The sequence below is a fragment of the Sulfuricurvum sp. PD_MW2 genome (assembly GCF_002633015.1).
In the GTDB taxonomy this organism is placed as follows: domain Bacteria; phylum Campylobacterota; class Campylobacteria; order Campylobacterales; family Sulfurimonadaceae; genus Sulfuricurvum.
The window spans coordinates 1-57,671 of record NZ_NSIU01000010.1 but is presented as its reverse complement, the minus strand read 5'-3'; the positions used below and the strand labels follow the sequence as shown (position 1 = coordinate 57,671).

Sequence of the window (57,671 nt, the reverse complement as noted above, 5' to 3'; positions counted from 1 at the left end):
ACCCTACATAGGCTCTATGCATCTCGCCGTTGGTCATTTCAACATCAATATAAGCAAGAAGTGTTCTCTTTTTTGATGATGGCATTGAGAGATCGTATGGCATACGTATTTGATGAGTACAGAAATTTGTTGCGGCTTCAACAATAATAGGTAACATTCATGCTCACTCTCTATTTTTATCTATTGTGTGTTGATTATAGCGTAAATTTATTTGAACTTAACAAGGTATTCCTGAAGCGCGAACGGAGTATAATCGCGCGGATGAAAAGAATTATGAAAGAAAAGAGATGACAATAGAACTAGCCCTTTTAGGGATCGGCGTCGGTACACTTTCGGGATTCTTTGGGATCGGCGGCGGGACAGTGAGTGTTCCGATACTCCTTTATTTAGGATTCGGCATCAAAGAGGCCATCGGAATTTCGGTAACACAAATGGTTGCGGGATCGTTAATGGCGGCATGGCTTCACTACAAAAATCGAACTTATAATATCAGTGATGTCAAATATTTTGGATTTGGCGGAATCCTTGGAGCGATGATTGGAGGAGTATTGGTCAAAATGCTTCATTCGAGTATTTTGGAATGGCTATTTTTATCAATAGTCGCTTTCACCCTTGCTCGACTGGCGTTTTCTAATCCTGTTCCGACACGTTCTGAAGTGGTGCATCGTCCGCTCTATACTCTGGTAGGGAGCGGAGTCGGCATATTTTCAGGGATGTTAGGGGTAGGCGGATCGATATTGATGACGCCGATTTTGGTCAGTTTTATGGGATTTCCCCTCAAAAAAGCCTCTGCAGTAGGTCATTTTTTTGTTATTTTTTCTTCTATTTCGGCGTTTGTTACCCTTTTGTGGTTAGGATTCGTTAATCTAGAGGCGGGATTGACAATGGCTTTGGCTTCGCTGCTGGGAACAGTGGGAGGAATCTGGTTATTGCATAAGATTAAAGTAGCCCGCTATAAACAGATTTTGGTTATTTTTTATAGTGTTATTTTTGCTATTACGGCATACAAACTAATTATGGGGTAGATGATGGACAAAATTAAAATTATTGGTGCAAAAGAGCATAATTTAAAAAATATATCTTTGGAGATTCCAAAAAATAAATTGGTGGTATGTACCGGTATCAGCGGTAGTGGAAAGTCCACATTGGCTTTTGATACCCTCTACGCCGAGGGGCAGCGCCGCTATATCGAATCGCTGTCGTCGTATGCGCGTCAATTTTTGGATCGTGTCGGAAAACCCGATGTCGACAAAATCGAAGGTCTTACCCCCGCTATTGCGATAGATCAAAAAACCACTTCCAAAAATCCCCGCTCTACCGTTGGAACCATTACGGAAATTTACGATTATCTGCGATTGCTCTATGCTCGTATTGGAGTCCAACATTGTCATCTGTGCGGTAAAAAAATCTCCAAAATGTCGGCTCAAGATATCATCGATCAGGTGTTAAAGTTGCCGGATGGTGCGAAGATTGTTATCTTGGCACCTTTGGTACGTGAGAAAAAAGGTTCATTCACCGATATACTCGAGTCATTGCGCCACAAAGGGTACGTTCGTGCCATGATTGATGGAGTCATGGTCCGTTTGGATGAAGAGATTGAGCTTGCAAAAACCAAAAAACATACGATCAAAGTGGTTATCGATCGGCTCATTATCAAAGATGACAACCATGACCGTGTAGCTCAGGACGTTGAAAAAGCGCTCAAAGAGTCATATGGCGAAGTGGAGATTGAGATTCAAAACAACGAAGAGGTGGGGCTCAATGAAAAATTGATCCATTACAGCGAACACAGTGCCTGTTTTGATTGTAAAGTGAGTTTTGATCCCTTGGAACCGCTTTCGTTTTCGTTCAACTCCCCCAAAGGTGCTTGTTCTGAGTGTGACGGTTTGGGGATACGCTATGCGCTTGACTATGACAAAATAATCGATTCCGAGCTCCCGATAGAGAAAGGGGCAATCAAGATCGTCTATGGATTTAACAAGGGGTACTATTTTACGTTCTTAAAAGCATTTTGTGCAACAGAAGGGATCGATATCACCGTACCGTTCTACGCGCTCGAAGAGTATCAGAAAAAAGCGATTCTCCACGGCAGTGTTAATGAAGTGGAATTCAAATGGCAAGACCATCCGATTCGACGTGTATGGCCGGGGATTGTCCGTATCGCCTATGATATTTTCAAAGATGAAAAAGATTTAGCGGATTATATGTCGGAAAAATCGTGTAATGTTTGTAATTCACATCGATTGAAGAGAGAATCGCTCGCGGTAAGGGTTGCAGAAAAAGGGATTGGAGACGTCATAACAATGCCGCTCAAAGATTCATATGCATGGTTTGCCGATCCGAAAACATTCGAGTATTTGAGCGACCAAAATACCATGATTGCCACCCCGATTTTGAACGAAATTCGAGAACGCCTTTTCTTCTTGTTTGATGTGGGATTGGGATATTTATCTCTGAGCCGTGATGCACGTACGATCAGCGGCGGTGAAGCACAGCGTATCCGTATTGCATCACAGATCGGTAGCGGGTTGACCGGCGTCATGTATGTTTTGGATGAACCGAGTATCGGTCTGCATGAACGGGATACTCTAAAACTGATCCGTACCCTTCGCTCATTGCAGGAAAAAGGGAATACCGTTATTGTCGTTGAACACGATAAAGAGACGATTGAGCATGCCGACTACATCGTTGATATAGGACCTGGAGCCGGAAAATTCGGAGGAAATGTGGTTTTCTCAGGAACGTTGGAAGAGATGAAACGCTCGAATACGTTGACGGCGGATTATCTCTCCGGACGCAAAAAAATCGAGTATTTTTATCGTCGTCCTCAAAAAGAGTGGATTAGCGTCAATAGTGTTACATTAAATAATATTAATGATTTGTCGGTAAAAATACCATTGCATAATTTTGTGTGTGTAACGGGGGTTAGCGGTAGCGGAAAGAGTTCTTTGATTCTTCAGACCTTATTGCCAGTGACACGCGAAATACTTAATCATGCCCGTAAAATCAATCGTGTAGCAGGGGTAGAAGTTCATGGGTTGGAGAGTCTGGATAAAGTTATTTATCTCGATCAAAGCCCGATCGGAAGAACACCACGATCCAATCCTGCGACCTATACGGGGGTAATGGATGAGATTCGTAACCTCTTTACCAAAACCAAAGAAGCACAAATCCGAGGCTATACGGCATCACGGTTTAGTTTCAACGTCAAAGGTGGACGATGCGAAAAGTGCCAAGGGGAAGGGGAGATCAAAATCGAGATGCACTTTTTGCCCGATATTATGGTCAAATGTGATGCATGTCACGGAAGCCGCTACAATTTGCAAACCTTGCAGGTCGAATACAAAGGGAAAAATATCTCTGATGTTTTGAATATGTCGGTCGGAGAAGCGCTTGAGTTTTTTGCACCGATTCCGAAAATCAAAACGATTCTGCAAACATTGAGCGATGTTGGGCTTGATTATATCACTCTGGGACAAAACGCCGTAACGCTCTCGGGCGGTGAGGCGCAGCGTATCAAGCTTGCTAAGGAATTAAGCCGCCGCGATACGGGTAATACCCTTTATATTCTCGATGAACCGACAACAGGATTGCATTTTGATGATGTCAACCGTTTGACCAAAGTGCTGCACAATTTTGTTGAATTGGGTAACTCCGTATTGGTCATCGAACACAATCTTGATATGATCAAAAATGCGGATTATATCATCGATATGGGCCCTGAAGGTGGAAGCGGTGGCGGATTGCTCGTTGCTGAAGGAGATCCTGAAAGTGTGGCTAGAGATTGGGAGAAAACGGGAAGCTTTACCGGAAAATATTTATCTCTTGAATTAAATAGGCTATAATAACTGCCATTGTTTAATTTAGAGGATCACCATTTCATGAAGAATTCAATTGTAAACAGTATTAAATCTCTACCACCGCTGCCGAAAACCGTTATTGATATGCAGCGGGTGTGCAATGATCCTAACTCTTCAATTCAAGATTTGGTGAAAACAGTAGAAACCGATCCTATGATCGTGGCAAATTTGCTGAAAGCGGCAAATTCCCCTCTGTACAGCTTTCGACGTGAAATTTTAAACGTAGCGCAGGCTGTATCACTTTTTGGTATGAGTATGACCCGCTCTATCGGATTGGGGAATTCGGTTCGTAAACTCCTCAATGTAGACATGGAACCTTATGGAATCAGTTCGGATCGTTTTGCTGAGATATCATCCATGCAAGCAGCACTCGTACACGAATGGTACAGTAAAATTGATCGTGTCAAAGCGGACAAATTGTTTTTGGCCACATTTTTGCAAGAAACCGGCAAAATTATTATCGCCAGTGATGTTATCCAAGAGGATTTAGCGACCAATTTTAAAGCGGACATCATTTCCGCAATCGATATTGCAAGTGTTGAACGTTCCTATATCCAAGAGACGACTGCGGCAGTAACTGCTGCGATTTTTACCCATTGGAATTTTGACAAAGAGTTTATCGATATGATTCAATACTCCGATTCTCCTAGCAGTGCCCCTGAAGAGATCCGAGAATACGCTACCGCGTTAAATATTATCAAAACCATCATTCCGATCAATAACCCGTTTGGAGAGCACGGACTTGCTTTCGGACTTAAAAAAGCGGAAGAAGCAGGATATGATACTGCGAAATTGCAAGGTGCGATCAACTCAATCCTTGAAAAAATAAACGCCTAGAAGGGGGTTTATGTCTCAGCCTACTATAACCATTATCGATACATTCGGATTTTTTTTCCGTTCCTTTTATGCGCTTCCCCCTTTGAAAAACAAACAGGGGTTCCCTACCGGACTGTTGACAGGTTTTATAAACTTCATCGCTTCGTTGCACAAAGATCACAGCAGTGACTATCTGATTTTTGCTTTGGATGCCAAAGGTCCAAGCTTTCGTGCAGAGATTGATCCCAACTATAAAGCAAACCGTTCTCCCGCACCCGAAGAGCTTATTATGCAACTCCCTATCGCCATCGAATGGATTGACAAAATGGGATACAAATCGCTCTCCATGAGCGGATATGAAGCGGATGATATGATCGCTTCGGTTGTTCGCGCCGCACGTGAACATGGGTTTTTGGTACGTGTCGTTTCGCATGATAAAGATCTGTATCAATTGATCGATGATGATCGTGTTGTGTTAGTCGATGCTATCAGCAAAAAAGTGATGAATGAACGTCATTGTGAAGAGAAATACGGTGTTCACCCGCGCCAATTTATCGATTATCAGTCCCTCATAGGCGATACTGCTGATAATGTTCCCGGTGTCAAGGGGATCGGAAAAGTGACGGCGCAAAAACTGTTAAGCCAATTCGGCACGCTTGATGCGCTGTATGAGCGAATCGACGAGGTGACGCCTGTTCGGATTAAAGGTTTGCTTGAAACGTATCGAGACGATGCATTTCGTTCACGTGAATTGGTACGTCTCAAAAATGATCTTTTTGAAAATCTCGATTTTTCTGAATTTGCAATGCACTTTGAAAACCCATTTTTGCCGATTTATGACGATCTGGTCCATTATGAAATGAACGCCGTGTTGCGTACTATCAAAGCAAAAGCATTGTTTGAAGAGTCGCAATCCTCTAGTGTTCCGTTAAAAACTGAAAAAGTAGAAATACCGGTGTGTGAAAGTAGTGAGGGGTGTAGTACACTTCTTGATACTGATGAAGCGCTTATGAATGTTATTCAAGCACTTCCTCATGATGTGATGGTTGCATTCGATACCGAAACAACAGGGCTTGATCCGACAAAAGATCACTTGGTCGGTTTTAGTTTTAGCAGTGATGGAAAAACAGGATATTATGTGCCGATGATGCATAGTTATCTCGGAGTAGGGGATCAAGTATCGATTGACACCGCAAAACAAGCGATCAAGGCGATTTTTGAGCGTCGAGTCATCGGACATAATATCAAATTCGATCTCCATTTCGTCACCCGCTTTTTGGGCGTTGAATGTTTGAACATTCATGCCGATACGATGGTGCTTGCGTGGCTCACCGATTCTGCCCGCTCACTTTCGATGGATAACCTTTCCCAAAATCTGTTGCACCACGAGATGATCCATTTTAAAGATACGGTTAAAAAAGGGGAAAATTTTGCTTCCGTAGCGATCGAAGATGCGTGTAAGTATGCGGGAGAGGATGCCTATATCACCTATCGCCTCTACGAAGTGCTTCGCGAACAACTTCTCCTCAAAGGTGGACAGGAAGCGCTTGATGAGGCGTTTAACGTCGAGTTTCCTTTTACGTTGACGTTGCTGGGGATGGAGAAAGAGGGGATTGCCGTCGACACGTCGGTTTTGGAGACGTTTAAAAAAGAGGTTGCGCATGAAATCGCTACGTTGAGCGAACAGATTCATAATGCGTGCGGCACGGTATTCAATCTCAATTCACCCAAACAGCTCGGAGTTGTGTTGTTTGAAACGCTAGGACTCCCTCACGGTAAAAAGACCAAAACAGGTTACAGCACGGATGAGCAGGTGTTGGAAGGGCTTAAAAATGAGCATCCAATGATTCCGATGCTGTTGCAGTACCGTGAATACCACAAGCTCTACTCCACCTACATCGAACCGTTGATCGCACTGGCGCAAAATGATTCTGATAGCCGTATCTACACCTCGTTTGTTCAAACAGGTACGGCAACGGGACGACTCAGCTCTAAAAATCCTAACCTCCAAAATATTCCCGTCAAAACGGCATTGGGGATGCGTATTCGAGAAGCGTTCGTGGCTCCTGCAGGTAAAAAACTAATCGGGATCGACTATTCGCAAATCGAGCTTCGTCTCCTTGCCCATTTCAGTAATGACAGTGTGCTGGTCAATGCCTTCAACGAGGGGCATGATATCCACATGCAAACAGCAATGGCGCTCTTTGGTCAAGAAGAGGCAGCAAGCAAGCGTAATATTGCAAAAACGGTCAATTTTGGTCTCTTGTACGGTATGGGACAGAAAAAACTCTCTGACACGCTGGGCATTACAACCAAAGAGGCCAAAGAGATTATCGAACGCTATTTTGAGACCTTCCCGAGTGTGAAAGGATATTTCAGCGGTATTGTCGAGCAAGCTAAAGAGATGGGATACGTCGAGACACTTTTGCATCGTCGTCGCTATTTCGATTTCGCCTCTGCCACTCCGATGCTCAAAGCCGCATACGAGCGTGAATCGGTCAACACCGTATTTCAAGGCTCTGCCAGTGATCTCATCAAGCTCTCGATGAACGCCATCGATACGATGATCCGCACCGAAAATCTCCGTGCCAAAATGCTGCTACAAATCCACGATGAACTGATTTTTGAGGTGGATGCGGATGTAGCGGAAGAATACGCACGCCGTTTCGTCGGGGTGATGGAAAATGTTATGAAACTCCGTATTCCGCTCAAAACCTCGATGCATATAGGCAATCACTGGGGTGAATTAAAATAACACGAAAGAGGCAATGATGATTATCTACACTCACGGATTTGGAAGTCATGGTAACGGTTCAAAAGCGATAGCACTTCGCAATTACTGTAAGACGAACAATATTCCATTCATTGCCCCCTCTCTATCGACGATTCCTGATTTGGCGATTCAAACGCTCGAAGAGCTTATTGAAGCGTTTCAAGCTTTTGGAAAGGTCTCGTTGATCGGTTCTTCGTTGGGAGGGTATTATACGATGTACCTTTCACACAAATACACTTTGCCGTGTGTATTAATCAACCCTGCCATCTATTCATACAAAACACTCCAACGAGCCCTTGGCAATTCACCTAATTTTTATGATCAGAGTACCTATGAATGGACAATCAAGCATTTGGATATGCTAAAACGCTATGATGTTGAGACGTATCAGGGAGAAAACGCTCTATTGATGGTACAGAGTGGTGATGAAGTATTGGACTATGCCGAAGCGGTAGCAAAATTGTCCAAATCCAAAATGATAATAGAAGAGGGCGGTGACCACGGGTTCAAAGAGATTGAACGTCACTTTGATACCATCGTAGATTTTTTATCTGATCATCAAAAACATTAATAGAGGAGATGAGTATGGTCGAAAAAATTTTAGCCAACCTCGAAAAATCGAACTGCGCAACGGATAATACATTTTTACAAGCGGTGAGTGAAGTCCTCAGCTCATTGGAACCGATAATCAAAAGCGATCCGCGCTATGAACAGTTTGCGATATTAGAGCGTCTTGTTACTCCTGATCGGATCATTCAGTTCAAAGTACAGTGGCTGGATGATCAAAACCGTGTCCGAATCAATAACGGATACCGTATACAGTTTAATAATGCCTTGGGACCTTACAAAGGGGGGCTTCGTTTTCATCCGAGCGTAACGACTGGGGTGCTGAAGTTTTTAGCATTTGAGCAGATTTTCAAAAATTCTCTCACCGGTTTACCGCTTGGCGGAGCAAAAGGGGGAAGTGATTTTGATCCGAAAGGAAAAAGCGATTTTGAGATTATGAAGTTTTGTCACGCATTTATGCGAGAGCTTCATCCCTATATCGGTGCACGGGTTGATGTTCCTGCTGGAGACATCGGTGTAGGAAGCCGTGAGATCGGGTATTTGTTCGGAGAATATAAACATATTACCAGAAACTATGACGGAGTCCTCAGCGGAAAACCCTATGCATTCGGTGGATCGTTAATGCGTCCTCAAGCAACAGGATACGGTGCGGTCTATTTTGCCAGAGAGATGTTGTTTCAAGAGCTGCAAGAATCGTTAGAGGGAAAAGTGTGTACCGTAAGCGGTGCCGGAAATGTTGCTATACATACGATAGAAAAATTGCAACAGCTCGGTGCAATTGTGGTGACATGCAGTGACAGTGACGGTACGGTATATGATCCAAAAGGGATCAATCTTTCGATAGTCCGTGAGCTCAAAGAGAGTGGACGACGACGATCGCTCAGTGAATATACGCAATGGGTCTTAGAGGCTGTTTATACGCCAAAAACTGAGTATCCGGAGAATGCTCACGCTGTATGGCAGATCCCATGTTTCGCGGCATTTCCGTGCGCGACACAAAATGAGCTAACATTTTCAGATGCGCAAAAATTGATTCAAAACGGATGTGTTGCCGTTGTAGAAGGGGCGAATATGCCAACGTTGCCTGATGCGATCGAATTGCTGCAGCAAGAAGGTATCCTTTTTGCACCGGGTAAAGCTTCCAATGCCGGAGGTGTCGCGGTCAGTGAATTTGAAATGTCCCAAAACGCTTCTATGGAGAAATGGGATTTTGACAAAGTGGATCGTAAACTGGATGAATTGATGCGTCAAATTTATAAGCGCGTTGCACTGACGGCAAAAGAGTACGGTGTAGAGCGCAATTTTGTAGACGGAGCCAACATCGCAGCGTTTAAACGAGTCGCCGAAGCAATGCTCCTTGAGGGTGTATAAGTATTAATTTTTAATTAACAAATATTTACCCAAGACCCACTACAATACGCAATATTTTTCATATTAGGTTGACCATGAACAAAGTTCTATCTCTAGTAAGCTCCATGAAAACCATGGCTGTGCTTATGCTTGTGTTTGCCGTAGCTATAGGCTACGCGACATTTATCGAAAATGATTACGGTTCTATGACTGCTAAAGCCGATGTCTACAATGCACGTTGGTTTGAAATTTTGTTGGCTTTGTTGGCAATCAATTTGACACTTAACATCATCAATTTCAAAATGGCACGAAAAGCAAAATGGCTTGTTTTTATATTTCATGCCGCTTTTCTAATTATTCTTGCGGGAGCTGCCGTTACCCGATATGCCGGATATGAGGGTACTATGCATATCCGAGAAGGCGAAAGCAGTGATGTTTTGGTCAGTTCAGAACCCTACATAGCGTTCGATGTCGTCAAAAACGACAAAAAATATAGCTTCAAAGAGCCATTGTACCTTTCAAAACGCTCAGGCAATATCTTTGAACGGGAATTAGCTGTGGATGGAGAGAAGATCAAAGTCAATCTTGATTCTTATATGGGTGATGCCCGTTACGAAGCTGTTGCAGATCCTAAAGGTCAACCGATTTTTAATCTTATGGTTACGGGTGCGATGGGTGCACAACAAATTACGCTGAAACACGGTGAATTTATTGAAGCCAATGACATCGTTATCGATTTTGACTCGAACAAAACGTTTGATAAACCTGTTATCGCACTCAGCGTAGAGGGAGAGACTCCATTTATCAATACTCCGGTTGCATTGACCACTCTTAGTATGGATACGCAACAACCTTCTGCTTTGGGTAGTGGAAAACACAAGATGGAAAATAGAATTCTTTTCCAAACTCAGCAAAGCGGATTTGTAATGCGCGGCTTTACCCCGAAGGCAACTATGCAACTGGTTTCTGGTGCAGAAAATGGGAAAAAAGGTCCTATGATGCAGCAAAACGGACATGATGCTTTGACACTCAGTTTCGAGAACAAAGACAAAAAAGCAACCGAAGTACTCTTGGGTTCACCGGGTGAAGTAGGTGAACCTAAAACCATTCATTTGGGAGACACTACGATCCAAGCAAGTTATGGATCGATAGAACGTAAATTACCGTTTTCTATTGCCTTGCGGGACTTCCAGCTTGAACGCTATCCTGGATCCATGTCTCCTGCATCGTATGCAAGTGAAGTGAGCGTAGAAGATCCTGCCAATCAGGAAAAATTCGATTTTAGGATTTATATGAATCATATCTTGGACTATGAGGGGTACCGATTCTTTCAATCTTCGTTTGATCAAGATGAAATGGGGACAGTGCTTTCGGTGAATCGTGATCCTGGAACGATAATTACTTATATCGGTTATTTGTTGCTTGCTATCGGAATGTTTGGTGTGTTGATGGTAAAAAATGGACGTTTCAATGCATTGAGCCAAAAATTACAATCCATGAAATCTGAAAGTACGGCAGCTCTTTTCATCATCGCACTCGCAATGAGCACCTTGACGACAAACGCGATTGCTTCGGATGAACAAAATCCGGTGATACAAGCCGCGAAATCGTTTGATAAAGCGCATGCCGAAAAATTCGGTCACTTGATCGTTCAAGATACCAGTGGGCGCATGAAACCTCTCGATACCCTTTCCCGCGAGATTTTAGCCAAACTGAATCGTAGCGATACCTTTTTGGGGCTTACATCGAACCAAGTTGTATTGGGAATGATGCTTCGACCGGATGCTTGGCGCGAAATCGCAATCATCCGTACGGGAGACAAAGAGATCAACAAATTGATCGGTTTGCCTGAAGATTCAAAAACGGCGGCATTTTCACAATTTTTCCAAGCTCCAGATGAACTTGCAGGGTATAAACTCGCACAACTTGTGGATGAAGCCAATCGTAAAGCTCCGGGGAAACGGGATAAATTGGATAAAGCTTTGCTCCAAGTCGATGAGCGTGTAAACGTAGCCTATATGGTTTATACCGGATCGTTAATACGAATCTGGCCAAAACCAAATGATAAGAATCACAAATGGGATGCTACTATTGAAGCGCTCCAAACTTTGACACCGAAAGAATCCGAGATTGTACGTCTGTTGGCCGTTGGCTATTTTGGATCGATCGATGAATCTATGAAAAGCGGTGACTGGAAAAAAGCGGATGAAGCGTTGGCCCGTATTGATAAATATCAACGTTTTGTCGGGGCGAGTGTCTATCCGAACGATATGAAGAGCAAAATTGAGATTTTCTATAACAAAGCGAACATCTTTGAACAGCTATGGCCGCTTTATTTTGTCGTCGGGTTTACATTACTCATTTTATCATTTATCAAAATCATCAAACCGGCGGTTCGTGCAGAGTGGATCAGTAAGGTCTCCTTCTCACTTTTAGTATTGTTCTTTGCGGCACATACGATCGGACTCATCATGCGCTGGTATATTGCCGGACATGCACCGTGGTCAAACGGTTATGAGTCGATGATTTATATCGGTTGGGCAAGTGTGCTTGCCGGGTTTATCTTCTCTAGCCGCTCTGTTATGACGATGGCGGCAACCGCGATTATGACCGGATTGATTCTTTTTGTAGCGCATCTGAATTGGATGGATCCGCAGGTGACAAACCTCGTTCCGGTGCTCCAATCGTATTGGCTGACAATCCACGTTGCCATGATTACGGCCAGTTACGGGTTCTTAGGGCTTGGAGCGTTACTTGGAATGATTACGCTTGTTATCTTTTTCCTCAAAAAGCCCGACAATTCGGCACGGTTGAATAACGCTATCAAAGAACTCAACGCTATTAATGAAATGAGTTTATTGATCGGATTGGTTCTTTTGACGATCGGAAATTTCCTCGGTGGTGTATGGGCGAATGAGAGCTGGGGACGCTATTGGGGATGGGACCCGAAAGAGACATGGGCGCTTGTAACTATTTTGGTGTATGCTGTTGTGCTGCATTTGCGCTTTATCAAAGGGGCCTATACGGAATACATTTACAGCGTTGTATCGTTGTTGGCGTTTACTTCCGTATTGATGACCTACTTTGGGGTCAACTATTATCTAGCAGGGATGCACTCGTATGCGAAAGGCGACCCGGTTCCGGTTCCGGATTTTGTACCGTGGACGTATGCCGTTATCGCTATTGTGATCGCAATGGCTTATCCGAAACGTTCTATGAAATAATCCTTGATTCTCGCCGAAGTATTCGGCGAGTTTTACCTCTTTTATAACTCTTTCCCTTTAAACAACGCGAGATATAATTACTCCAATGAAAAAGAATCGGTTCCATTTCGTATTTTTATTATGGTTTATGGCCTCCATGAGTATTGCCAATACTCACGTACACCATGATTTGAATGAACATAGCCATTGTGTCAAATGTTATGCGCATGACTCCATGAGCGGAGCGGATATCCCTGTTGCAGTATCTCGCTTGGTTGAGCCGGTGCAATACGATTCGATTATCCTCCCTGAGTTTACCAATCCCGAAGATATTGTCTATTCGTGTATTAATGCACGGGCTCCGCCTCTCTCCTAATCGCTTTTCTATCTATTACTTCTTATCAATTTTAAATTTCTATTGGAGATATTATGGTAAAAAAAACCGTACTCTCCCTCGTATGTACCACTGCATTATTCTCAAGTGAGTACGAGGTTGAACAGCTAAAAAAGCAAATGGCACAATTGCAGCAGCAGTTATACGAAATGCAGCAGCAGATTAAAGTGCTGGAAAAACAAAGCTTCAAAGAAGAAGCGAGTAAAGTTGAATCGGCTCAACCTGTTACATCAGCTGAGAGTTCATTAACTCATGTCCCTGAAATCGAATTAGTTTTAAATGGTGGGTATACCTCACGAAATATCAGTAATTACAACTATTCAAACGGATCTATTCCCGGCTTCATAGATGCGGGAAACATGGAGATTCCTTTTAACGCAAAAAACGGCTTTAATTTTAACTATGCCGATGTTGGTCTGAGTGCAGATATTGATCCTGCATTGGAAGCAAGCGCTATTTTCCATATTCACGGGGATGGTACATTGGAAATTGAAGAGGCCTACATAATCACAAGAGCACTTGAACATGGCTTTGGGTTTAAAGCCGGGAAATTGAAAAGCGCCTTTGGAAAATCCAATGAACAGCACCATCACACATGGAATTTTGAGGATAAAGAACTCATAAACTTCGCTTTGTTTGGGATTGACGGCTTAGGAGGCGAGGGGGCACAACTACAGTGGACGGCGCCGACACCGTTTTATCTGATGAGCGGTATTGAACTCTTCAACGGCAATCCAAATCAAGGATTTAGCGCCAAAGAATCTGCATCAACCGCAGTCGGCTATCTCAAAATCGGTAGTGAAATAGGAGAGGGGAAACTCTCGTCAGGGATTAGTTACGCGCAAGGCAAATCAGAAATTCAAAACATAGACGGCTCTGGCAATCTGATCCCTGATAGTTTTAGTGATTATGGGCAAACACGTCTCTATGGTGCCGATGTGACATTTGAGTATCCTTTAGATGGATACGGTGCATTGACATGGCAGAACGAGTGGATACAGCGTAACAAGGATACCGCCGCAGGAGTCGAAAAACAAGCTGGATACTACAGTGAGCTACTCTATCAGTTTAACGATCACTGGGCAATGGGAGTCCGATACGATGAGATATATAAAAATGAGACAACCGATCCATTGACCTCTATAGAACATTTGAACCGCACAAGTGCGAAACTGGAATACAAACCATTTGAATCTTCTCGATTCCGATTGCAATACAATCAAGATCATTCAAAATATATTGCAAACAATCAAAAAACACTTCACGAAGTGATAGTAAACTATACGATAGAGATCGGAGGACATGAGGCACACGGGGGCGAAAGAAAATAGGGGTAGAATTTAATGTTAAAGGGAGTGGTTATTTAAACCATCCCTTAACACGTTCGAATGCCGATTCGAACAAACTTTCGTGAGGTTTTGATTCAATACCGAAACTCTCTTGGAGTTTTTGCAATAGCTCTTCTTGTTCTGAGTTGAGACGATTTGGGTAGGTAAGACGAATTTGAGCAACCAAATCACCTTTGCCGCGTCCGTGAACATCGGCAATACCTTCGCCTCTAAAACGGTATTGCTGCGTATCTTTGGTTCCTGTTTCGAGTTCCAAAGTCAATTCTCCGTTCAAAGAGGGGATTGTGATATTTTCACCTAATACCGCTTGGGTAAAAAACACCGGCACTTCGAGATAAATATCATTGCCGTTTCGGATAAAATGGCTATCTTCTTCTACCTCAAATGTGACGTACATATCTCCTCGAACACCGCTTTTTCCCGTATTTCCTCGTCCGGATACGCGTAGTCTGTTTCCGGTGTCGATTCCGGCTGGAACTTTGATGGTGACACTCTCTTTGCTCTCTGTATAGCTTTTGCCTTTACAATCAGAACATTTATCACTTGCCATCGTCCCCTCACCGTGACATGCCGGACAGGTTTGGGAAAACGTCATAAATCCTTGACGAACATAAACTTGTCCTTTTCCGCCACATTGGCTACAGGTGGTAACTTTTCCGTCTTTTGCGCCCGTACCTTTACATGTTTTACATGAATTTTTTGTGGAAAAGGTGACCTCTTTTTCGCATCCGAATACCGCTTCTTTGAAGCTGATACGCATCTCCACACTCATATCAAGAGGGAATTTATCGCTTTGTCCACGTGATTGTCTTCGTCCTCCGCCTGCAAAACCGCTAAACATCTCTTCAAAAATACTTCCAAGATCATCAAACCCCCCGCTTGAGCGACGTCCACCGCCGCCTTGGAGGCCTTCTTTTCCGTAACGATCATAGATAGCACGTTGTTGATCATCGCTGAGAACTTGGTACGCTTCATTGCAGAGTTTGAATTTATGTTCTGCGCTCGGATCGTCAGGATTGCGATCAGGATGATAGAGTTTTGCCATTTTTCGGTACGCTTTTTTAATTTCGTCACCGTTGGCGGTTTTGGTTACCTCTAAAATCTCATAATAGCTCAATTCTTCCACGTCTTAACTCCAAAAACATAATTTTTTTGCCATTATACCATGTGAAAAAGAGTGTTAGCTTAATTGAGCCGTTAAGACTAAAGTATTTATGGTACGACCTTTGCTACAATATCGGTTATGAAACGATCCCTAGAAAAATTTAATCGCCTTGTTGATGCTCTTCAACAGCTCCCTGCAATAGGACAAAAATCTGCCACTCGTTTGGCATATCACATGGTGATGCATGACAGTTTCGGTGCACTAAAGCTTGCTCATGCGATAGAAAGTGCGATCACCAGTCTCAAAAAATGCCGCTCGTGCGGAGGATTGAGCGAAGATGAACTTTGCTCGATATGCAGCGATGAACATCGCAATCACCAAATTTTGTGTATTGTAGAAAATGCCAAAGATATTCTCACATTTGAAGAGAATGCTCTTTTTGACGGACGCTATTTTGTCCTCGATTCGATCGAGGAACTGGATATCACACATCTGCGAGGAATCATACAAAGCGGTATCAAAGAAGTGATTTTTGCATTGACACCCTCGATAGCCAATCAAGGGGTAATGCTCTATATTGAGGATAAATTGATCGATTGCGATGTCCGTTTTAGCCGTATTGCCCAGGGGGTTCCGACCGGGGTGAGTCTCGAGAACGTCGATATACTCTCACTCACCAAAGCGCTTGAAGATCGTGTCAGTATTTAGCTAAGAAAAGGGAGTTTGACTCTTCGCGCTTCTACCCCGTGTATGACATAGTAGAGTTCATAGTAATGGTTGACGATCGTCTCGAAGCGATGGAGACTCGGGCGTGTGGATGCAAACAAGATATGATCGTTCGGAGAAAGCAATGTTGTCTCATCCGGAAGCAATATAAATTCTCCGTTTTCTCTCTCTAGCCCAAGGACAAAGATCTCCAAATCGATTCCATCACGATACGGATTGTTCAAAATCTGACCAAGCGTTACGGAATCTTCACTCAAATATCGGCTGAGGGCATACATATGATGTTCGTCGATCGTCATTTGAATGAGAGCAGGGCGCTTGTTCACTTTTTTAGTGATCATTAACAAGGTATCGATGTACATCTCTTTGTTGAACTTGGAAATCTCATCGATGAATTTAAAGGTCATCGGCCGATCGATATAGTTGTATCCGTCTAATGCAGCAATCTGATCAAGAATAAAGATTTTATCAACCCGCAAGTGGCTGAATAAACTTCGCTCTTCGAGTTCATTTTCACGAACAATGACAAAAATATTGGGATTGAGACTGCGTGCCGTCGCGACAATCGAAAGGTTGATCGCATCGTCATTTGTACCGGCAATGATACACGCCGCGTCCATGATCCCTGCTTGGATAAAGAACTCTTGATCTGAAGAGACTTTTTCATGGGTATCTTTGTTGATATCGAGATAGGTATATTCGATTTTATTGTTATCGAGGGTGTTTTGCAGCGTTTTACCAAAGCGTCCTTTACTGCAAACGATGTATTTTCCCATTGGGAGAATATCGCTTTTACTGACGTGCAGATTTCCACCTTGTACCCAACTAAGGAGATTGAACAGATAGGGAGACCGGAGAGCGAAATCGATCCGTTTGGCGATAATCGAAAACGCATCGATGACATGGTCAACACCAATGTTTGTGAGATTCTCTCCACCTTGTTTGATTCCCGAACGCGCAATGATACGAAGTTTTTGGTTGAGAATACGTGCACGTACAGAGATTTTCAGATTGAGCTGATCGTCATCAAAAAGGGTAACGAGATATTTACAATGCGGTGACTCTATTCCTGAAGATTTTAGAACCTCCGTCATCGAAGCATCGGCGACCAATGCAGGAATGGAGGGGAGATAGAGTTCGCTTTGAAGTGCTTCGATTTTTTCAATGCTTTTATCAATAACGATAATACGATAGAGGTTGTCTTTGTTCAGTCTGTCGATCAAAAGCTTTCCTGCATCAGTATATCCGCAGACAATAATAAAATCTTGTCCCAAATGGTGTACTTTACGGCGAAAGGCGTTCATTTTGAGAGCATAGATGAATGTTTTTTCCTGTACCAGTGCGATAATCGATCCCAGAGCATAAAGCCAAGCGGGAACTGTTGCGTAGATCGTCATCAAAACGACGATACGCTGTGGATAGCTGAACGTGTAGGGAATCTCACCAAAACCGATAGTCGTAGCGGTATATCCGACAATGTACATCGCGTCGAAAAAACTCAGATAGAGAGGTTGCCCGTTTATTCCTGTTCCAGGAACAAGGGTGAGGAGTATTACAGGTAAGGCATGCGCAATGTTGAGGACGATTAACGGCGTCCTCATTTTCCTCAAAAAAAGCCAAATAGACGATTCGTTTTTCATAAGATAGGCGATTAACGTTTAAGAAGCAATGTTTCACCGACAAATAAGGTGACGGAAATGATATTTGCAACCAGTGCACCTGCTGCCAATGAGACGATAATTGTAAAAAGCTCGGTGGTCATAACGCTCGTCATGTTGACGATTCCCCAAAATGATGCTGCCGCAATCAGTTGTAAATCGGCAACAAAACTCGTAGCAAGAAGCACCGATCCGGTTTGTGTTTTGTCCCCGAGCTTCATGATAGTCGCAATAATATTGACCGTTATAGCAGCAACGAGTTCATAGACACTATGATAGGCTATGACATCGAAATCCCCGTAAACAAATCCGAAGTTGAGCGTTAGTGCCAGGATGATAAAAAATCCGGAAATTACTTTTTCTGAATTCATTATGTACCTCTTTTTTTCTGGAATTGTACTCCATTGTTACTTTATTTTGTATCAGATAGCGTTTTGCAAAATTAGAAATAAAAACTTTGTTTTATTTGCTTTAGTGATACATTTCATTAGTATAGTTTTGCTAGTATTATTAAAATTAAGAATAGAGCCTCAAATGCATAAAATAAAAACGATTCGCTTTGATTCATTGTATGATGGACTATATACTGGTGTGGGAGCGTTTGTTGGATTGTCACTGATTGGACTTATAGCTCAATCAGTACATCAAATGCTTCTGATCGCACCGTTCGGAGCAACGGCAGTGCTTTTATTTAGTGCTCCTGAAAGCCAATTTTCAAAACCGTGGAATGTTTTGGTCAGTTATGTGATATCTACGTTGATCGGTTTTTTGATTTTACATTTTAGCAGCGGAGATTGGCTCTCAATCGGAATAGGATTTGGGATAGTGATAATGTTGATGCACACTTTTAAAGCGATTCATCCTCCTGCGGGAGCCAACTTTTTGATTGTTACCCAAGGGCATTTGACCCTTTTATTGTTGTGGCCGCTCTTTGCAGGTTTAATCACTCTTATCATTATCGGAATGGGGTTACATAAATTACGGAAAAAAATATCGCTGACGTAATATGTCAGCGTTGCTTTCCGTAGATTAGAGTTTTTCCGTAACGTCCTCCCCATACGATAAACAGCATGATCCATCCAAACGCTGCCGCATCAAAAAGCCATTCATGAGCTCCGATCAATCCTGAATCTATCGATAATGTTAAACGCAAGAATACGATAATCTGAGTCCACCAAAAAAGAGCTATTGCTATTCGATCAGCATGCGGAGCTTGACCTGAGTGTCCCAAGGTGACACGTGTACCGAATCCGATCAATACGGTGGTCAAAAATCCCAAAACGAGCAAATGAATTTCGGCAAATAAGAAGTTAGTCGTGTAAACGTATTCTGCAATCTCCATCAATGAACCAACAAATAAACCAAGCGGCAACCAAAACAGTGCGAGATGAAGGACCCATACAATGGCAGGCGAGTCAAACGGGTGGAGTTTCCAGCGTAAAAACTCACGTAATAAATAGAACGATAGGGCGATTCCGACAACAGATTCTGCCAGTGTCCAATCCAATAAAGCCATGATTGTTTTTATAATAAAAGCTGCGAAAACAATTTCAATAAAAAATGGAGATCTCGAAACCTGTGAATGGCTGAAAAACGGAATCATCCGCTGTGCAACGGCAAACGTCAAAAAGACAAAGAAGAAATTGACAATGATCGGTGCTATGAGTGGAAAATAGCTTTGAAAATCCCAAAATAAGCTAATCGTATAGGCGATGATCCACAAAGCATGTGTTGCGATTGTAATAGAGTGGGCTACCAATATCCAATAGGGGTCTTGTTTGAGAGAAGACTGCCCGATTTTATAGATCCATACGAGGGTAAAAATAGCCATGGCATGTGCAAAAAGTACACTAAATAAGGCGATCAATATCATCCATTTTGAGAGTAACGTCCCCACAAAAAATAAAACTGCACCGATTTGATAGAGCCACACGATACGAATATAAACTTCCTTTGGAATAGTCATTGCGGTACAAAAACGGGGAAAAGTAGTAAACAAAAATCCGTGAAAAAATTGGGCAAAGACTAAAAATGCGAGCGAATAAAGATGAAATTCATTTTCATTCATGCTAAGTACAATGATCCCTTTGTGCGAAAGGGTAAAGAGGCTCATTGAAACAACTGCCCAGATTAGACCGAATACAAAAAACGGCTGATGCGGCTGGGAGAGAAAATAATTCTGCTTGGGACCCGTAGGCGAAGTCGAAAATGTAACCATACTGATTTCCTTTTAAAATGTGTGGGAGTATATCGAGATAGTGCAGGGGAGGAATTGACATATATCAAGAATCCCCTCAAAAAGAGGGGGCAGGGTTAGATTTTTTTTTGAATCTCACAAAAATGGAGGCGATCTTTGTGCTCTTGTTTTTTACCGATATTAAAACTTTCAACCGGACGGTGATAGCCCATGACTCTCGTATAAACAACACATCGTGTACGTGTAGATATTGCATTTTTTTGGAGCATTTCATTTAACATAAGAGATCCTTCATATTAACTAATTTAAACTCATATGAGGAGTTTGTTCAAGCAGTATAGTGCTTACGTTGCGGTCCTTAAGGAGGGATTTTTCCTATACTGCTCGAGCCAACTCCCCATAAGGGGAATAATTATTTGCTGATGTGAGCTGCTAAGGCAGTGATTTGTGCATCACTCAATGTCATAACTTGCCCTTTCATGAGCGCCTTTGAGGCTCCGCCGTAACTACCGTCTTTATAGCCTTTGAGAGCGGTAATGATTTGTGCACTGCTCATATCTTTGATAATTTTACTTTTACCTAATGCCGCTTTTTCACCTTGAACACCGTGACAGGTAGCGCATTTTTTAAATAAGTCGCCACCTTCGTCTGCCATAGATGTACTCCAAAGACCAAAGATAACACAGAGTGCGATCAACACTTTTTTCATTGAAAACTCCTTACAAAAGATAGTGTCATTTTAAAGTGTTTTCAGGACAAAGTCTTTGACATAGATCAATTACGAAAGGTTATATGTTTCATTAGCCGTTTTGTATCTATTGTTCGTTCTGAGAGGTGGATATTTCCCAAAGTAGGAATATCACATTTAACCATTTGAACATAAAATGGAGAGGAATAACCATTTTGATTCAATGCTTCTGCCATAGAGATAAGATCAGATTCATCGATAAGATCGGGATGAAATGTCGTGCGTACTTCAAAGGAGATATTCGAGTGTTGCAACAGATCAAAGCTCTCCCAAAATCGGTGCTCACTACCGCCGCCGCAAATGCGCGTCATATGCGAGGCGGGCGCTTTAAAATCAAGTGCAACATAGTCGAGAAGATTCTCATGTAGCAATTTTTCGATGACATCGGGACGCATTGCGTTGGTATCGAGTTTTATTTTGAATCCGAGAGCTTTGATGGAGCGGCAAAATTCGATTAACCGAGGATACAATGTTGCTTCTCCTCCGCTGAGTACGACTCCCTCGAGCAATCCAAGCCGTTTGGACAAAAAAGCAAGTGCGGTAGATTCGTCGATGTGTGCGTCCCCATGGACGATGTCCGGATTGTAGCAATACAAACATCGAAGATTGCAACCGGCAAACCAAAAAATGGCTGCCGGTAGATCAGGAAAGTCAAGGAGAGTGAATGGGGTTAGATCGTAGAGTGCCATTTCATCACGCCGACTCGCGATAGGACAGTGCTTCATCACATTTTGGGCAGTATTCATGTTCTCCATTGAGATAACCATGTACAGGACATACCGAGAATGTGGGTGTTACGGTTATATAAGGGAGCCTGAAATTCGTAATAACATTTTTGACCATACGCCGGCATGCCTCCTCTGAACTGAGACGTTCACCCATGTACAGATGCAAAACTGTCCCTCCCGTATAGCGGCATTGGAGTTCATCTTGCAAACTCAGTGCTTCGAACGGATCGGAAGTCAAATCAACAGGCAGTTGAGAACTGTTGGTATAGTAAATATTATCTCCGTGTCCTGCTTGGAGGATGTCTGGATAGCGTTTGATATCCTCTTTGGCAAAACGGTAGGTTGTCCCTTCCGCCGGTGTCGCTTCGAGATTATAGAGATTTCCACTGCGTTCTTGAAAGGTGCGCATTTTATCTCGCATGTGATCGAGTATCTCTATCGCATAGCGCATGCCCCATTCGGTAGCGATTGTCTCGGTGTCGTTCGTCATATTACGAATCATTTCGTTCATCCCGTTGACGCCGATCGTAGAAAAATGGTTGTGAAACCCTTTCAAATAACGTGCAGTATAGGGATAGAGACCTCTCTGAAACATATCCTGAACAAATTGGCGTTTTTTCTCCAACGTCGAATATGCTATCTCGATCAACTCATCCAATGCTACAAGCAAACGTGCATGATCCTCTTTGTACAAATACCCTAATCGAGCCATGTTGATGGTAACTACACCGATGCTGCCCGTCATTTCGGCACTGCCGAATAAACCGCCTCCCCGCTTGAGGAGTTCTCGAAGATCGAGTTGTAAACGACAGCACATACTGCGGACATGTCCAGGTTTGTACGCGTGGGGATTTTCAATCAATTCACCTGTGGCATCTCGCAGATATTGGCTACCGATGAAGTTTTGGAAATAGCTTGAACCGATTTTGGCGGTGTTTTCAAATAAAACATCAGTATTCGGACCATACCAGTCAAAATCTTCGGTGATATTGACCGTTGGAATCGGAAACGTAAACGGTGCGCCTGTTGCATCGCCTTCGCTCATCACTTCATAAAAAGCACGATTGATTTGATCCATCTCATCTTGGAAATCGGCATACGTAAGCTCTTGTAAGCTCTTTTTATTGTATTCGGTCAGCTTTTTCTGATGATGTGCAGTAAATGCAAAATCGTGGAACAAATGGATGTTGTTGCACGTTGGAAATTGCAATGCCAAATCATCAGGAACCGTCCAATCCAATGTGATATTGGTAAAGGGAGATTGACCCCACCGAGCCGGAACATTCAAATTGTAGACAAAGCCGCGTATTGCTTTTTTGATCTCATTTAAACTCAGTTCATCCGCAAATACATAAGGGGCTAAATAGGTGTCAAACGAACTGAATGCCTGTGCACCTGCCCATTCGGATTGCAAAATCCCCAGAAAATTCGCCATTTGTCCCAGTGCTTCGCGAAAATGGCGGGGAGGGGTACTCTCTACACGACCGCGTACACCGTTGAAACCTTCATTGAGCAATGCGCGCAAACTCCATCCGGCACAATATCCGGTCAAACAATCCAAATCATGGATATGAATGTCACCGTTTCGGTGGGCGGCTCCCTCATGCGGAGCATACACTTTGTCAAGCCAAAAGTTAGCGATCACTTTGCCTGCGAGGTTATTCACCAATCCGGCATTGGAGTATCCGGTATTTGCATTTGCATTTACCCTCCAGTCGGATTTGTGAATATACTCTTCAACACTTTGGGTAGAGTTTACATACGTTGTATCATTGCCCAAGCCTAAAATATGTTCGCGCTGCATTTTGTGTAAAAATCGATAGGTAATAAATGATTTCATCACCTCAAAATAGCCCGCATCATGCAAGGCACGTTCAATAAGATCTTGAATCCCTTCTACATCGCATACATGATTGTGTATGATTCTTGTAAATACGTTTTGTGCGATTGTTTCATCAAAAACTGCAGAAACGCTTTCAAAAGCTTTGCGAATTGCGTCTTCGATTTTAAACGGATAAAACGGCTCGGTAGAGCCATCCCGCTTTAATACATGCATTATCGGCTCCATAGAACTTCCTATCATTTAAAATTTACAATTTTTTCTAAGTTATTACATCTACTAGAATCGATCTTTGAGATCTCCGTTGTATTTAATATCCCGTTTTGTGGCATTTTCGTCATTAAGCCATTCGGGAATATCGCTTCCGGCTACTTCCAATTTATCACGCTCGGCATTGAGTTCATCTTCACTAAAAGCAAATGACATATCTGCTGAAATGACATGTTCCATGGATTGGATATGAACCAGTTTCGGTATCTCTTCTTCAACACCTTCACCTTCGATGGTGACAATAATACGTCCTTTTTCATCGTGAAAATGGTAATCACAAAAATCGGCTTGTTTAAGCAATTCAACAACTTCCTCAGTATGTTTTGGGTTGGTTTGCACCACAATGCTTGATATATTCATGGTATTCTCCAATAGTAAATTTTGTTTTCTTCTCCGGCTCCGATAAGTCGATGCTCGTCAAGAAAGATCAATGAATCGAAAACGGCATCACCGCCGCGGAGCCGTGATGTCTTTGCTTTTGTCGCGATGTTAAACACCTGCAGCTCATTTTCGGTTCCGTCAGTGTAGACACCTAGAGATGCAGAGGGGCTTAGCCCAACCGCATAAACAAAAAAGTCCGTTTCGAGAAAATAGCTGTTTTTAGCAGAATAGATCCCTACACGTCTATCTTGTCCGGCTGAAATGATAGTATTTTGCTTGTAGTCAAGACGATTGATATTATCGACATTGATACCCTTGAGTGTTTTAATCTTACGTCCACTTTTAATCTCTATCATAGGGATTTCGCCACCTTCATCCGCTACGGCTACATACGATTTTGTTGGGTTCAGTGCAAAATCTCTAAAGACTCCGCCTCCGGCTTGTACTTGATAGACCAAGGTGTTTTTTTCGATGTCCATCAAGACGATTGTATCTCCTGTTAGACCGAATAACAGATGATTATCATCGACAAAACGGACTTTTTTGATCAAAAGTCCACGTCCGTTATCCACAATTTTGGAAACTTTGTCATTGCGCATCAAATAAACATTTCGAAAATTACTGCCGCTTTCTGATACGAGTACGGTCATATTGTTATAATGATCAACCGAATATATTTTCGGGGAATATGATTTGCCGCTCATATTTTTAATATTGGGGACACGAAAGGTGTTCAGCTTTTTGAACGATTTCATATCAAAAACTTCAACGCCTTCCCCATCGGTAGCGGCATAAATCTTCCCATCCGAGACAACGATGTCACTGATGAGTCCCCCCGTTTTTATCACGGCAGATGGAGGTATTGCGGCATAGAGCCAATAGACACATCCGATCACTAATACTATGATTTTCATGCTACCACCTCGATCGCGCTATTTGGACATACGGAAACACAATATCCGCAAGCCGTACATTTTTCAGGGATGATAATAGGATTAAGCATCCCTTGAAATACAATTGCATTTTCCAAACAAGGGTCTTTGCAAGAAAAACATATTGTGTCGTGATGTGCCATACACATCATCGATGTAATTTTTGCCCGCCCCCGTATAAATTGGGTAGGTTCACTTAATACATTAGGGATACAAGCATCCATACATTTCGTACAATCACTGCATCCGCTGATTTTGAAATCCAAATAAGGAGTTCCTTTTTCATCCCGCAGGATGATATTTTCTTCACACGCGCGGACGCACATTCCCTCGCAAATACGGCATTCATCGAATGTTGCCGTTACAGATGCATATGGGGGATGGATGGGACCTTTATTCTCTTTGAACAATGATCCCAAAGCACCAAAAAAACTGCGACGTGTTGATCCTGACATCTTATAATCCGTTTCCAACTTTTACACCGGCTTCAATCTCATCAATCAAATAGGATTTGTTTTTGTGTTTTTGCCCTTTTTTATCAGTATATTCAGGTTTGAAGTTACTTTCCACCCGTAATTTACCTTGTGTTTGCGGGGCATGACATTGTGTACAGTTAAAACGCCCTTGCCATAGCTGTCCGTGTAGATCTTTTTTGATGATTTGATCGTTGCTTTCTGATTTAAAGTTATCATCCGCATCCGACTCTACATGAGGGCGGAAGTTGGTAAAATGTGATTTTGGAATCGGAGTTGCCCCCATATCTTTCGCCACTTCAGGCATATGACATCCCAAACACGCATTATTGTTTTTATCGATTTCCCCTAAATCGCTAATGTCATGAGGGATCATCGGCGGTGCATTGACATACGCACGTTCGATTTTTTTAGAAGTTCCCGGAGCTTCCTTATGGTAGTTTGTACCATCGGGAGCAGCTGTATCTTCAGTATATACCTCTGCTTTGCGCATCCCTAAATCTTTTTCATCTAAACCTGCACTAGTATTTGCAGCATAGACACCGCTAATGAGTATACAAGCAGCCACAAGGCTACCGATAATATGATTTGCTTTCATTCTTCATCCTTTGGTTGTTTTAACTGACTTCGAATTGAAAATCCGAGCGCGTTATCTTGACAAACATCAATACATCTGCCGCAATTGGTGCATTCACCCATCAAAACACTTTCACTGCTTCGATTGATCATGTGGAGTACCTCTTTTTCAGGACACACCGTTATACATGCTCTACAATCGGTACACTTATTGGCATCATGATGAACACGGATAAAGGAGAATTTGCCGATAAGCGCATACGAAGCACCCAGTGGACAAATATACCCGCACCATCCGTTTTCATGAACCAGCAGATCAAATAAAAATATCACTGCTAAAGCACCGCCACCCATACCCATACCGAATATGATTCCGCGATGCGCCATAGAAACAGGGCTAATCAGCTCAAATGCCGCTACCCCCATCACCGCTGAAAGGATCAAACCAAGCCCTAAAATCCAATAACGGATCGAACGATTGATGTAAAATCGTTTTTGGATTTCAGATAATTTCATTTTCCGACGCAGCCAAGCAGCCAAATCGGTAATCATATTGACTGGGCACACCCAGCTACAAAAAGCACGACCTCCGACGATTCCATAAAAAACCGCGACGATCAAAGCACCGAGGATAATATCCATCCCCAGTGTTGCCCCCGTGAAGACGATTTGAAGTACCGCATACGGATCTGCCAAAGGAACGATTCCCATCAGCTTCGAAGCGCTTAAATCCCCTTGAAGAATTTTCCATCCCCAAACGTTCGCTCCAACATAGAGCACTATTATGGCTATTTGAGTCAACCGTCTCATCAAAAGATATCGATAGTGTTTCATCATAGCCCACTTTCGTCATTAAGCGAATCAAGAGCGCTTTTTTCACTGATTTTAGTTTTCGTTAATTCATGATGCGTCACTTCGGGCTTTGGCTCATCCAGACGCTTTTCATCTTTAGGTTCCCACCCTTTGATGTAGTGATTACCCACTTCTCCCATTGCTAATGCTCTTGGGAGTACGTAAATAGCCGCTTTTTTCGTTACACAGGCATGTTCACACATGCCGCATCCGGTACAGACATCTGCATGAACCACAGGTTTTAGAAATGCATGTTTACCCGTTCGCTCATTTTTAGAAAATTCAATCGTAATTGCTTCACCCATCAATGGACAAGCGCGATAACATGCATCACATTGGATGCCCCATGTTGCAATACAGGACTCTTCATCGATTACCGCTAATCCCATGCGTGCTTTTTTAATGTCGAGTTTCGCATGATTCTCGATATAGGTAGCAAGCGAAGATTGACTCAACGCACCGCTTGGGCATGCCGGAACACACGGAACCAGATCGCACATGTAGCACGGTACATTGCGTGGAGTGAAGTAGGGTGTTCCGATAGGAAGATTATCTCCCGGTTTCGCCAGCTTCAATGTATCATAAGGACACGCTTCTACGCACAATCCGCATTTAATACAATTTTTAATGAACTCATCTTCCCGTAAAGCACCCGGGGGACGTAAAATCAAAGGAGCCGCTTTCACTTCCCCAACATAGGCACTCCACACCAACGCACCCATCGCACTGAGTCCAATTCCTCTCGCAGCGGAGAGGAGGAATCGACGACGATCGTTTGAAGGAGAATTTTTCATGACTGTTTCCGTTAGGCTTTATAAATTTTTACAGCACATTTTTTATGGTCGATTTGTTTTGAAATCGGGCAGGTGTGATCCAAACAAACTTTATTGATATAAACTTTTTCATCAAACCACGGAACAAATACCAATCCACGCGGCGGGCGGTTACGGCCACGTGTTTCAACGTGAGCTTTTACTTTACCGCGGCGTGATTCAACCCACACCATATCGCCTTGTTTGACACCGCGTTTTTCAGCATCTTTTGGATGCATATAGCACAATGCTTCCGGTACAGCACGGTAGAGTTCAGGAACACGCATTGTCATGGTTCCACTGTGCCAGTGTTCTAGTACACGACCGGTACATAGCCAGATATCGTAGTTGCTATCCGGTACTTCGGTCGGTTCCATATACGGACGGAAGAAAATTTTCGCTTTTCCGTCCAAATGAACTTTTGTTTGGTCTGTAATACCTTTTAGATTACCGGATGGGATCTCTTTGAATGCATGTCCGTAGAATGAAAACGGACCGCTGTTCGCTTTTTTCGCATACGGATCGTATTTAGCGTTATAGCGCCATGCAGTCTCTTTACCATCTACTACCGGCCATTTCAAGCCACGCACTTTGTGATATGTGTCGAAATCGGCATAGTCATGTCCATGTCCATCTCCGAATTTACGATACTCTTCCCAAAGATATTTTTGGATAAAGAATCCGTATCCTTTGAATGGTTTGCCATCACTTCCGATAACGTTACGTTTATCACCTTCAACTTCTGAGTTTTGAAACCCTTTACCGACTGCGTCAGGCCATTTATAGCTTTTTGCGGTTGGATTGGCGAATAAAACATCAAAGAGGGTATCGGTTTCTTTATATCCCATTGCTTTTGCAGTACCTAGGACATCAGGAAGACCAGTGTCAAGACCAGGAATTTTTTGCGCTCCCCAAACCTCTTTGATAGTAAAGCGTTTTGACAACTCAACAAACTGCCATGTATCTGACATTGCATCACCGATAGGGGTGACTTGTTGACGCCAGTGTTGAGTACGACGTTCTGCATTACCGTAGGCTCCCCATTTTTCATACATCATGGCACTTGGGAGGATCAAATCCGATACTTTTGCCGAAATACCCGGGTAACCATCAGAGGTAACGATGAAATTATCCATTTCACGCGCCGCTTTAATCCAGTGTTCTGCATTTCCGGTATCTTGATACGGGTTACAAACGCTGACCCATGCAAATTTCACTTTTCCATCTTCTAGATCACGGTGAATTTGGGTGAAATGGGATCCCATTTTTGGATTAATTGTTCCCGCAGGGAGCTTCCAGATTTCTTCTGCACGTTTGCGGTGCTCAGGATTCATAACGACCATATCTGCTGGGAGACGATGAGCAAAAGTTCCTACTTCACGCGCAGTTCCACATGCTGATGGTTGACCGGTTAGTGAGAATGCACCGCTTCCCGGTTTCGCTTGTTTTCCAAGGAGGAAATGGATCATATAGGCTTGCTCGTTTACCCATGTACCGCGAGTATGCTGATTGAACCCCATTGTCCAGAAAGTAAGAGCTTTACGATTTTTCTCGATATAGAGGTCTGCCATTTTTTGAAGTTTGGCTTTGAACTCTTCAATGCTCTCATCCGGGTCACCTTTTGATACTTTCGCAGTGTAGTCAAGTGTATACGGAGCAAGCCCTTTTTTGAACTCTTCAAACGTAATTTTCCAGTGTTTATTCGCGTCACCGCTGTTTTTCATCTCAAGCGTATCACCCGCTTTGTATCCGAGGTAACCTAAGCTGACACCTTCATCTGCAGTAAGTACTTTTGACTTTTGTTTCGCTGCAGTATCCAGTTCGCTTTTTTTGTATTTAGGGTGGTGGATGTCTTCTCGCAAACCATACCCGATATCGACCGGTCCGGTTGCGAATACGATGTATTTATTGACGAAATCCCAATCGATTGCTTCTGGATGATTGTAAACAATTTCGCGCGCAATATAGTTGAAAATGGCCAAATCAGTATTTGGTTTAAAGACAATCTCGACGTCCGCAAGGTCCATTGTACGGTGTTTATAGGTTGAAAGAACGATAACTTGTACTTTGTCCGGATTGCTGAGTTTGCGATCCGATACACGTGACCAAAGAATAGGGTGCATTTCTGCCATGTTTGAACCAAACGCGACAATTGTCTCAGCCAATTCAATATCATCGTAACATCCAGATGGCTCATCCGCACCAAAAACGTTCATGAATCCGGTAACGGCTGATGCCATACAAAGACGTGCATTCGGATCGATGTTGTTGGTACGGAAACCTGCTTTCATGAGCTTGAGAGCCGCATTTCCCTCCATAACAGTTTGTTGTCCGGAGCTAAACATAGCAACACCGGTAGGACCTTTTTCTTTGAGCGCCGATTTGATTTGTTTTTCCATCTCATCAAACGCACGTTGCCAAGTAATCGGTTTAAACTTACCTTTTTTATCAAACTGGCCTTGCTCATTCATACGCAACAAAGGTTGAGTCAGACGGTCTGCACCGTACATGATTTTCGCGTTGAAGTACCCTTTGATACAGTTCAAGCCACGATTAACGGGAGCAAGTGGGTCGCCTTTTACCGCAACGATGCGGTCATCTTTGGTTGCCATCATGATTCCGCAACCTGTTCCGCAGAATCGGCAGGCCGCTTTGTCCCAGCGCCATCCGGCTTGGGCTTGATTTGACGCAGCTTCTACGGTTGCAGGAACTGTCATACCAACTGCAGCAGCAGCTGACGCTGCAGCTGCGCTTTTTAAAAATTCTCTTCTCTCCATTGACATTGAATCCTCCTTAGTGAAATCAGGTGAAAGTATCCCTAAAACGGTTTTATCTTCTTAAGATTCCCTTGTGCTATGAAATAATTCATGCACTTCAAGCATTGTAAAGTAATTCGAAAAAAAAGTATTTGACCTAAGTCAAACCAAGAGGAGTTTTGAGAGGAGATTCGAACCTTTATGCGGTTCGAATCGCGTTGGCGGTTTCGAGATTGCTTTTGAGCTTTTTGAGGCGTTGAGCGGTGTGGTGCAACTCTTCGCTGACCTGAATCATCATGTCTTCGCTTTGCTCCAAGAGTTCTTCAGTTTCAGGGGTTGATCCGATCAGGATAGCTGTTGCCGCTTCCGTTTTCTCAACCGCTTCGGTTGCGGTTTGAATCGCTTCTTCGACATTTTGCAAGAAATATTCGATATGAGCACACGCGATATCGAGTTCATTGCCTTTGTGGACATCAATATTCTCATTCCCGCTGATTGATTTTGAGTGTTCTAAGAACTTATCAAAATTTTGCTGGATCCCCAAGGTGGTTCTGGCCATATAGAGGATAACACCAAAAGAGATCAAGGCCAAAAAGATTTGGATACGGTGCGCTACAATCCGTTTTTCCATCATATATTCTTCGTATTGGGTAACGGCTTGATCCATCAGCACGAGCGTACGGTCACCATCATCATAGATTGTTTTCAAATCAAAAAGGTTGTGATCTCCCTGTAAATACCGATCGATCAATCCGCCCATCCGATTCCAGTGTGCATACACGTCCATCATGGTTTTTTCGATCTCTTCGTTTGAAAACCCTTTGTATTCAGACGTAGCAGTACTGAGTTGTTTGAAATTGCGATCGAATTCCGATCGAGCAGCCTGCAAGCGTTCGTACGCTCCTTCTTCATCCAATAAAAGCCGATGGAGTTCAAGAACGGTACGTTGCGAGAGCATACGCTGTTTTCCGGCGGTATTAATGACTTTTGCATCAAACTTTTGATCTGAATTCAGCCATATATCCACCAGAATGATCGTAATTAGATTGATTGAGAGTATGGCAACAATCCAGCGTACTTTTGTAGATATAGAGTGCATTTTAAAGTCCTTCATTAAAATATCGAGTTAATTCTTCGCGTTGCAAAACTACTGTTTTGTGGTCTTGTTCTTCGATGAGACCTTTACGCATAAACTTGGCAAGTACACGAGACAAAGTTGCAGGCTGGATATTCAGACGATACGATATCTCTTGTTTTTTGAGTTGATTGTACAAATCCAGATGATCATGCAGCATCTTGGCAACTTTTGCCGTCACATCAAAGACCATTCCCATACTCACCATACAATCAACCCGATGTTTTTGATCGGCTAAGATATTGACCAAATTGATTAAAAGCGACAGATCGGTTTGTACAACTTCCTTGAAAATTTTCAAATCGAATGATACCACATGGCTCGGAACCAAAAACTCTATATTACTAAAACAGCTAATCGTATGGCATTCGAATGAACCGATATCAGTCAAAAGAGTTTGATTGCAGAGCGTATACAAAAAAATCTCATTATCGAAACGATCTACTTTATAGAGTTTAACCTCGCCATCTACAAGAAAATAGACACGATTGATATCATCTTCTTCATACACCAAAATATCGGATGCATTATAAGGTTTATATTTTGCGGTTGATGATAATTTTGAGAGTTTTTGAGGATCGCAATCTTTGAAAAAATCAAGATTCTCTAGTGCAAATGACATAATAAAACCTTTCACGTTTAAAAGTTTATGATAACGCAACCTCAGAATTCTAAGATTGACATAAATCAAGAACTTGACGTTCTAAAACAGCTACCATTAACCTATAGATTTATTAAGGAAGCTACCATGTTACGAGATCGATTTGAGCGTAAAGTGACCTATTTGCGCGTTTCCGTAACGGAACGGTGTAATTTTCGTTGCCGCTATTGTATGTCCGAAAAACCTTTTAGCTGGGTACCAAAAGAGAATTTATTGAGCTATGAAGAACTTTTTGCCTTTATTAAAATCGGTATTGATAATGGGATAGAAAAAATCCGACTGACGGGTGGAGAACCGACAACCCGTGATAATCTTGACGAACTTATTGCAATGATCCATACCTATGCGCCGCATGTCGATATCGGATTGACAACAAACGGATTTTTATTGCCGGAGCAAGCAAAAAAACTCAAACGTGCAGGATTGCGACGGGTGAATATTTCGCTTGATTCACTTGAGAGAGAAACATTACATTATATCACGCAAAAAAATGTTTTAGATCAGGTTTTAGCCGGTATCGATGCAGCAGTTGATGCAGGGCTCAGCATAAAGCTCAATAGCGTTATTTTACGAGATATCAACGATCATGAAATACTCCCACTTTTTGAATACGCAAAAGGGATCGGTGCACAAATTCGTTATATAGAATACATGGAAAACATCCATGCAACAACGACTCTCCAAGGCCTCAGAAGTGATGAAATCATTGATGTTCTAGGTCGAAAATACTCTTTTATCCCCATCGGAAAAGAATCTGCCGGTCCTGCAAATCTCTATGAAATGGTTGATGGATATCGATTCGGCACTATTGAGCCGCACCGTCACGATTTTTGCGAAACGTGTGACCGATTGCGTCTGAGTGCTGAAGGTGATCTCATCGGATGCTTGTATTTTGAAGGTGCAAAAAGTATCAAACAAGCCATACGTGATGGAAATATCGATCAAGCGACTAAGATTTTAGAAGAAGTAGTGTTTAATAAGCCAGAAAAAAATTTATGGGGTATTGAGAACGTTGAAGTTTCATCCCGCGCTTTTTATCGCACCGGAGGATGAGTATGATATTAAGATATATTAATAGTTTGAAGGGGCAGATATGACATGGATTTTATACATCCATATCCTCTCAGCCTGCGCATGGATAGGCGGTAGCATCGTTTTGTTCGGATTGGGCGTATTTATTCGAGATAAAGCGACACAAGAGGCTGTATACGGTGCGATAGGGCCGTTTTATGGCTACTTTGAAACCGTATGGCTGCTGATACTCATAACGACAGGGGTCGTTCTTGCAGATCACTATCAACTCTTCGGTACGATGCAGACCGGTACAGAAATCGGGAAATATTTTGAATGGAAGATGCTCTTGGTTGCATTGTTGGCTCTAGCAACAATGATACATCTTTATATCGCTTTTGCAACCCATAAAACAACACGGACATTGATACAAACCATTCTTTCTCGTGGCGGGTCATTAGCAATTTTTATACTCAATCTAGCAATTTTGTGGGTTGCTGTTAACCTGCGTTCAGCTCTCTAAACGGATATTACTCATGGAACAAACTGCACGAAAACTCAACAAACGTGAACGTCATAAAATGGCGCTTTCTCCCTTTGAATACTACCCTCAGATAGAGACATTGGATTTTAATGCTATTAGCGAGGGAGATGAGTTTTATCTCCAAGATTTTGGAATTTTTACCGCATCGATTCAAGAGGATTATACGCTTCGTTTGCGCATAACCGCAGGACGGATTACGACGGCTCAACTCCGCGAAATTTCCAAAATAGCGGATGAATATTCGCTTAAAATCATCCTTACCGCACGTGCCGGTATTCAACTGCATGAAGTAAAAAGTGAGGATGTTTTGCATCTCCACAAGATGATCAATGCTCTTGGTATTTCAACATGGCAAACCTTCGGTGACAATGTACGCAATATCGTTACCGATGTGTATGATGGAATAGGGGAAACAAGTGTAATCGAAACCTATCCTATTATCCTCCAAATGCAGGAGTATTTTCTCAAAAATCGTGATCTTGTTGGGATGCTGCCGCGTAGAATTTCGACCGGAATATCCGGCAATCGCACCAACGTTACTTCATTTTTTGCCAATGATATTTATTTCGCTTTAGCCATTCGAGAGGGTCGGTACGGATTTAATGTCTATATGGGAGGTAAAAATACCGAAATAGCCCAAAACGCCGATATATTCTTGCATTCAGAGGAGGTTGTAGAATTCTTTATCGCATTTATTGAGACCTTTAATACCTACGGACTTCGTTTTACCCGTACCCGTACTAGATTGTTTCATTTGTTGGAAGAGATCGGGATGGAACAGTTTTTAGGTTATGTGAAGGAAAAATATCAAAAACAATGGGAAAAAGCAGGTGAACTGATTGTTGAAAAACGGGATTTTGGAGAGTATGAATCTCTCAAAGCTGACAAATTCGCATTTTGCTACGAAACCGATTTTGGACGAGTAACACCTGATGAGCTTATCGAAATTGCATCGTTTGCGGAGGCTACTGAGAGCGAGGTCCGTTTGTGTACGGATCATAATCTCTATCTTGTTGGACTATCTACACCCGATGTCCCTTTTACAAACCGAACATACAGTAAAACGGTTGTTGCCTGTGCCGGAAGCGAGTATTGCCCGTATTCCTTCTGGAATATCAAAGATGATGCCTCCTATCTGCTCCCTCTGGAGAAGATACGAGATCGCCGGATTCAGATCGGAATATCAGGCTGTGCAAAGGGGTGCGGGCGGCATCAGCATTGCGATATCGGACTGATCGGTCTTCGTACCGCCCAATTCGGTGCTACGGAAAAAGGGGCACGTATCTATATCGGGGCTGAGCATACGCAGGGATTAAGCGTCGGGAGAGAACTGTTTGAGATGGCACCGCTGGATCATATCAAATCTATCATCGAACTCTTAATCATCGAGTTCGACCAAAGCGGATGTGAATCGTTTGAATCATTCGCATCATCGGTACTCAATATCTATACGACTGAATTTCTATCTTTGTGGATTTTGGGGAGTTTGGAACACTCTTCTGTCCAGTCATTATATGCGTTACAAAAAAACTCATTAGAAACGGAAGTATTCGAACACGAAAAAGAGCTGCTGTTACAATGTTTTCCGACATCGTCGTTCATTGCATTGATTGATGATCAGTTTGATGATGCGAAGCGATATCTTATCAAAGGGCTTTGGAGCAAAGGGCAAAGCGATCCGCAGATCGCACCCTCTATCCAAAAGCTTCTTGTGAGCAAAAAGTACTGGGAGCTATAAGCATTCTCATGGATTGAAGTTTTTTAATCCTCCCTGCAAATACGATACATGTTTGAACCCTAAGTGTTTTAATTGTTGTGCGGCTAAGACCGAGCGTGGTTCCAATCCGCAATAGAGGACGAAGGTATCTTCTTTGTTATATTTTTCTAAAATCAATTTGGGATATTTGATTTCAAGAAAACCGCGTGATATTTTGACTTGACGATCGTACGTGATGGTGCTTTTTTCCCACTCATCAGGATCGCGTACATCTACCAAAACTATTTTTCCCTCTTCCATCAACGTTTTCAATTGCTGCGGAGAAATTGCTTCGACCTCTGATTTGGCCTCTTTTAACAATATCTTCGTCTCATCACTGAGAACCGGTTCTGCTCCCCATACTCCGGCTGATATCATCAGCGGTAGAATCAATGTCATGATCGTTTTCATGTGCACTCCTATGTTAAATGTAACACTCATCTTAACGAAATGAATTTGTTTATTTTTTGATATAGATCAATCCGAATCTCTTGCTAAAAACGTACAATTCCTCCAAATGCACATAAACAAGGATTATCAATGTTCAATATATCTTTTTATAACGAGGTTTCTCCTATAACGATGTACGATCCACTAGCAAAAGTGTTGGGTGCTGCGGAAGAGGGTATATTCACCTATACCTACGCGGATGCGGTCAAACTTGCGGGACATTCATGTCCTACCGTGGCGGGGACTTATTTGATGCTCAAAAAAGCCTTAAACCTGCTTTACCCTGATACTCACCCGATTCGCGGTGAAATCAAAATATACTTTCAAGGTAACTTGGGAGAAGGGGTTGTCGGAGTGATGTCCAATATTGCAACATTGATTACCGGAGCCACTGATAATAGCGGTTTTCATGGATTGAGCGGAAAATACGATCGGCGCAGATTGGTAGTGTACGGATCGGACATGCGAGGAGAAATGGCAATTGAACGGATGGATACGGGAGCGAAAATCGAACTTTCGTATAATCCCAAAATTGTCCCATCTGATTCTAAAATGGCAGAATGGTTGGGTATGATTCTTTCCGAAAAAGCAACTTTAGAAATTGAAAGATCATTTCAAGAGGCATGGCAGAAGCGTGTCAAATCGATATTGATCGATTACGCGGAACATCCGGGCTTGATTATCACCCATTAAAAGGAAAAAGATTATGATGAAAATTACACTCATTTTGGGGACTGCACTCTCTTTGTTCGGGGTGGATGGCTATAGTGTTTATCAAAAAAAGTGTATGCAATGCCATGTTGAAATGATGGAGAAACAGGAAGTATTAAAACATATCAACACGTTAAAAGCACCACCGATGGTCGAAGTCTCAAATCGTCTTCGTGAGAATATTATTATCGCTGATGAAGATCAAGATGTCAAACGCCGTGTAACGATCGCATTTATCAAAGACTATATCGAAAATCCGAGTGTTCAATACAGCATGTGCCATCCTATGGCGATTGAGAAGTTCGGCATTATGCCCTCACAAAAAGGGAAACTCTCCGAAAAGGAAAAACAAGCGGTTGCAGAATGGATAATTGATCGATATGCCAAGGTTAAATTTTGATTCTTTTTGTAGTTATTCAATGTTTAGGTGGGGAAACACAGCACTATTAATCTATCACAAAGGTATCAATGTGTATTCTAAGTTAATATACAAATAATTAAAATAATTAATATTAACAAGGTTGAACATGAAAAAATTGTTCACACATCAAGATCCAAAACTGAATCTGTTTCGTCCCAATACATTGACACGCCGGTTGATGACACCACTAGCTCTTTTGGTGGTATTGACCGCATTCGGTATGGCTATTGCCTTATTCAAACTGCATCAACATTATCTTCACGATACATTTTCAAAAAATATTGCTGAAGTCGATAGCAATATGCAGACACTTTTAAATGAACAAGCATCTTCACTTGCACTCACTCTTAAGGTCATAGCATCAGATCATAATGTACAAGAAGCACTGCGTCACAATGATTCTACGGCATTACTCCATCAATGGCAAAATACTTTCCAAAAAATGAAAGAGAGCAATAACCTTAGCCATTTTTATTTTTTAGACAAACATAGAGTCTGTCTTTTACGGGTACACAACCCCGGGAAAAAAGGGGATTTTATCGACCGTTTTACGGCTCAGGAAGCTGAATGGCATCGCGATATTTCATCCGGTATTGAAGTCGGTGCCATGGGAATGCTCACATTACGGACGGTTCAACCTGTAATCGTCGACAATGAGTTGCTCGGTTATGTCGAAATGGGTAAAGAAATTGAGGATGTGTTGCATATGCTGCATGTTCAATCCGATATTGATTTGATTATGGTATTGCACAAAAAGGGATTGAATAAAGATCAATGGGAAGAGGGTATGCGTCTTCTCAATCGTGAACCAAACTGGGCATTATTTCCATCGGATGTTCTCATTTATTCCAGCTTTGAAAAATTGCCGGATACTTTTTCCTCTTATATGAAAAACAAATTATCACTTCAGCATAAACATGAAAATCTGGATGAAGAACTAGAATCCAACGGAAACAGTTACCGTATTGCAAACCTTCCCGTTAAGGATGTTTCCGGAAAAGAGGTAGGTGATCTTTTCGTCGTCCAAAATGTAACCAATAATAATCTCGAATTTTTTGACATGGGATCAATCATAGCACTCATCGGAGGGCTTTTTACTACCTTAATTTTGGGATTTATCTATCAATTACTGAAACGTACGGATGAGAATATTATCCATCAGCACGAGACAATCGTGGAGAGTCAACAGCGTTTGGAAGAACTTTCACAGCACAGTCGAACGATTGCATGGGAAGTCGATTATGATGGAAAATACACCTATGTGAGTGATGTTGTTTACGATGTTTTGGGATATACACGAAAAGAGATATTAGGGATGCATTTTTACGATTTACACCCTCTTGCCGAACGTGAAGAGTTTAAAAATGCCGCTTTTGAAGTGATTAAACGTAAAGAGCCTTTTAGTAATTTTAAAAATTGTGCTGAACGCAAAGATGGAAAACTGATATGGCTAATGACCAATGGTTTGCCTCTGCTGGCTCCTGATGGTCGCTTGCTTGGCTACCGGGGAAATGATACCGACATTACCGAATGGAAAAATGCGGAAGATGAAATTATTGAATCTCGCAATCTGCTCAATACAATCATTGATACTATACCGATTCGAGTATTTTGGAAAAATAAATATTTGCGTTATATGGGGTGTAATACTCTATTCGCACGGGATGCAGGATTAGAAGATCCATCCGATTTAATCGGAAAAGACGATTATCAGCTTGGATGGAGAGATCAGGCAGAACTTTATCGTGCAGATGATCGAGCGGTAATTGAGTCGGGTGAGGCAAAACTTTTTTATGAAGAGGATCAAACGACTCCGGATGGAAATACGATCTGGTTGAGTACGTCCAAAATTCCCCTAAAAAACAAAGATGGAAGTATTTTAGGCGTTTTGGGTATCTATGAAGACATAACCAAACAAAAAGAGATGCAAGAAGATTTGCGCCTCAATGCGAAAATGCTCAATGACGCACAGCACGTTGCCCATATGGGAAGCTGGGCGCTTGATTTGATCAACAATTCATTAATATGGTCGGAAGAAGTTTATCGAATATTCGAACAAGATGCTCACCATTTTACTCCGACGTATGCCGCTTTTTCCAATCTTGTTCATCCCGAAGACAGAGAAATGGTCAACAATTCCTATATGACTTCTCTCTCATCTCAACAGCCTTATGAAATTACGCATCGGTTATTAATGGATGATGGACGAATCAAATGGGTCCATGAGAGCGGCATCAGTGATTTTGATGATCAAGGAAAGCCTCTTCGTTCAATAGGAACGGTACAAGATATTACCGAACGAAAAAGTGCAGAAGAAGAGATCAATCGACTCGCTTTTTTCGATACCTTGACGCAATTGCCGAATAAAACACTGTTTATAGAGCGATTGAACCAGATGCAGGAGCTGTATGCAACGAATCATCAATTCGGGGCACTTTTGTTTATCGATTTAGACCATTTTAAAACTCTCAATGACACATTGGGACATGCGATAGGAGATATATTACTCAAACAATCTGCCAAACGCTTGCTCGAATGTGTTCGCGACGGGGATACCATCGCTAGATTAGGTGGGGATGAGTTTGTCATACTGCTTGCGAATATAGGGCTAGATGAGAAATATGCCGCCTCTTTGTGTGAGCAGATTGCGAAAAAAATATTAGCGGAATTGAATAAGCCGTATGTACTTGATGAGATAAACTATCAATCAACTGCCAGTGTCGGTATTACACTTTTCAACAGTGACCGTGTCTCGAGTGATGAACTGATGAAACAAGCAGATTTAGCGATGTATCAATCCAAAGAGATGGGTAGAAACACCCTAAGTTTCTTTGATCCGGAAATGGAAAAATCGTTAAAAGACAGAGCACTGCTGGAAGAGGAGATGCGACGGGGGATTGAAGAGAGACAATTTTCTCTTTATTATCAGCCGCAAGTCTACAATAACGGTGAAATTTATGGTGCCGAAGCGTTGATTCGATGGAATCATCCTACTCGAGGTATGGTTTCACCATTAGAGTTTATACCTCTTGCCGAAGAAACTGGCTTGATCATCCCTCTGGGAGAATGGATTCTACAAACAGCGTGCGAGCAAATCAAGCAATGGAGTCAACAAAATGGCTTTGAAACGTTTAGCATTTCTGTCAATGTAAGCGCTCGTCAGTTCAATCAAAACAATTTTGCGGATAGTGTCATCAAGACAATTGAACACTATCAAATTGATCCAAAACGGCTTAAACTTGAATTGACGGAAAGCTTATTGGTACAGAATATTGAAAACGTTATCGAAAAAATGGAAACCCTAAAAGAGTACGGGATCACTTTTTCTTTAGATGATTTTGGAACCGGATACTCCTCTTTGTCATATCTAAAACGTCTTCCGTTGGATCAATTGAAAATAGATCAAGGGTTTGTACGAGATATTTTGAGTGATACCAATGACACGATCATCTGTAAGTCAACAATTGCACTAGGACACAGCATGGGGCTATCTGTCATAGCTGAAGGTGTTGAAACACAAGAGCAGTTGAGCATGTTGAAATCTTTTGGATGCGGAGCGTATCAGGGGTATTATTTCAGTCGTCCGTTGAGTATTGAAGCATTCGAAGCATATTGCATAACAAATAAAAGGCTATAGGGCGATGTATAACTCCAAAAAGAAAGTTATTGTTTTTTTAATCTTGTTGATTGTTTTAGTCTCTTCGACAACGACGGGATACAACTTGTACAGAGATTCAAAAGATGAAGAACGGAGAATCAACGAAGCCTACAATCAGGTATATCGTACCTATAATGAGACAGTAGATGACTTAAATGCATTTTATCATTCTCGAGCCAAAACAAATATCGAAATCCCGGGCGTTATTGAAGCCTTCCGAAAGCAAGATCATAAGAAATTATATACGCTTATGCGCCCTCAATGGATTGCGATGCAGCGTGAAAATCCTTGGCTTGTCGTGATGCAGTTTCATAATGCAGACGGAACCTCTTTGCTTCGATTGCATCAGCCGGAAGTCTATGGAGATCCAATCGCACTTCATCGTCCAATGGTCGCATACACACATAAAACACAGCAAAATGTTTCGGGGTTTGAAGAGGGCAGACAAGGGCTTGCATATCGACTGATGATTCCGATTTTTGATCGTGGTGTCTATATCGGTGCAATAGAATTTGGAGTTTCCGAACCTTATTTCACCGATAAAATTCATCGATTTGCAGGGTATGAATCTTTTTTCTTTGTCAATAAACTATTACTCGGAAACTTTGCTCGCATCAATGATCCGATTGAAATCGGACACTGTATCGGAATGGACATACCGGTGCAATATCGTCCGTTTTTTAGGGAGTATTCCAAATTGCACTCCAAATTGGAAAATACATTTTTCTCATATTCGTATAAAACATATCAAGTAAACGTACTCCCAGTGAAGAACTATGCGTCAAAACAGGTTGGAAATATCCTCTTCATACGCCAATCCGATGATTTCAAATCACATACAAGGCATACTATCGTAGCGTCCGGCATTATTATGTTTGGTTTGATAGTGCTGACGGTTTTGATTGTCGATCGAATTTATCGCTATATCATGACGAAAATGAGTTTTCAGGAACGCTATTCTCAAACGATTTTGGATTCTGTTCCTTCTCCTGTGATTGTGACCGATGGAGAGACTCTTGTTGCAGCTAACAGTTCATTTTTGAGCTATTTGGACTATGACACCATTGAGCATTTTAAAAAAGAACATGCGTGTGTCTGCGAGTATTTCGAAGCAGGGGATACCAATGAATTTTTGATGCCAATGCATGATGATCAACGTTGGACCGAATATATGCTGAATCATCCTCTGAAAAGTCATAAAGCAAAAATGACGATCAATGGATTCACGACGATTTTTGAAGTCAGAATTTCGGTGCTTAAAGTCAATGATGAGATTCGTTATGTCGTTATCTTTAATGATATATCGGTCATGCAGATGCAAACCATGATCGATCCGCTGACCAAGATTCCAAACCGGTTCCATTTTGAAATGGTATATGAACATACCATCAAAATCACTCAGAGGACAAATGATCGATTGAGCGTTATCTTTTTTGATATCGACCATTTTAAAAATGTGAATGATACGTATGGTCATTTGGTGGGTGACACTGTATTACAACATGTATCTGAGCTTGTTTCCCAGTTAATTCGGCGCAGTGATTTTTTCGCACGATGGGGAGGTGAAGAATTTGTCATATTGTTGCCGGATACCGATTTGCAAGAAGCCGCGCACGTCGCAGAGATGATTCGAGAAAAAATCAGTACAACCAATTTTAAAGATGTCGGAACAGTCACCTGTTCTTTTGGAGTTGTTATGATCGATGACGCGGAAAGCAGTGAGCACCTTTTAAACCGCGCAGATGAGCTGTTGTACGAAGCAAAATACAGCGGACGGAATAAAGTGGTATATTAAATCAAAAAAAACAATATGCGAAGAGACAATCTTAATAATCGATTTAAGATAAAAAAGACTATACTAAAGAAGAATCACAAAAATAACTCAAAACGGATCACACTATGATGCAAAATATATTAATCTCCCTGATTGCTATCATCACAGTTTCCATTGTCGGAATCATTGTAACAACGTTTTCACGTCGATGGATACATGAGAAAAGATTTGCACGTTTAGACCGTTTGAAAATCGAGTATAAAGAGCGTTTGGATCATATTTTAAAAAATGAGAGTATCTCTATTGCTTCGTTGCGGCAAGAGATAGAATCCGATCCTCTTCGTTCTGAAGCATTGGAAGAGGTGATGTATCGCCATTACAATGAAAATTTTCATTTTTTATCTACGATCGAGGCATTGGGATATATCGAAAAATACCAATCAACACTCTCTTCTCATGCATCCATCCAGAAAAAAGCATTTGCTGCTGATCGCATTGGCCGTTTTCGACATAACGGATCCGTTGCGCTTCTTGAAGAATCTGCACGGAACGCACTGAAAAATACGGAATTTATCAATGTTATTTTTAAATCTCTGGCACTTATCGCCACCGATGAAGCATTGAAATCCATTGTTGTCTTATTGCCGGATGCATTAAAACATCATTCAGTATCTCAAAAAAATGCTGAAATGGTTTTGTTGACGTTTTCGCCAAAATATTTAGATCTTTTATTGGAAGCTTGCAGTCTATACCGAATTAATGCACAGAAAGAAGCTCAACTTGTCATGCTCGATACGATTAGCCGCTGTTCTTCTTCAACGCATTCCATACACTATTGTTTGGATATTTTACAAAGTGGCGATGCTGAATTGTCTGTTCGTGCGTTGCGCCATTTGAGTAATGTTTCACTTGAAAATTCGTTTGATTTATCTCCTGTAATACAAATGCTAAAACATCCGAAATGGTTTGTTCGCGTTCAAGCTATCGGCGTTTTGAAACACCGTTTAGAGCGAGATGAAGCATTGAAATTTCTCTTTTTACTAGAAGATAGCGCTTGGCAGGTTCGTCGAAATTTCGCGGAACTACTGGTCTCTTATGGTGCGAATGTTCTCACCATGATGGTGCAAATCATCCAAGGTAACGACAACTATGCAAAAGAATCGATTGCGGAAGCGATACAAATGGAAGGCTTTTTTGCTGAGCTTTTGAGCTATATCTCACCCGAATCGGCTTATTACGATAATGCGAAAATCATTGTGCAGTACTTAAATAACATTGGGTTGATAGATTGGGAAAACAATATCGATCTCGGTGCCTATCCTGAACTGACACGGCAAACAATCACGAATCTTTTAGCCACCAAGGAGAACAGCCATGCATAATTTTTTATTACTCAGCATTTTGTTGTTCAATGCCGGTGTCGGTGTCTATTACGGTTTACTCAATGGAGTCTATTCACTTTTACTTACCATCGCACTCATAAGCGTTATTCGGCAGGCAAGAAAAGCCAAATACGTGGAAGACCAGCTGTGGCTGAATTCCAATGAGACCCCTCCGGTGTCGATCATCATACCCGCACACAATGAAGAAAATGTCATCCTTCGTACCGTAGAAACCGCCCTGAGCCAAGAATACCCGTCTTTCGAAGTGATAGTCATCAATGACGGATCGACAGATTCAACATTGCAAAAACTCATTGACACATATCGTTTGCAAAAAACAACTTTATTGTATCGTGACATACTAAAAACCGAAGCGGTTCACTCATTTTACTATTCGAAAGAGATCCCTAATTTTTTGGTTTTAGATAAAGAACAAGGCGGAAAAGCCGATGCATTGAATGCAGGGATAAACAGCAGCCATTATCCCTATTTTTGTTCGGTAGATTCCGATTCGGTTTTGGATCCGAGAGCACTTTTGAAAATGATGGTTCATGTCATCGAAAATCCTGTTCCCGTTATCGCCTGCGGAGGTGATGTCCGTGTGCTCAATGGTATGAATCATCCTGAAATTACGACCAATCTTCCGGAACTTCCGAATAAAACGCTCCCTATGTTCCAAATTGTCGAATATTTGAGAAGCTTTCTGTTCGGTCGTATCGGATGGAATGCCATGAACGGATCCATGATTCTATCGGGTGCTTTTTCTCTCTTTTTAAAAGATGCCGTCATTCGCAGCGGCGGATACAGTCGTGATCAGGTATCGGAGGACTTGGAAATCGTTTTCAAGCTCCAAAAACTCTACACCCATGAAAATAAACCGTTTAAAATCAGTTATGCTTTGGATGCGATTTGTTGGACGGAAGTTCCAGAGTCTCTTCATGAGCTCGGTCGTCAAAGACGACGCTGGCAAGTGGGATTGTTCCAAGCATGCTGGAAACATAAATCGATGATGTTTAATCCGCGATACAAAACGGTAGGTCTTTTTGCCCTTCCGTATTTTGTGTTACTCGAAGCTCCGGGTGCATTTATCGAATTGCTTGGATTTATCGTTATGCCATTAGCCTATTGGTTGGGATTGCTAAGTGTTGAATACTTCACCTTGTTTCTTTTATTTGCAATCGTCTATGGTATTTTTCTCTCTTCGGCAACGATTTTGCTCGAAGAGATGACAATCAAACGTTATCCATCATGGCGCCATCTGATCCGTTTGCTAAGCTATGGGGCATTGGAACATTTCGGTTATCGTCAACTCAATGCATGGTGGCGTATTCAAGCCATATATAAATTTCTATTTACCTCCTACACATGGGAATACGTTCATAAGTCCGGTAAAAGCGAAACAAAACCTATCCAAAAATGATAAATGATTATTATCAAAAAGGGATTTTAGCCCTTGCAAATCAGGACTATCAAGAAGCCCTAAACCTCTTTCGCCGTTCACTGGAAAAGGATATTTCATCCGATAAATGGATAGGGGTGGGGAAGGCTTTTTTCAATCTATCCAATTGGGATGGAGCGAGATGGGCATTTTACAAAGCCCTCGATTTGTCTCCGAATCGATCTGAAATCCTCATCCTCATAGAACAAACCGCTGCACAAAAAAAACTGCAAACTTTCCCTGCAATGGCTTCGAGTTCTTATTTTCGTTCCTTTGACAACCATATTGAAATACAAGATAACGGATGGAAACCTTTCCCAATCTACGGAGTCAATATAGGGCTAGGGATACCGGGATATTTTCCCGGAGAATACGCCATCGGGAAAACGACCTACAAACAATGGTTCGCATCAATCGCTGAGATAGGATTCAACAGCATTAGAATATATACATTGCATCCGCCTGCGTTTTATGAAGCACTCTTTGAGTTCAATGCCGCTTCACAGAAAAAACTCTATTTCTTTCAAGAAATCTGGCTGGAACTGCCTGAAAAAAGAGAAGGTGATTTTAATGAGTCGTCTTATATGTCCTATGTCAAACAACAAATTCAACAAAGTGTTGACGCCATCAACGGCCATCTTTCATTAGATGAAAAACCGGGTTATCCGCATGGCATCTATCGAGCCAATGTCTCTCAATGGCTTATCGGTTATTTGTTGGGAAGAGAGTGGGAAAGTTGTGCAATAACGCATTACAATGCTCTTTATACAGGTTCTGAACGCTCATTTGCGGGAGAATATTTGTCTATCGATGATGGAACCCCTTTTGAGGTGTGGATTACCAAACGATGCGATGACATACAAAAATACGAACACGCTGCGTATAAAGTCACCCATCCTGTTTCAACAATCAACTGGCCAACGCTTGATCCCCTAACACATCTCTCAGAAGCTGGGCCATGTGAGACAGCTCGATTTCAAGGATTCTCTCCATCTTGTAACCATTGCAGAGATGAAGATGATAAAGAGGTGCTGGATCTGCGTAAGGTTACACCTCTGCGCGGAAGCGGTTTTTTCGCCTCGTATCATGTTTATCCCTATCATCCGGATTTTTTAATGAATGATTTCCCGCATGAAGATGGATACGATTTGTATTGCCGCAGGTTAAAAGAGTATCACAAAAACCAGCCCGTTGTCATTGCAGAATACGGCATTCCCTCAAGCCGTAACAGCGGTCATTGGAACCCATCCGGTTATCACCAAGGGGGATTGGATGAAGAGACACAGGCTCAAAAAATCATCCGATTGAGCAATACGCTCGAAAAACACAACTTTTCAGGGATGATTTTATTTAGCTGGTTTGATGAATGGTGTAAAAAACACATTCAATTTTTCCCTTATTTAATCCCTTTTGAGCGTAAATCATTGTGGTTCAACTCTTTAGATCCCGAGGAGAGCTTTGGAATTATGGGGATGTATCCAGGATATCCAAAACCTCTGGTCACTTTGGATGCAAAATCCAATGAATGGAATGATGCCGTTAGTATTTATCACGCTAACGATTCCAAAAAGAATCAGTTTCAATCATTGCTTATGCAGCATGATGAGGGGTTTTTATATTTAAAAATCCTTTTTAACGAGACAATGGAGTGGTCAAAAGATTCCGTATTGATCGGTTTAAATCTATCAAACCAACTGCATGGAGAAAAACTATTACCCTTGGGAGTCAATCTTATCTCTCCCATTGATCTGCATTTTATTGTCCATATTGATAAAACGCATGGGAGTAGACTCTTAATCTATACTCCGTTGGATAGATATCTCAACACCGCTCAAACGTTCAGTTCTTCTGAGGAAGGACTTTGGAGTATTATCCTGCACAAATCCAATGAACGCAGAGTAAGCAAGAACGGCGCTACTTTTTATCCATCATACGTTTATAATGCAGGAAAACTGATCGAGGGTTCACTAAACCCAAAGAATAAACAGTTTAATTCACGATCTGATTTTTATAGTGATGAAAGATCGTTGGAAATTCGTCTTCCATGGCATCTGATCCATTTTAGTGATCCTAGCTCTCGACAAATCCTCGGTTCCGGAGATAAACCAACATTGAGTTGTGATGCAATACAAACCGTTGCTGTTGTGTTTGAGCACGAACAAGACGCTCCTAGGGCAAAACAGATCCAAAAAAATCTTTATGTCACCGATGTGTTGCCAAAACCATGGAATAACAATTCTATAGGAACATATCGCTTTCATGGATGGAATGCACCGAGTTTCCACATGTATGAAAAACCTGCTGCTTCGCACTTGCGAGAATGGTTTCGCAAAAAAACGGATAAGAGGTAAGAGGGAAATGAAACGAAGAGAATTTATATGTGTTTCTATCTGTTCTGCAACTGCATTATCAACCTCCGTATTCGGCGCAATTGAACCAAATAAAGCGGAAGAGGGCACATGTCCAATCTTGAAATATGGATTTATTAGTGTTGAAAAGAGGGAAAAAACGGTTTCGGTTCAGGCACTATCAACCCACTTGGAATATCTATATGAGTACGGATACAAAACCTGCTATGTCGATGAATTGCAATCTGCCAAACAAAAGAGCCAAAAGAAAAATATGGCACTTCTCTTTTCAATGCCCGATATTACAATTACGAATTATGTATTACCGTTATTGATAGAGTATCAGATGAAAGCCACCTTGGTGGTATCACCTGTGCATATAGGGAAATCCCTTTTTGTTAATGGGGTGAATTACCCCATGTTAGGGTACGATGAACTCATTCAACTAGCCCAAAGCACGTATTTTCGTATTGCCGTTTTAGGGGATGAAAATCCTTTTTCAGAGATAAAAACGAATCTTTCTGTACTGCATATACATCAACAAAATATCAATATTTCATCTTATCAAGAAAATGATATAATGAATTTCATACGATCAGATTCCCTTTCATTGAATACAATTGGCCTCAAAGGTGAAAGAATGGAAAATCTGATTGAGCTATCGCTCTTCAAAGCTTATTTAAAAGGGGTTTAGATGAATACCCATTATTTGTCATATATTCTTTGTATGATGGTTGCTTCACAGGGTCTGTTTGGGATCGAACTGGATAGTACGGTCAGAGAATTAAAAGAAAAAGGCGATTCAAGTCTTCAACAAAACGCCTTGGAAAAAGCTGCATCCTATTATGTTGAAGCGTATAATGCGGATAGTCTAAAACATACGTTGACAGCTGAAACAACACGTAAGATGGCAGTAGCAATCGCATGGGCAAAACACTACGATGATTCAATCATGATTCTAAATACGTTGATTCAATCCAATCCGAATGATGATGCGTCCAGAACCGAGTTGGCTCGTATACTTTCATGGAAAGGGGATCTCAAAGGGGCAAACGAACAAATTCAAATCGTTTTGAATCACGCACCTCAAAACAAAGATGCCCTCAAAATCAAAGCTGATTTACTCCGATGGAATGGAAAAAATCATGAAGCGATTAATATATATCAATCGCTTTTACGTGATGAAAACCAATTTGACACCCGAGTAGGTTTGGCACACTCGTATGTATCCTTGGGAGAATTTGAAAAAGCGCAAGAGATTCGATCCTCAACACTTTGTTCCCTCCCTTACCAAGAAAAAGAGCTAAAAGAACTCGCAGTACGGATTGATAAAGAGCAAAAATGCTATCAAAAACGACCGATAAAACATGAAATCACTTTCCCGCAAATGAGCTATTTCAAAGATACCGACTCTAACGAAGCAACCCGTTTAGAAGGCGGATATACTTTTTTCGGTGACAATTTTACAGTGAGATCTGTATATCAAAAAACATTGGCCGAGAGTGATACGCAAAAAGCTCATGCAGATATGCTCAATGTTGATGTGTCGGTTCCATTGGATAACAATTGGAATGTTAGTGCAGGTGCCGGACTCCAAGAACTGAACGGAGTTGACAAGACGATCACCCACGGGGCAATTTCTCATAGTAATCAAAATTATTCGCTTTATGCCGGTTTATCGAAAAACTATTTAACCGATACGGCAGCGCTTATCAATAATAAAATCGGCATGACTACCTATGCATTGGCTGGAACATATTCTATTACCGATACATTGATAGGAAGTGCAAATTACAATTATCGTGACTATACGGACAATAATTTTGCGAATGATTTTATCGTTGGTCTGAGATACCGCTATCTACGAGAGGACCCGTTTGTTGATGTCGGCTATCGTATCCGTTATCTCAACTATGACCGACAAAGCGGAGGAGGGTACTTTGATCCAGAGCGTTTTTTATCTCACCAATTTTATCTCTCAGCCAGCAAACAAATCGAATGCACAACCATTAGCATCGAACCTTATTTCGGGCATCAGAGCTATCGTCGATATGCACTGGATCACAATGACTGGTTCTGGGGCGGATCACTTTTGCTCCGTCAACAAATCACACCGAATATCGCCGCCCAGCTAAACGCTGAAGGAGGAAATTACGCTATGGGACAAACGGTAGGGTATGATTATTATCTTGTGGGTGGAAAGCTTATTTTTTCATTCTAGATTAATATTAAAATATATCAATCTTTATAGTGTTTGAATTTTATAAATATAGAGAAAAAAACTATAGAAATATTAATATTTTGAGTTTATACTGTAGTTATCTAAAAGTGTGGAGAAAATCATGTTAAAAGAGTTACTTTATACTGGGGTAGGCGGAGCACTATTGCTCAAAGAGAGAGTCGAAGAAGAACTCAAAAAGCTTGAAGAAAAAGGGAAGCTCAATTCGACCGATACCAAAAGTTTTCTAGAGAGTTTGAAATCAAAAGGTGAAGACGAAGAAAAACGTCTCAAAGAAGAGATAAAATCGGCGATTCGTGAAGTTATAGAAGAACTTGGAATCGCAACAAAACAGGATATTGAAGAATTGAAACGCTGATGGGACTTTATTCTCCTCTGCGTATCTGGCGTGTTTTTCGCCTTTTACTCAGTTTTTATCTTCTCATTAGAAAACGAGAGAGTTTTATGGGTGTCAGAGCCCTGGAACCTGATCAACTTTCCAACAGTGTCATGATATTAGGGACCAGTTTTGTGAAACTGGTTCAGATACTGGCAACCCGTAACGATTTTTTCGATGAGCGGTATCTTGTCGCTTTACGAACGATTCATGATGATTTACCTGCAATGAGTACAACGGATTATCAAAAAGTGCTCAAACGCTCATTTATAGAGTGGCCGTTTGAACGATTCGAAGAGATCCCAATCGCTTCTGCCTCCATCGGACAAGTCCATGAAGCATTTTTGCCCAACGGTGTTCGTGTCGCCGTTAAACTTCGAAGAGAGGGAATTGAAAAACGGATTCGGGCTGATCTTCGTATTGTTGCATTATTTAATCGTCTCTTTCGTCCTCTTTTTTCTCCTTTGACTCGCCACTCTATCGAATCGGTTATTTCAGAATTTTCATCGATGATCATACAAGAGTGCAGTATGCGTCGCGAACGTCAAAATTTAGATCGTTTTAGTACGGTTTATGAGAACTCCGGGATACGATTCCCCATTGCGTATCCGCAGTACTCTGGTGAAGATGCTCTTGTAATGAGTTTTGAAGAGGGATTTCGTTTTGACGATCGAAAATCTATTGAAGAAAACCACATAGAGATAGCTCCAATCATTGATAAACTGGTCCGTTTTTATACCGAGCAAATGCTTGTCAAAGGCTTTTTCCATGCTGATCCCCACCCGGGGAATTTATTGATCAGTGCTGAGGGTGAACTGATACTGCTTGATTTCGGGATGGTTAAGCGTGTCTCCAATCCTATGCGTGTTGCGATTATAGAACTCATCAAAGCTGCAAATGAGCGTGATTATGAAGCATACGTGAGTGCGGCAAAACGGATGGGAACAGTAGCATACGACGCACCTTCGTCCGAGTTGGCAGAGTTTACCGAGAGAATGTTCGAGATTTTTTCCAATGATACACTCAGCAGCGGAAGTATGCAGCACCTAGCCTTTGAAGTTATGGAACAAACAAAAAACTTACCTTTCAAACTTCCTCAAGAGGCTATTTATATCCTGCGTGTAAGCGCTATCATCGAGGGATTAGGGACATCCTATATTGAGAATTTCAATGGTATCAAAGATATTCTTCCGATTTTACAACGGAATATTCCAAGAGCATTGGGGATAAAAGAATCACTATTCGATACTGTTCGTGATGAAATTCGCAGATTGCCGGATGATTTCATTGCCGCAAGAGAGACTCTGCGCAAAGCCAGCCGTGGGGAGCTCAATGTAGAAATTTCCTCACTGCAGGTTGAAAGTCTCAAGCACCTCGTTGAGACTTCTTTACGTCCGATCGTTACATCACTCACATTCGCTTTAGGTGCTTTTGGTGCTTGGATTGCGGGGTGGGAAAATGGTAGTTACATACTACTTTCTTTTGCAATTTTAAGGCTATGGTTTCGCTAAGATATGCAAAACCGCTATACCAGTGACATTGGAGATTTTGGAAAATTTCTCCTTTTAAAACATCTATTCCCTTTTCATCGAATTGCTACCATTTGGTATCTTTGATCTGGCTACAATAATTGGAGAAGAAAATGACAACGTATGTTATAGGACAGATTTGTATTACAGATCCAGTAAAATGGACAGAATATAAGAGCAAAGTACAATGCACTCTAGAGCCTTATGGAGGCAGAGTCCTTTTGCGTGGAAAACACATAGATTCTTTTGTCGGGACGATTGAATATCCTGACATCGTAGTCATAGAGTTTGATTCACACGAGAATGCTACACATTGGTTCAATTCTGATGAATACCAAAGCATTATCGCTATACGTGATAAAGGTGCTAAAATCACTTTACACCTTTTTCAATAATGGATAAACAATGCTATGCATGAGCATTTAATATCAACTAATATTTCAGGTATGCTAATGAACTACGATAAGCTCAAAGAGGCTGAAGCGAACTTTTTGGCCTTTTATCCCAAAGGTTTCGAAGATGAAAGGCTGCTTCCAATCATCAAACGACACAATACCGAGAAGATCGGAAAAAGTGTAGAAGATCTCTTTACACCGGAACGTTTTCGAAATCCTGATGAGATATGTGAGAACTTTGCAAAAATTGTCTCTAAATCAACCCTCATTTCATTGTTCGAAAAGCCAAAAGTACGTGATATGATCAAAGCGATGAGCATGGATCAGCGTGATATGCTCTCTATCGCTCTGTATGAATTGATACATGGCAAACGGGAGAAAGGATTTGAGATGATTGTAGATGTTCTTGCGATCTATACTCTGGCGAAATGGTCAATTGTCACACTCATTCCTTATTACTATGATCGCGAAAAAAACTTTTTTATCAAACCCTCAACTACCAAAGAGATTATCAAATTTTTCGAGATCGGCGGGATCGTCTATAAGCCCCGTCCGACGTGTGAATTTTATGAACGCTATACTGCAGTGTTATCACAGATGCGCACGTTAGTCAGTCCGTTAATCGGACGAGACAATGCTGCATTTACCGGATTTTTGATGATGGCAATGGGAAAATGATGAAACATTCTTTGAGTGAATACTACAACGAAGTGATCGATGAAATTTGCGTTTTGGAAGGGTGCCCTCACGAAAAAGCCAAGACAATAGCGGATTCAGAGTTTTCTAACATCGAATACGGACATAAATACCGTCTCAGTCCCAGTATATTGGCTGGATCGCTATTGGGCATTAACGATTGCTGTATCACACCCGTACAAAACAAATCATAACCGTGATACAATCGCGAAAAATATATAGAGTGAGGTGACCTATGACCCCATTTAGCTACCACAACCCGACTCGTATAGAATTTGGTCCGGGAAAAGAAAACAATATCGGGCAATGGCTCAAAGACGATGGCATTGAGAATGTATTGCTCGTTTATGGCACCGGTTCAATCAAGAACAACGGTTTGTATACGAGAGTAATAGAAAGTCTAAATTTATCTAATATTAAATACGATGAATTGAGCGGTGTGATCAGCAATCCCGTTTTATCCAAAGTTTATGAGGGGATTGAACTGGCCCGATCTACCAATACAAAGGCGATACTCGCCGTCGGAGGAGGATCTGTCATCGATACGGCAAAAGCGATCGCAGCAGGTGTAAAATCTGAGGGTGATGTGTGGGAATACTATTTAGGAAAATCACCAATCCAATCAGCACTGCCGGTCTATACTATCGTCACTCTTGCCGCTGCCGCAAGTGAAATGAACGGAAACTCAGTCATCACCAACGAAGCAACACGACAAAAATACTCGATCGGTTCTGTGTTACTCAATCCGAGACTCTCCATTGTAAACCCGGAACTCATGCAAAGCGTAAGCAAAGAGTATTTGATCTATTCGGCTTCGGACATCATCGCCCATGCATTAGAGACTTATTTGACGGCAACCGATCATCCCCATTTTCAATCGCGTTTGGTCGAATCGATTGTCAAAAGTGTGATCGAGTTGACAGATCGGCTGATAGAACATCCTGAGGATTATCATGCCAGAGCTGAATTTGCCTGGGTGTCCTCTCAAGCTCTCAACGGTCTGACCACTTCAGGAACAGGAGCGGGAAACTGGCCGAATCACATGATCGAGCATGCTCTCTCAGCTCTGTTCAACATTCCTCACGGAGCAGGGCTCTCGATCGTTGTTCCTGCATGGATGAGCTGGTATCAATCCAAAAACAAAGAGCAGTTCGAACGATTTGCCAAAGAGGTATTTGGTAAACAAAGTGCAGAAGAGGGGATTACAATGCTCAAACGCTGGTACGGTACTATCGGCACGCCGATCACTCTTGCGCAGGCGCATATCCCCAAAGAGAGAATCCCGGATATCGCCCGTAATGCACACGCACTTGCAGTTGTGTGGGGAATGGGAGAGATTTATAGTGTACAAGATATAGAAGCTATTTTGGAAAAAGCGTAAATTTAACCAATATAATCAAAATATGAAAAATTTGCATTACCTGAATATGCTGGAAAGCCTGACTAACTTCCTTTCAGTGATTTTGCTTGGCTTTTAGAATATTTGCTTTATCAACAGGCGAGAGAAGGCTCTATATGGCTTATAAAGTGTAAACATTGACGAACGCAATCGAATTGTGGAAATAGAATAAATCGCGTATTTGAACTCTATGATATTTCCTGATCCAGTTATTGGTATCCAAAATACGGTGTTCTTCCTGCTTGAGGGTATCCACATGTTGTTTTATAATTGCAATCAGTCAGATTACGAACTCACATAAAGCAGATGATTATTTTTTGCGACACACATGCAACATTCACTAGATATGATTCTTCATGAAAAAATATGAGAGGATAATTGTTGTCAATGATTAAAAAGCTCATTGCACTATATAGTATTTCAGTAGTACAAACCGTATATGCCGTGCAATTAGAACCGATTGTCATTGAATCTGCAAAGTTAGACGATAACCAAATAGATATTCCTGCAAGCATTGATGTTTTGGATATAGAGAAGTTATCAATTGGTAAAATCAATTCTATGCAGAATCTCTCTTCCGTTTTGCCAAATACTAATATTTCGGGTCTCGGAAATCGTATGGATACTACCGTTTCCATACGTGGTATTTCAAATTATGTTACAACTGAATCAAGTATTGCTATGTATATTGATGATATGCCTATAACGTTTAGTCATGGGATTGGTGCAATGGATATGGCTAATATTAATCGTATCGAGGTGTTTAAAGGGGCTCAGGGAACTGATTTTGGTAAAAATGCGGAATCGGGTGTTATCAATATGTATACAAAGCCAATTAGTGATGCTCTGATAAGTGAAGCATCTATCGATTACAGTTCGTATGACTCTAAAAAATTTTATGGACGTATAAGCGGTCCGAGCAGTTTTGATAAATTAGGATTTTCTTTTTCATTCACCGACAATCAATCCGATGGCTATGCAACGAATGAAAGAACGCATAATATGGTTGATCATCGCCATTTGAGAAGTTTTAATGGAAAATTAAAATATGATCCCTCGTCGCATTTGAATTTATCGTTAAACTATATAAAAACAAAGCTGGACGATGGCGGAACAGCCTTTAAAATTGATACGACGAACAATCCCTACAATATCGATAATGAACTACAGGATGACTGGGTGAAAATGGATAGCGACTTGCTTTCATTGGTTATCAAATATACGCAAAATAATACCTCTTTAACATCCGTTTCCAGTTACGGACGGCAATCGATTCAAAAAGATGACTATATCTCCAAATTGGGTGTTTTAAATATTGCAATGGATGATTTTATGGATATCAATATTGAAGAGGTATCGCAGGAATTACGTCTAAATGCTATTTATGACAAAATGGAATATGTATTGGGTGGGTTTTATAGCGATAAACTGCGATTTAATTATCTTGAAACCCAAAGATTTCCTTCTGTTCCATCGTATAACAATACGAATAATTTAGATAATTTGGATACGAATGTAGCGTTGTACGGAAAAATCCGTTATGCTCTGAACTCTTATTTTTCATTGACATCAGGGCTCCGTTATCAACAAACAAAACGGGATTTTACCCGTGACTACACAGGCTATGCGTCTGCATTGTCATCAACTATTGTTTCAGATCACTGGCTTCCTACGTTTTCTCTTGCTTATGATAACGATGGAAATAATCTTTATTTGACCTATTCAAAAGGGTATCGTGCCGGTGGATACAATTATCGCAGTCCGGGGACGACTTTGATCTCTTATAATCCTGAGATTACAGAGAGTTTAGAACTTGGATATAAAAACGGAGCTCATTCGTCATGGAATATGGCCAGTGCAGTGTTTTATAACCGTATGCATGATGTGCGTACGATCACCTTTAATGATTATTTGGCTACGACAACGCTCAATGCCGATAAAGCACACAGTTATGGATTCGAATCGACATTGAATTATGTATCGGATACGTTTGATGTATATGGCAGTATAGGTATCACACGAGCCAAATACGATCGGTTCATTTCGAATTCACTTGATTATTCAGGCAAAAATTTAATAGATGTCCCCGATATGACCGCTGCAATAGGTGGAAAATACAAATTGGATGCTCATTGGTACAGTACAGCATCCATGACGTATATGGGGAAACGTTTCTATGATATTGCAAATACGACACATTACAACGGATACTCTATCGCTAATGCTTCTTTAGGCTATAGGAATAAACGATGGACGGCTGAAGTATACGTTAATAATGTGGATAATTCGGCTTATTCGGATTTTATGATCCATACTCCTAGCCATAACTATTATCATTTTGGTATGCCGCGTATCATCGGGTTTCATTTAGGAATGAAATTTGACTAAAGAGCGGATGGTATTTCAATAATAAAAGCGGCACCTTCCGATCTATTGATAACATGGATATCCCCTTTGAAGCGCTGAATGATTAAGTTTTTGACTATATAGAGTCCTAAACCTGCCCCATTTTATTTCCTGACCCCGTTTTAGTAAATCCATTGATATCCAAAATACGGGTTTATGTCCTTTATATTCTAGTATTTCATAGTGCCATCATGTCAAGCGCGGAGTTAAATTCTGCAGTTTTTTTTAACGATTTTTACGTTTAGTAACCTTAAGCAAATGGTTCATCTGAGGGTTCAGACGAGCGTTTTTTCTTCCCAATCTTAAATAAGTCCATCTCTTGTAATCCTGCTTCTTATGCTACCTTGTTTTAACACTCATTAGGACATAATTCTCAATAAATAAGATCAACCATTCTATACTTATGGCATTCAAAAAGAGTCTCGAAAATGGTGGAGTACCACCAAGTAAGTAAAACTCTTTTGCATAAAATGTATACATCAAATTGTATGTCTACACGAAGTTTATCAAAATGGACAAGTTTATGGTCAAATTTCATAATCATGAAATTATAGATATCGCAGGATAAGGGGTTATAAGATGCAAATACGAGTTTATTATGAAGACACTGATGTCGGTGGGGTTGTTTATCACTCCAATTATCTCAATTTCTGCGAACGTGCGAGAAGTCAGCTTTTTTTCGATGCAGGGCGTTCCCCAATATTGAGCGGAGGACATTTCGTCGCAAAACGTATTGAAGCCGACTACATCAAAAGTGCTAAGTTTGGAGACTTATTGGAAGTCAAAACCACGCTCATAGAAATCAAAAATGTATCATTTCGATTGCTCCAAGAAATTTTTCGAGAGAATGAAAAAGTATTTGAAATGCATATTGATCTTGTTTATATCGATTTTGCAGGAAAAATGGCAAAAATACCCCAACAGGAGAAAGATTTTTTATATCAATATTCCGTTTTATAAACATATAATGTTAAAT

At 41.5% G+C, this 57,671-nt stretch carries 50 protein-coding genes (1 of these 50 running past the window's edge); 31 read left to right on the top strand and 19 right to left on the bottom strand.

Annotation, left to right across the window (positions count from 1 at the left end):
• Positions 1–157 carry the 5' end (the start) of a chemotaxis protein CheX gene (locus tag CJD30_RS06340; RefSeq protein WP_294917516.1) on the bottom strand. Its footprint begins 269 nt before the window's first position, so 157 of the gene's 426 nt are visible here — the first part of the coding sequence; its start codon is at positions 155–157; its stop codon lies off the left edge, out of view.
• Positions 158–287: 130 nt separating this feature from the next.
• On the opposite strand from CJD30_RS06340, the gene CJD30_RS06335 reads away from it, so the two are divergent.
• The 9 genes from CJD30_RS06335 (at position 288) to CJD30_RS06295 (ending at position 14,294) form a co-directional block, all read left to right on the top strand.
• Positions 288–1,025, top strand: a complete 738-nt coding sequence (locus tag CJD30_RS06335; protein ID WP_294917515.1) for a sulfite exporter TauE/SafE family protein — start codon at positions 288–290, stop codon at positions 1,023–1,025.
• Positions 1,026–3,845, top strand: a complete 2,820-nt coding sequence (uvrA, locus tag CJD30_RS06330) for an excinuclease ABC subunit UvrA (protein WP_294917514.1) — start codon at positions 1,026–1,028, stop codon at positions 3,843–3,845.
• 36 nt (positions 3,846–3,881) lie between these two features.
• On the top strand, positions 3,882–4,697 hold the full coding sequence (locus CJD30_RS06325; RefSeq protein WP_294917513.1) for an HDOD domain-containing protein: 816 nt from the start codon (positions 3,882–3,884) through the stop codon (positions 4,695–4,697).
• A 10-nt stretch (positions 4,698–4,707) separates the two neighbouring features.
• On the top strand, positions 4,708–7,431 hold the full coding sequence (polA, locus tag CJD30_RS06320) for a DNA polymerase I (protein WP_294917512.1): 2,724 nt from the start codon (positions 4,708–4,710) through the stop codon (positions 7,429–7,431).
• 13 nt (positions 7,432–7,444) lie between these two features.
• Positions 7,445–8,020 carry a YqiA/YcfP family alpha/beta fold hydrolase gene (locus tag CJD30_RS06315; RefSeq protein WP_294917510.1) on the top strand — a complete coding sequence of 192 codons (576 nt, stop codon included), beginning with the start codon at positions 7,445–7,447 and terminating at the stop codon, positions 8,018–8,020.
• 14 nt (positions 8,021–8,034) lie between these two features.
• Positions 8,035–9,387, top strand: coding sequence for an NADP-specific glutamate dehydrogenase (gene gdhA, locus CJD30_RS06310; protein WP_294917509.1), 1,353 nt, complete (start codon positions 8,035–8,037; stop codon positions 9,385–9,387).
• 104 nt (positions 9,388–9,491) lie between these two features.
• Positions 9,492–12,590 (top strand): cytochrome c biogenesis protein CcsA, encoded by a 3,099-nt coding sequence (gene ccsA, locus CJD30_RS06305; RefSeq protein WP_294917507.1) that lies wholly within the window; start codon positions 9,492–9,494, stop codon positions 12,588–12,590.
• An 85-nt stretch (positions 12,591–12,675) separates the two neighbouring features.
• Complete coding sequence (locus CJD30_RS06300) at positions 12,676–12,945, top strand: hypothetical protein (protein ID WP_294917505.1); 270 nt, start codon at positions 12,676–12,678, stop codon at positions 12,943–12,945.
• Positions 12,946–12,998: 53 nt separating this feature from the next.
• On the top strand, positions 12,999–14,294 hold the full coding sequence (locus CJD30_RS06295; protein ID WP_294917503.1) for a hypothetical protein: 1,296 nt from the start codon (positions 12,999–13,001) through the stop codon (positions 14,292–14,294).
• Positions 14,295–14,322: 28 nt separating this feature from the next.
• Here the strand turns inward: CJD30_RS06295 and dnaJ are convergent, their stop codons facing one another.
• The gene (gene dnaJ, locus CJD30_RS06290; RefSeq protein WP_294917502.1) at positions 14,323–15,438 is read right to left on the bottom strand and encodes a molecular chaperone DnaJ; all 1,116 of its coding nucleotides are present in this window, start codon (positions 15,436–15,438) and stop codon (positions 14,323–14,325) included.
• Positions 15,439–15,555: 117 nt separating this feature from the next.
• Here dnaJ and recR point away from each other — a divergent pair, with 117 nt between their 5' ends.
• A complete protein-coding gene (recR, locus tag CJD30_RS06285; protein ID WP_294917500.1) occupies positions 15,556–16,125 on the top strand; it encodes a recombination mediator RecR in 570 nt (189 codons plus the stop codon).
• Here the strand turns inward: recR and CJD30_RS06280 are convergent.
• Positions 16,122–17,744 carry an NAD-binding protein gene (locus tag CJD30_RS06280; protein WP_294917497.1) on the bottom strand — a complete coding sequence of 541 codons (1,623 nt, stop codon included), beginning with the start codon at positions 17,742–17,744 and terminating at the stop codon, positions 16,122–16,124. The genes recR and CJD30_RS06280 overlap by 4 nt on opposite strands.
• A gap of 50 nt (positions 17,745–17,794) precedes the next feature.
• Positions 17,795–18,172, bottom strand: a complete 378-nt coding sequence (locus CJD30_RS06275; protein WP_294917495.1) for a DUF6394 family protein — start codon at positions 18,170–18,172, stop codon at positions 17,795–17,797.
• A 163-nt stretch (positions 18,173–18,335) separates the two neighbouring features.
• Between CJD30_RS06275 and CJD30_RS06270 the strand changes: the two genes are divergently transcribed.
• Positions 18,336–18,806: an HPP family protein gene (locus tag CJD30_RS06270; protein WP_294917494.1), complete on the top strand. Its 471-nt coding sequence runs from the start codon at positions 18,336–18,338 to the stop codon at positions 18,804–18,806.
• A 4-nt stretch (positions 18,807–18,810) separates the two neighbouring features.
• Here CJD30_RS06270 and CJD30_RS06265 read toward each other — a convergent pair whose 3' ends face one another.
• The 14 genes from CJD30_RS06265 to CJD30_RS06200 form a co-directional block, all read right to left on the bottom strand.
• Positions 18,811–20,019, bottom strand: a complete 1,209-nt coding sequence (locus CJD30_RS06265; RefSeq protein WP_294917492.1) for an NnrS family protein — start codon at positions 20,017–20,019, stop codon at positions 18,811–18,813.
• A gap of 95 nt (positions 20,020–20,114) precedes the next feature.
• On the bottom strand, positions 20,115–20,279 hold the full coding sequence (nrdD, locus tag CJD30_RS06260) for an anaerobic ribonucleoside-triphosphate reductase (protein ID WP_294917490.1): 165 nt from the start codon (positions 20,277–20,279) through the stop codon (positions 20,115–20,117).
• A 131-nt stretch (positions 20,280–20,410) separates the two neighbouring features.
• On the bottom strand, positions 20,411–20,707 hold the full coding sequence (locus tag CJD30_RS06255; RefSeq protein WP_294917487.1) for a c-type cytochrome: 297 nt from the start codon (positions 20,705–20,707) through the stop codon (positions 20,411–20,413).
• A gap of 65 nt (positions 20,708–20,772) precedes the next feature.
• On the bottom strand, positions 20,773–21,492 hold the full coding sequence (locus CJD30_RS06250; protein ID WP_294917484.1) for an anaerobic ribonucleoside-triphosphate reductase activating protein: 720 nt from the start codon (positions 21,490–21,492) through the stop codon (positions 20,773–20,775).
• Complete coding sequence (locus CJD30_RS06245; protein ID WP_294917481.1) at positions 21,440–23,542, bottom strand: ribonucleoside triphosphate reductase; 2,103 nt, start codon at positions 23,540–23,542, stop codon at positions 21,440–21,442. The genes CJD30_RS06250 and CJD30_RS06245 overlap by 53 nt, the downstream gene beginning before the upstream one ends.
• A 51-nt stretch (positions 23,543–23,593) precedes the next feature.
• Entirely contained in the window at positions 23,594–23,944 is a 351-nt protein-coding gene (locus tag CJD30_RS06240; RefSeq protein ID WP_294917479.1) for a chaperone NapD, read from the bottom strand.
• Positions 23,941–24,879, bottom strand: a complete 939-nt coding sequence (locus CJD30_RS06235) for a hypothetical protein (RefSeq protein WP_294917477.1) — start codon at positions 24,877–24,879, stop codon at positions 23,941–23,943. Before CJD30_RS06235 ends, CJD30_RS06240 begins: the two co-directional genes overlap by 4 nt.
• The gene (locus CJD30_RS06230) at positions 24,876–25,352 is read right to left on the bottom strand and encodes a 4Fe-4S binding protein (protein WP_294917475.1); all 477 of its coding nucleotides are present in this window, start codon (positions 25,350–25,352) and stop codon (positions 24,876–24,878) included. The genes CJD30_RS06235 and CJD30_RS06230 overlap by 4 nt, the downstream gene beginning before the upstream one ends.
• A 1-nt stretch (position 25,353) precedes the next feature.
• Positions 25,354–25,968 (bottom strand): nitrate reductase cytochrome c-type subunit, encoded by a 615-nt coding sequence (locus CJD30_RS06225; protein WP_294917473.1) that lies wholly within the window; start codon positions 25,966–25,968, stop codon positions 25,354–25,356.
• Positions 25,965–26,783, bottom strand: a complete 819-nt coding sequence (gene napH, locus CJD30_RS06220) for a quinol dehydrogenase ferredoxin subunit NapH (RefSeq protein ID WP_294917470.1) — start codon at positions 26,781–26,783, stop codon at positions 25,965–25,967. Before napH ends, CJD30_RS06225 begins: the two co-directional genes overlap by 4 nt.
• Entirely contained in the window at positions 26,780–27,592 is an 813-nt protein-coding gene (gene napG, locus CJD30_RS06215; RefSeq protein WP_294917468.1) for a ferredoxin-type protein NapG, read from the bottom strand. The genes napH and napG overlap by 4 nt, the downstream gene beginning before the upstream one ends.
• An 11-nt stretch (positions 27,593–27,603) precedes the next feature.
• Positions 27,604–30,387: a nitrate reductase catalytic subunit NapA gene (napA, locus tag CJD30_RS06210; RefSeq protein ID WP_294917548.1), complete on the bottom strand. Its 2,784-nt coding sequence runs from the start codon at positions 30,385–30,387 to the stop codon at positions 27,604–27,606.
• Positions 30,388–30,565: 178 nt separating this feature from the next.
• Complete coding sequence (locus CJD30_RS06205; protein ID WP_294917465.1) at positions 30,566–31,465, bottom strand: type IV pili methyl-accepting chemotaxis transducer N-terminal domain-containing protein; 900 nt, start codon at positions 31,463–31,465, stop codon at positions 30,566–30,568.
• Between the two features lies 1 nt (position 31,466).
• Entirely contained in the window at positions 31,467–32,123 is a 657-nt protein-coding gene (locus CJD30_RS06200; protein WP_294917463.1) for a Crp/Fnr family transcriptional regulator, read from the bottom strand.
• 126 nt (positions 32,124–32,249) lie between these two features.
• Between CJD30_RS06200 and moaA the strand changes: the two genes are divergently transcribed.
• From moaA to CJD30_RS06185, 3 genes are read left to right on the top strand one after another with little or no spacing between them, the layout of a single operon-like run.
• Positions 32,250–33,215, top strand: a complete 966-nt coding sequence (gene moaA / locus CJD30_RS06195; RefSeq protein ID WP_294917461.1) for a GTP 3',8-cyclase MoaA — start codon at positions 32,250–32,252, stop codon at positions 33,213–33,215.
• Positions 33,216–33,255: 40 nt separating this feature from the next.
• Positions 33,256–33,696, top strand: a complete 441-nt coding sequence (locus CJD30_RS06190) for a hypothetical protein (RefSeq protein ID WP_294917460.1) — start codon at positions 33,256–33,258, stop codon at positions 33,694–33,696.
• A gap of 13 nt (positions 33,697–33,709) precedes the next feature.
• Complete coding sequence (locus CJD30_RS06185; protein WP_294917458.1) at positions 33,710–35,455, top strand: nitrite/sulfite reductase; 1,746 nt, start codon at positions 33,710–33,712, stop codon at positions 35,453–35,455.
• Between the two features lie 6 nt (positions 35,456–35,461).
• Here the strand turns inward: CJD30_RS06185 and CJD30_RS06180 are convergent, their stop codons facing one another.
• On the bottom strand, positions 35,462–35,884 hold the full coding sequence (locus CJD30_RS06180) for a rhodanese-like domain-containing protein (RefSeq protein ID WP_294917456.1): 423 nt from the start codon (positions 35,882–35,884) through the stop codon (positions 35,462–35,464).
• Between the two features lie 129 nt (positions 35,885–36,013).
• On the opposite strand from CJD30_RS06180, the gene CJD30_RS06175 reads away from it, so the two are divergent.
• From CJD30_RS06175 to CJD30_RS06095, 17 genes are all read left to right on the top strand, one after another.
• Positions 36,014–36,616 (top strand): hypothetical protein, encoded by a 603-nt coding sequence (locus CJD30_RS06175; protein ID WP_294917454.1) that lies wholly within the window; start codon positions 36,014–36,016, stop codon positions 36,614–36,616.
• 13 nt (positions 36,617–36,629) lie between these two features.
• Positions 36,630–37,034: a c-type cytochrome gene (locus CJD30_RS06170; protein WP_294917452.1), complete on the top strand. Its 405-nt coding sequence runs from the start codon at positions 36,630–36,632 to the stop codon at positions 37,032–37,034.
• A gap of 127 nt (positions 37,035–37,161) precedes the next feature.
• Positions 37,162–40,692, top strand: coding sequence for an EAL domain-containing protein (locus tag CJD30_RS06165; RefSeq protein ID WP_294917450.1), 3,531 nt, complete (start codon positions 37,162–37,164; stop codon positions 40,690–40,692).
• 4 nt (positions 40,693–40,696) lie between these two features.
• Positions 40,697–42,508: a diguanylate cyclase gene (locus tag CJD30_RS06160; RefSeq protein WP_294917446.1), complete on the top strand. Its 1,812-nt coding sequence runs from the start codon at positions 40,697–40,699 to the stop codon at positions 42,506–42,508.
• A 104-nt stretch (positions 42,509–42,612) separates the two neighbouring features.
• Positions 42,613–43,869, top strand: a complete 1,257-nt coding sequence (locus CJD30_RS06155; protein ID WP_294917444.1) for a hypothetical protein — start codon at positions 42,613–42,615, stop codon at positions 43,867–43,869.
• Positions 43,862–45,289: a glycosyltransferase gene (locus CJD30_RS06150; protein ID WP_294917442.1), complete on the top strand. Its 1,428-nt coding sequence runs from the start codon at positions 43,862–43,864 to the stop codon at positions 45,287–45,289. Before CJD30_RS06155 ends, CJD30_RS06150 begins: the two co-directional genes overlap by 8 nt.
• On the top strand, positions 45,286–47,658 hold the full coding sequence (locus CJD30_RS06145) for a tetratricopeptide repeat protein (RefSeq protein ID WP_294917440.1): 2,373 nt from the start codon (positions 45,286–45,288) through the stop codon (positions 47,656–47,658). The genes CJD30_RS06150 and CJD30_RS06145 overlap by 4 nt, the downstream gene beginning before the upstream one ends.
• Entirely contained in the window at positions 47,597–48,349 is a 753-nt protein-coding gene (locus CJD30_RS06140; RefSeq protein WP_294917439.1) for a hypothetical protein, read from the top strand. Before CJD30_RS06145 ends, CJD30_RS06140 begins: the two co-directional genes overlap by 62 nt.
• Positions 48,350–49,876 carry a hypothetical protein gene (locus CJD30_RS06135; RefSeq protein ID WP_294917437.1) on the top strand — a complete coding sequence of 509 codons (1,527 nt, stop codon included), beginning with the start codon at positions 48,350–48,352 and terminating at the stop codon, positions 49,874–49,876.
• 121 nt (positions 49,877–49,997) lie between these two features.
• Positions 49,998–50,252: a hypothetical protein gene (locus CJD30_RS06130; protein ID WP_294917434.1), complete on the top strand. Its 255-nt coding sequence runs from the start codon at positions 49,998–50,000 to the stop codon at positions 50,250–50,252.
• Positions 50,253–50,338: 86 nt separating this feature from the next.
• Positions 50,339–51,781: an AarF/UbiB family protein gene (locus CJD30_RS06125; protein ID WP_294917432.1), complete on the top strand. Its 1,443-nt coding sequence runs from the start codon at positions 50,339–50,341 to the stop codon at positions 51,779–51,781.
• 131 nt (positions 51,782–51,912) lie between these two features.
• Positions 51,913–52,194 carry a DUF1330 domain-containing protein gene (locus CJD30_RS06120; protein WP_294917430.1) on the top strand — a complete coding sequence of 94 codons (282 nt, stop codon included), beginning with the start codon at positions 51,913–51,915 and terminating at the stop codon, positions 52,192–52,194.
• Positions 52,195–52,251: 57 nt separating this feature from the next.
• Positions 52,252–52,872, top strand: a complete 621-nt coding sequence (locus tag CJD30_RS06115; protein WP_294917427.1) for a hypothetical protein — start codon at positions 52,252–52,254, stop codon at positions 52,870–52,872.
• Positions 52,869–53,084: a hypothetical protein gene (locus CJD30_RS06110; RefSeq protein ID WP_294917424.1), complete on the top strand. Its 216-nt coding sequence runs from the start codon at positions 52,869–52,871 to the stop codon at positions 53,082–53,084. The genes CJD30_RS06115 and CJD30_RS06110 overlap by 4 nt, the downstream gene beginning before the upstream one ends.
• A 41-nt stretch (positions 53,085–53,125) precedes the next feature.
• Positions 53,126–54,271, top strand: a complete 1,146-nt coding sequence (locus tag CJD30_RS06105) for an iron-containing alcohol dehydrogenase (protein WP_294917422.1) — start codon at positions 53,126–53,128, stop codon at positions 54,269–54,271.
• 405 nt (positions 54,272–54,676) lie between these two features.
• Positions 54,677–56,677, top strand: coding sequence for a TonB-dependent receptor (locus tag CJD30_RS06100; RefSeq protein ID WP_294917419.1), 2,001 nt, complete (start codon positions 54,677–54,679; stop codon positions 56,675–56,677).
• A 597-nt stretch (positions 56,678–57,274) separates the two neighbouring features.
• Positions 57,275–57,655, top strand: a complete 381-nt coding sequence (locus CJD30_RS06095) for a thioesterase family protein (RefSeq protein WP_294917416.1) — start codon at positions 57,275–57,277, stop codon at positions 57,653–57,655.
• Positions 57,656–57,671 lie beyond the last annotated feature (16 nt).

Excerpts from the sequence above, each read along its gene's own strand:
- CJD30_RS06225 (WP_294917473.1), bottom strand. The coding sequence starts at position 25,968 with ATGAAAGCAAATCATATTATCGGTAGCCTTGTGGCTGCTTGTATACTC.
- CJD30_RS06200 (WP_294917463.1), bottom strand. The coding sequence starts at position 32,123 with ATGTCATTTGCACTAGAGAATCTTGATTTTTTCAAAGATTGCGATCCT.
- CJD30_RS06175 (WP_294917454.1), top strand. The coding sequence starts at position 36,014 with ATGTTCAATATATCTTTTTATAACGAGGTTTCTCCTATAACGATGTAC.
- napH (WP_294917470.1), bottom strand. The coding sequence starts at position 26,783 with ATGATGAAACACTATCGATATCTTTTGATGAGACGGTTGACTCAAATA.
- CJD30_RS06240 (WP_294917479.1), bottom strand. The coding sequence starts at position 23,944 with ATGAATATATCAAGCATTGTGGTGCAAACCAACCCAAAACATACTGAG.
- CJD30_RS06165 (WP_294917450.1), top strand. The coding sequence starts at position 37,162 with ATGAAAAAATTGTTCACACATCAAGATCCAAAACTGAATCTGTTTCGT.
- CJD30_RS06295 (WP_294917503.1), top strand. The coding sequence starts at position 12,999 with ATGGTAAAAAAAACCGTACTCTCCCTCGTATGTACCACTGCATTATTC.
- CJD30_RS06100 (WP_294917419.1), top strand. The coding sequence starts at position 54,677 with ATGATTAAAAAGCTCATTGCACTATATAGTATTTCAGTAGTACAAACC.
- nrdD (WP_294917490.1), bottom strand. The coding sequence starts at position 20,279 with ATGTTAAATGAAATGCTCCAAAAAAATGCAATATCTACACGTACACGA.
- CJD30_RS06170 (WP_294917452.1), top strand. The coding sequence starts at position 36,630 with ATGATGAAAATTACACTCATTTTGGGGACTGCACTCTCTTTGTTCGGG.
- polA (WP_294917512.1), top strand. The coding sequence starts at position 4,708 with ATGTCTCAGCCTACTATAACCATTATCGATACATTCGGATTTTTTTTC.
- CJD30_RS06120 (WP_294917430.1), top strand. The coding sequence starts at position 51,913 with ATGACAACGTATGTTATAGGACAGATTTGTATTACAGATCCAGTAAAA.
- CJD30_RS06325 (WP_294917513.1), top strand. The coding sequence starts at position 3,882 with ATGAAGAATTCAATTGTAAACAGTATTAAATCTCTACCACCGCTGCCG.
- CJD30_RS06115 (WP_294917427.1), top strand. The coding sequence starts at position 52,252 with ATGAACTACGATAAGCTCAAAGAGGCTGAAGCGAACTTTTTGGCCTTT.
- napG (WP_294917468.1), bottom strand. The coding sequence starts at position 27,592 with ATGAAAAATTCTCCTTCAAACGATCGTCGTCGATTCCTCCTCTCCGCT.
- CJD30_RS06145 (WP_294917440.1), top strand. The coding sequence starts at position 45,286 with ATGATAAATGATTATTATCAAAAAGGGATTTTAGCCCTTGCAAATCAG.
- CJD30_RS06155 (WP_294917444.1), top strand. The coding sequence starts at position 42,613 with ATGATGCAAAATATATTAATCTCCCTGATTGCTATCATCACAGTTTCC.
- CJD30_RS06110 (WP_294917424.1), top strand. The coding sequence starts at position 52,869 with ATGATGAAACATTCTTTGAGTGAATACTACAACGAAGTGATCGATGAA.
- CJD30_RS06140 (WP_294917439.1), top strand. The coding sequence starts at position 47,597 with ATGAAAAACCTGCTGCTTCGCACTTGCGAGAATGGTTTCGCAAAAAAA.
- CJD30_RS06130 (WP_294917434.1), top strand. The coding sequence starts at position 49,998 with ATGTTAAAAGAGTTACTTTATACTGGGGTAGGCGGAGCACTATTGCTC.
- CJD30_RS06160 (WP_294917446.1), top strand. The coding sequence starts at position 40,697 with ATGTATAACTCCAAAAAGAAAGTTATTGTTTTTTTAATCTTGTTGATT.
- napA (WP_294917548.1), bottom strand. The coding sequence starts at position 30,387 with ATGGAGAGAAGAGAATTTTTAAAAAGCGCAGCTGCAGCGTCAGCTGCT.
- CJD30_RS06185 (WP_294917458.1), top strand. The coding sequence starts at position 33,710 with ATGGAACAAACTGCACGAAAACTCAACAAACGTGAACGTCATAAAATG.
- CJD30_RS06150 (WP_294917442.1), top strand. The coding sequence starts at position 43,862 with ATGCATAATTTTTTATTACTCAGCATTTTGTTGTTCAATGCCGGTGTC.
- CJD30_RS06265 (WP_294917492.1), bottom strand. The coding sequence starts at position 20,019 with ATGGTTACATTTTCGACTTCGCCTACGGGTCCCAAGCAGAATTATTTT.
- CJD30_RS06205 (WP_294917465.1), bottom strand. The coding sequence starts at position 31,465 with ATGCACTCTATATCTACAAAAGTACGCTGGATTGTTGCCATACTCTCA.
- CJD30_RS06275 (WP_294917495.1), bottom strand. The coding sequence starts at position 18,172 with ATGAATTCAGAAAAAGTAATTTCCGGATTTTTTATCATCCTGGCACTA.
- CJD30_RS06095 (WP_294917416.1), top strand. The coding sequence starts at position 57,275 with ATGCAAATACGAGTTTATTATGAAGACACTGATGTCGGTGGGGTTGTT.
- CJD30_RS06230 (WP_294917475.1), bottom strand. The coding sequence starts at position 25,352 with ATGTCAGGATCAACACGTCGCAGTTTTTTTGGTGCTTTGGGATCATTG.
- CJD30_RS06255 (WP_294917487.1), bottom strand. The coding sequence starts at position 20,707 with ATGAAAAAAGTGTTGATCGCACTCTGTGTTATCTTTGGTCTTTGGAGT.
- moaA (WP_294917461.1), top strand. The coding sequence starts at position 32,250 with ATGTTACGAGATCGATTTGAGCGTAAAGTGACCTATTTGCGCGTTTCC.
- CJD30_RS06190 (WP_294917460.1), top strand. The coding sequence starts at position 33,256 with ATGACATGGATTTTATACATCCATATCCTCTCAGCCTGCGCATGGATA.
- CJD30_RS06235 (WP_294917477.1), bottom strand. The coding sequence starts at position 24,879 with ATGAAAATCATAGTATTAGTGATCGGATGTGTCTATTGGCTCTATGCC.
- CJD30_RS06280 (WP_294917497.1), bottom strand. The coding sequence starts at position 17,744 with ATGAGGACGCCGTTAATCGTCCTCAACATTGCGCATGCCTTACCTGTA.
- CJD30_RS06270 (WP_294917494.1), top strand. The coding sequence starts at position 18,336 with ATGCATAAAATAAAAACGATTCGCTTTGATTCATTGTATGATGGACTA.
- CJD30_RS06335 (WP_294917515.1), top strand. The coding sequence starts at position 288 with ATGACAATAGAACTAGCCCTTTTAGGGATCGGCGTCGGTACACTTTCG.
- CJD30_RS06315 (WP_294917510.1), top strand. The coding sequence starts at position 7,445 with ATGATGATTATCTACACTCACGGATTTGGAAGTCATGGTAACGGTTCA.
- recR (WP_294917500.1), top strand. The coding sequence starts at position 15,556 with ATGAAACGATCCCTAGAAAAATTTAATCGCCTTGTTGATGCTCTTCAA.
- uvrA (WP_294917514.1), top strand. The coding sequence starts at position 1,026 with ATGATGGACAAAATTAAAATTATTGGTGCAAAAGAGCATAATTTAAAA.
- CJD30_RS06125 (WP_294917432.1), top strand. The coding sequence starts at position 50,339 with ATGGGTGTCAGAGCCCTGGAACCTGATCAACTTTCCAACAGTGTCATG.
- ccsA (WP_294917507.1), top strand. The coding sequence starts at position 9,492 with ATGAAAACCATGGCTGTGCTTATGCTTGTGTTTGCCGTAGCTATAGGC.
- CJD30_RS06180 (WP_294917456.1), bottom strand. The coding sequence starts at position 35,884 with ATGAAAACGATCATGACATTGATTCTACCGCTGATGATATCAGCCGGA.
- CJD30_RS06300 (WP_294917505.1), top strand. The coding sequence starts at position 12,676 with ATGAAAAAGAATCGGTTCCATTTCGTATTTTTATTATGGTTTATGGCC.
- CJD30_RS06250 (WP_294917484.1), bottom strand. The coding sequence starts at position 21,492 with ATGAATACTGCCCAAAATGTGATGAAGCACTGTCCTATCGCGAGTCGG.
- CJD30_RS06135 (WP_294917437.1), top strand. The coding sequence starts at position 48,350 with ATGAATACCCATTATTTGTCATATATTCTTTGTATGATGGTTGCTTCA.
- CJD30_RS06245 (WP_294917481.1), bottom strand. The coding sequence starts at position 23,542 with ATGGAGCCGATAATGCATGTATTAAAGCGGGATGGCTCTACCGAGCCG.
- CJD30_RS06105 (WP_294917422.1), top strand. The coding sequence starts at position 53,126 with ATGACCCCATTTAGCTACCACAACCCGACTCGTATAGAATTTGGTCCG.
- gdhA (WP_294917509.1), top strand. The coding sequence starts at position 8,035 with ATGGTCGAAAAAATTTTAGCCAACCTCGAAAAATCGAACTGCGCAACG.